The 57671-nt window shown below is 45.7% G+C and carries 40 protein-coding genes (2 of these 40 running past the window's edge); 11 read left to right on the forward strand and 29 right to left on the reverse strand.

Translation table 11 applies throughout. The features are described from left to right. The 9 genes in view from CIK93_RS12165 to CIK93_RS12205 are tightly spaced (at most 28 nt apart) and all read right to left on the reverse strand, a layout consistent with a single transcriptional unit that may run on beyond the window. Positions 1 to 1019, reverse strand: the 5' portion of a protein-coding gene (locus tag CIK93_RS12165; RefSeq protein ID WP_094390703.1) for a NuoM family protein. Its footprint begins 463 nt before the window's first position; 1019 of the gene's 1482 nt are visible here — the first part of the coding sequence; the start codon lies at positions 1017 to 1019; its stop codon lies off the left edge, out of view. A gap of 28 nt (positions 1020 to 1047) precedes the next feature. Next, positions 1048 to 3042, reverse strand: a complete 1995-nt coding sequence (nuoL, locus tag CIK93_RS12170; protein ID WP_158215519.1) for an NADH-quinone oxidoreductase subunit L — start codon at positions 3040 to 3042, stop codon at positions 1048 to 1050. 10 nt (positions 3043 to 3052) lie between these two features. Then, positions 3053 to 3361, reverse strand: a complete 309-nt coding sequence (gene nuoK / locus CIK93_RS12175; RefSeq protein WP_094390705.1) for an NADH-quinone oxidoreductase subunit NuoK — start codon at positions 3359 to 3361, stop codon at positions 3053 to 3055. Between the two features lie 4 nt (positions 3362 to 3365). Then, positions 3366 to 3896 carry an NADH-quinone oxidoreductase subunit J gene (locus CIK93_RS12180; RefSeq protein ID WP_094390706.1) on the reverse strand — a complete coding sequence of 177 codons (531 nt, stop codon included), beginning with the start codon at positions 3894 to 3896 and terminating at the stop codon, positions 3366 to 3368. Positions 3897 to 3901: 5 nt separating this feature from the next. Beyond that, on the reverse strand, positions 3902 to 4447 hold the full coding sequence (locus CIK93_RS12185) for a 4Fe-4S dicluster domain-containing protein (protein WP_094390707.1): 546 nt from the start codon (positions 4445 to 4447) through the stop codon (positions 3902 to 3904). A 16-nt stretch (positions 4448 to 4463) separates the two neighbouring features. After that, on the reverse strand, positions 4464 to 5552 hold the full coding sequence (nuoH, locus tag CIK93_RS12190) for an NADH-quinone oxidoreductase subunit NuoH (RefSeq protein WP_094390708.1): 1089 nt from the start codon (positions 5550 to 5552) through the stop codon (positions 4464 to 4466). Between the two features lie 23 nt (positions 5553 to 5575). Continuing rightward, positions 5576 to 7141 carry an NADH-quinone oxidoreductase subunit C gene (locus CIK93_RS12195; RefSeq protein WP_094390709.1) on the reverse strand — a complete coding sequence of 522 codons (1566 nt, stop codon included), beginning with the start codon at positions 7139 to 7141 and terminating at the stop codon, positions 5576 to 5578. Next, positions 7138 to 7848, reverse strand: coding sequence for an NADH-quinone oxidoreductase subunit B (locus tag CIK93_RS12200; protein WP_094435772.1), 711 nt, complete (start codon positions 7846 to 7848; stop codon positions 7138 to 7140). Before CIK93_RS12200 ends, CIK93_RS12195 begins: the two co-directional genes overlap by 4 nt. Further along, positions 7839 to 8189 (reverse strand): NADH-quinone oxidoreductase subunit A, encoded by a 351-nt coding sequence (locus CIK93_RS12205; RefSeq protein ID WP_094390711.1) that lies wholly within the window; start codon positions 8187 to 8189, stop codon positions 7839 to 7841. Before CIK93_RS12205 ends, CIK93_RS12200 begins: the two co-directional genes overlap by 10 nt. Before the next feature lie 386 nt (positions 8190 to 8575). Here CIK93_RS12205 and CIK93_RS12210 point away from each other — a divergent pair, with 386 nt between their 5' ends. Continuing rightward, positions 8576 to 10018, forward strand: coding sequence for an alkaline phosphatase (locus CIK93_RS12210; RefSeq protein ID WP_094447510.1), 1443 nt, complete (start codon positions 8576 to 8578; stop codon positions 10016 to 10018). Between the two features lie 124 nt (positions 10019 to 10142). Here CIK93_RS12210 and CIK93_RS12215 read toward each other — a convergent pair whose 3' ends face one another. The 10 genes from CIK93_RS12215 to CIK93_RS12265 all read right to left on the reverse strand — a co-directional run bounded on the left by CIK93_RS12215 (position 10143) and on the right by CIK93_RS12265 (position 27029). Continuing rightward, on the reverse strand, positions 10143 to 11339 hold the full coding sequence (locus CIK93_RS12215) for an AGE family epimerase/isomerase (protein ID WP_094447511.1): 1197 nt from the start codon (positions 11337 to 11339) through the stop codon (positions 10143 to 10145). A 2-nt stretch (positions 11340 to 11341) separates the two neighbouring features. After that, positions 11342 to 12685, reverse strand: coding sequence for an MFS transporter (locus CIK93_RS12220; protein ID WP_094390714.1), 1344 nt, complete (start codon positions 12683 to 12685; stop codon positions 11342 to 11344). Positions 12686 to 12699: 14 nt separating this feature from the next. Next, the gene (locus tag CIK93_RS12225) at positions 12700 to 13869 is read right to left on the reverse strand and encodes a glycosidase (protein WP_094390715.1); all 1170 of its coding nucleotides are present in this window, start codon (positions 13867 to 13869) and stop codon (positions 12700 to 12702) included. Between the two features lie 28 nt (positions 13870 to 13897). Next, complete coding sequence (locus CIK93_RS12230) at positions 13898 to 14980, reverse strand: glycoside hydrolase family 26 protein (RefSeq protein ID WP_158215520.1); 1083 nt, start codon at positions 14978 to 14980, stop codon at positions 13898 to 13900. Continuing rightward, entirely contained in the window at positions 14977 to 16266 is a 1290-nt protein-coding gene (locus tag CIK93_RS12235) for an acetylxylan esterase (protein WP_094435814.1), read from the reverse strand. The genes CIK93_RS12230 and CIK93_RS12235 overlap by 4 nt, the downstream gene beginning before the upstream one ends. Before the next feature lie 44 nt (positions 16267 to 16310). After that, positions 16311 to 17738: a glycosyl hydrolase gene (locus CIK93_RS12240; protein ID WP_144007571.1), complete on the reverse strand. Its 1428-nt coding sequence runs from the start codon at positions 17736 to 17738 to the stop codon at positions 16311 to 16313. Between the two features lie 391 nt (positions 17739 to 18129). Then, the gene (locus CIK93_RS12250) at positions 18130 to 20562 is read right to left on the reverse strand and encodes a hypothetical protein (protein WP_094447514.1); all 2433 of its coding nucleotides are present in this window, start codon (positions 20560 to 20562) and stop codon (positions 18130 to 18132) included. A 24-nt stretch (positions 20563 to 20586) separates the two neighbouring features. Continuing rightward, on the reverse strand, positions 20587 to 21909 hold the full coding sequence (locus CIK93_RS12255; protein WP_094390718.1) for a glycan-binding surface protein: 1323 nt from the start codon (positions 21907 to 21909) through the stop codon (positions 20587 to 20589). Positions 21910 to 21949: 40 nt separating this feature from the next. After that, entirely contained in the window at positions 21950 to 23722 is a 1773-nt protein-coding gene (locus tag CIK93_RS12260) for a RagB/SusD family nutrient uptake outer membrane protein (RefSeq protein ID WP_094435786.1), read from the reverse strand. 22 nt (positions 23723 to 23744) lie between these two features. Beyond that, a complete protein-coding gene (locus tag CIK93_RS12265; RefSeq protein WP_094447516.1) occupies positions 23745 to 27029 on the reverse strand; it encodes a TonB-dependent receptor in 3285 nt (1094 codons plus the stop codon). 499 nt (positions 27030 to 27528) lie between these two features. Here CIK93_RS12265 and CIK93_RS12270 point away from each other — a divergent pair, with 499 nt between their 5' ends. After that, positions 27529 to 28692: a glycoside hydrolase family 26 protein gene (locus tag CIK93_RS12270; RefSeq protein WP_254046349.1), complete on the forward strand. Its 1164-nt coding sequence runs from the start codon at positions 27529 to 27531 to the stop codon at positions 28690 to 28692. 646 nt (positions 28693 to 29338) lie between these two features. On the opposite strand, the gene CIK93_RS12275 is transcribed toward CIK93_RS12270, so the two are convergent. The 5 genes from CIK93_RS12275 to CIK93_RS12295 all read right to left on the reverse strand — a co-directional run bounded on the left by CIK93_RS12275 (position 29339) and on the right by CIK93_RS12295 (position 36159). Then, the gene (locus tag CIK93_RS12275) at positions 29339 to 29524 is read right to left on the reverse strand and encodes a hypothetical protein (protein WP_094447517.1); all 186 of its coding nucleotides are present in this window, start codon (positions 29522 to 29524) and stop codon (positions 29339 to 29341) included. A 27-nt stretch (positions 29525 to 29551) separates the two neighbouring features. Further along, complete coding sequence (locus CIK93_RS12280; protein WP_254046799.1) at positions 29552 to 31114, reverse strand: cellulase family glycosylhydrolase; 1563 nt, start codon at positions 31112 to 31114, stop codon at positions 29552 to 29554. A gap of 140 nt (positions 31115 to 31254) precedes the next feature. Continuing rightward, positions 31255 to 32526 (reverse strand): cellulase family glycosylhydrolase, encoded by a 1272-nt coding sequence (locus tag CIK93_RS12285; protein ID WP_254046584.1) that lies wholly within the window; start codon positions 32524 to 32526, stop codon positions 31255 to 31257. A gap of 294 nt (positions 32527 to 32820) precedes the next feature. Continuing rightward, complete coding sequence (locus CIK93_RS12290; RefSeq protein ID WP_094447519.1) at positions 32821 to 34302, reverse strand: cellulase family glycosylhydrolase; 1482 nt, start codon at positions 34300 to 34302, stop codon at positions 32821 to 32823. 984 nt (positions 34303 to 35286) lie between these two features. Further along, on the reverse strand, positions 35287 to 36159 hold the full coding sequence (locus CIK93_RS12295; RefSeq protein ID WP_254046800.1) for an ATPase: 873 nt from the start codon (positions 36157 to 36159) through the stop codon (positions 35287 to 35289). A gap of 230 nt (positions 36160 to 36389) precedes the next feature. On the opposite strand from CIK93_RS12295, the gene CIK93_RS12300 reads away from it, so the two are divergent. Then, positions 36390 to 38717 (forward strand): mechanosensitive ion channel family protein, encoded by a 2328-nt coding sequence (locus CIK93_RS12300; protein WP_094447521.1) that lies wholly within the window; start codon positions 36390 to 36392, stop codon positions 38715 to 38717. A gap of 86 nt (positions 38718 to 38803) precedes the next feature. On the opposite strand, the gene CIK93_RS12305 is transcribed toward CIK93_RS12300, so the two are convergent. After that, positions 38804 to 39370: an outer membrane beta-barrel protein gene (locus CIK93_RS12305; RefSeq protein WP_094389621.1), complete on the reverse strand. Its 567-nt coding sequence runs from the start codon at positions 39368 to 39370 to the stop codon at positions 38804 to 38806. A 239-nt stretch (positions 39371 to 39609) separates the two neighbouring features. Here CIK93_RS12305 and kdsA point away from each other — a divergent pair, with 239 nt between their 5' ends. The 5 genes from kdsA to CIK93_RS12330 are packed head-to-tail and all read left to right on the forward strand — an operon-like array spanning position 39610 to position 47604. Then, complete coding sequence (gene kdsA / locus CIK93_RS12310; protein WP_094389622.1) at positions 39610 to 40371, forward strand: 3-deoxy-8-phosphooctulonate synthase; 762 nt, start codon at positions 39610 to 39612, stop codon at positions 40369 to 40371. Between the two features lie 17 nt (positions 40372 to 40388). Continuing rightward, positions 40389 to 41336 (forward strand): SIS domain-containing protein, encoded by a 948-nt coding sequence (locus tag CIK93_RS12315; RefSeq protein ID WP_094436358.1) that lies wholly within the window; start codon positions 40389 to 40391, stop codon positions 41334 to 41336. 15 nt (positions 41337 to 41351) lie between these two features. After that, positions 41352 to 45104, forward strand: coding sequence for a two-component regulator propeller domain-containing protein (locus CIK93_RS12320; protein ID WP_094447522.1), 3753 nt, complete (start codon positions 41352 to 41354; stop codon positions 45102 to 45104). 39 nt (positions 45105 to 45143) lie between these two features. Beyond that, positions 45144 to 46403 (forward strand): phosphatidylserine/phosphatidylglycerophosphate/cardiolipin synthase family protein, encoded by a 1260-nt coding sequence (locus tag CIK93_RS12325; RefSeq protein WP_094447523.1) that lies wholly within the window; start codon positions 45144 to 45146, stop codon positions 46401 to 46403. Positions 46404 to 46413: 10 nt separating this feature from the next. Next, positions 46414 to 47604 carry an acyltransferase family protein gene (locus tag CIK93_RS12330; protein ID WP_094389626.1) on the forward strand — a complete coding sequence of 397 codons (1191 nt, stop codon included), beginning with the start codon at positions 46414 to 46416 and terminating at the stop codon, positions 47602 to 47604. Positions 47605 to 47717: 113 nt separating this feature from the next. On the opposite strand, the gene CIK93_RS12335 is transcribed toward CIK93_RS12330, so the two are convergent. Together CIK93_RS12335 and CIK93_RS12340 are read right to left on the reverse strand one after the other, a co-directional pair. After that, complete coding sequence (locus CIK93_RS12335) at positions 47718 to 49865, reverse strand: M48 family metallopeptidase (protein ID WP_094447524.1); 2148 nt, start codon at positions 49863 to 49865, stop codon at positions 47718 to 47720. A gap of 14 nt (positions 49866 to 49879) precedes the next feature. Beyond that, on the reverse strand, positions 49880 to 50800 hold the full coding sequence (locus CIK93_RS12340) for an ABC transporter substrate-binding protein (protein ID WP_254046801.1): 921 nt from the start codon (positions 50798 to 50800) through the stop codon (positions 49880 to 49882). Positions 50801 to 50873: 73 nt separating this feature from the next. Here CIK93_RS12340 and radA point away from each other — a divergent pair, with 73 nt between their 5' ends. Then, positions 50874 to 52253: a DNA repair protein RadA gene (radA, locus tag CIK93_RS12345; protein WP_094447526.1), complete on the forward strand. Its 1380-nt coding sequence runs from the start codon at positions 50874 to 50876 to the stop codon at positions 52251 to 52253. Positions 52254 to 52458: 205 nt separating this feature from the next. Here radA and queC read toward each other — a convergent pair whose 3' ends face one another. Continuing rightward, positions 52459 to 53112 (reverse strand): 7-cyano-7-deazaguanine synthase QueC, encoded by a 654-nt coding sequence (gene queC / locus CIK93_RS12350; protein ID WP_094389630.1) that lies wholly within the window; start codon positions 53110 to 53112, stop codon positions 52459 to 52461. An 82-nt stretch (positions 53113 to 53194) separates the two neighbouring features. On the opposite strand from queC, the gene CIK93_RS12355 reads away from it, so the two are divergent. Together CIK93_RS12355 and pgk are read left to right on the forward strand one after the other, a co-directional pair. Next, positions 53195 to 55267 carry a TonB-dependent siderophore receptor gene (locus CIK93_RS12355; protein ID WP_094447527.1) on the forward strand — a complete coding sequence of 691 codons (2073 nt, stop codon included), beginning with the start codon at positions 53195 to 53197 and terminating at the stop codon, positions 55265 to 55267. 201 nt (positions 55268 to 55468) lie between these two features. Then, positions 55469 to 56740 (forward strand): phosphoglycerate kinase, encoded by a 1272-nt coding sequence (gene pgk / locus CIK93_RS12360; protein WP_094389632.1) that lies wholly within the window; start codon positions 55469 to 55471, stop codon positions 56738 to 56740. A gap of 231 nt (positions 56741 to 56971) precedes the next feature. Here pgk and CIK93_RS12365 read toward each other — a convergent pair whose 3' ends face one another. Then, a protein-coding gene (locus CIK93_RS12365) for a translation factor GTPase family protein (RefSeq protein ID WP_094436371.1) crosses the window boundary here: on the reverse strand, positions 56972 to 57671 show its 3' end. 1460 nt of this gene lie beyond the right edge of the window; the window shows 700 of its 2160 coding nt (coding positions 1461-2160); its start codon lies off the right edge, out of view; its stop codon occupies positions 56972 to 56974.

The raw sequence follows: 57671 nt of genomic DNA on the forward strand, positions 1-57671 counted from the left end.
ATCAAACCGTGTGACAACATCTGAAGAATGGCACCAGTGCATGAAGTCTTGGTCATCATCAGCAGAGCGAAAAGCACCAGGCCACAGTGGGATACCGACGAATAGGCGTTGATATACTTGAGGTCGGTCTGTACGCAAGCAGAGAATGCACCATATACCACAGAGATAGTGGTAAGAATCAAGAAGATCCAAGCCAATTCATTGGCAGCATCAGGCAGAAGGTACATAGCCACACGGAAGCAACCGTAGCCTCCCAGTTTCATCAGTACACCAGCGTGAAGCATTGATACTGCTGTAGGGGCAGAAGCATGACCGTCGGGTGACCATGTATGGAATGGGAACATAGCACCAAGCACACCGAAACCGATAAAAATGAAGGGGAAGAAAATCTTCTGAATCTCTACAGGAATATTGTTCATGGCAGCAATGGCATTAACGTTCATCGTGGTATGACCACTGAAATAATAGATGCCAAGAATACCAATAATCAGCAGAGCAGATCCTCCCATCAGCATCAGAGTGAGCTTCATGGCTGCATACTCCTTGTTACCACTACCCCATACTCCAATCAACAGATACATGGGGATAAGAGCAACCTCATAGAACATGAACATAGTGAAGAGGTCGGTGCAGATGAAGAAACCATAGACACCGGTGGAAAGCAAGGTGAACCACAGGAAATACTCCTTTGTCAGTGGCTGCAAACGCCATGAGGCGAATGTTCCGGTGAAGACGATGATGCTCGAAAGCAACAGCATCACAACAGAAATGCCATCGACACCTACAGAATAGGCAATATTGAGAGGCTTGAACCATGGAGTGCTTGCTGTAAGCAACATCACGTCGGTATTGCCGGCAGCACGCTGCTGAACAAAATAGATGGTCAGCCAAACAGACAGTGCCAGCAGACACGAAGCGCCAGCCACCATCACACCACGCACCTGATTGAGGCTCTTGCTCAGCCAAAGGCCAAGGAGCATCAGGGCGGGGATTACTACGAATAATGTCAATATACTCATTGTTTCGATTTTTCTTTATTCATAATGTTCAGAGAGCACATGCCAACAAGATGAGGGTCAATGCAACAGTGCCGGTGAGGAACCATACGGCATACTGGCGCACATCACCACTCTGCCAAGGACGAATAGACTCGCCAGCCTCGTTGGCGCCCCATGCCAAGAAGTTGAAAGTACCGTCAACAATGTGGCGGTCGAACCAGGCAACAGGTTTAGAAATGCAACGGAAGATGATACGGTGAGTAACATACTGCCAGATCTCGTCTTGATAGAAACGCTTATAGGCAGCACGATGCAAACGCGGGAACATCTTGTACAGACGATCGGCGATGGGCTGACTCTCACCCTTATATATATAGGTGGCGAGGCAAATACTCAGAATGGCAATGACGGTAGAGGTCAATGCTATCTGTACGTCGAAATGGATGTTGTACTCCTGACCGCTGGCGGTTACAAACGAACCGAAGCTGCCTCCCCATCCTGCAAATCCTGCAATGGTGGTGTAAACACCAACACCAACAGTGATAACACAGAGAATAATAAGAGGAATGGTCATGGTAAGTGGAGCCTCATGTGGAGTATGGTGCTCGTGGGCAACCTTGTTTTCGGTTCCCCAGAATATACCATAGTACAAACGGAACATATAGAAGGCGGTCATAGCAGCAATACCTGTCATAATCCATCCTACCACAGGGCTATAGGCAAAGCAGGCACTGATAATTTCATCCTTGGAAGAGAATCCAGAGAAGAAGGGAATACCAGCAATAGCCAGACAGCTGATGAGGAAGGTAATATGAGTAATAGGCATATACTTACGGAGGCCACCCATCATAGCCATCTCGTTAGAATGAACGGCATGAATGATACAACCAGCACCAAGGAACAAGCAAGCCTTGAACATGGCGTGGGTGAAAAGGTGGAACATAGATGCCATGAAGCCCAACTGTGCATGGTTATCGAGCATCGCCTCGTGACCTGGCAGACTCACACCAAGAGCAACCATCATGAAGGCAATCTGCGAAATGGTAGAGAATGCCAACACACGCTTGATATCGCTCTGGGCACATGCCACAGCAGCTGCATAGAATGCGGTGAAGACTCCCACCCATACCACAATGCTCAACTGAGGCTGTGCATATTCTATCCACAGTGGGAACATACGGGCTATCTGGAACACACCAGCAACCACCATCGTGGCGGCGTGGATCAGCGCAGACACAGGTGTAGGACCTTCCATGGCATCGGGCAACCAGATGTGCAAGGGGAACATAGCACTCTTACCGGCACCACCGATGAACATCAGCACAAGAGCGGTAGGAAGAATAAATGTTCCTGCAATCACAGCCTTGGCGGTATTGCCGGCAATGAATGGAGTGGTTCCCGCACCCATCTCGATAGTTCCTGCAAACGAGAAACTGAACGATTCGGTGTAGTAACCGAAGATCAGAATACCGATAAGGAAGAAAAGGTCGGCAAAACGAGTTACGATAAATGCCTTCTTAGATGCTGCAATAGCTGGCTTCAATGGATAGTAGAAACCAATCAACAAGTAAGATGATACACCCACGAGCTCCCAGAACAGATACATTTGGAAGATGTTGGTAGCTACCACAAGGCCAAGCATTGACATGGTGAAGAGACTCAGGAATGCGTAGTAACGCTGGAAGCCTTTTTCGCCGTGCATATAGCCAAACGAATAGATATGTACCATCAGACTGACTGTTGAAATAACGATGAGCATCATCACCGAGATGGGATCCAACAGAATACCCATATCAAAATGGAGATTGCCCAACGGCAGCCAGGTGAAGTTGTAAGGAACAATAGTAGCGAAAGTGCCATCAGCCAGACGGGGAGCAAAGAAATAGCTGAACGCCGTCATATAAGACAACACGGTCACAAGTCCCAACGAAGTGGTGCCGATAAGGCCTGCGACCTTATGCGACAGCTTCATGCCATAGAGTCCCAATACCAGGAACGAGAGAGCTGGCAGAAGCAGAATCAAAAATGTATAACTGTAATCCATCACTTCTTAATTACCATTTCATGTTTTTGATACTTTCAACGCTGTCGCTCTTGAAACGGCGATAGACATTGATGATGATTGCAATCGCAACGGCAGACTCGGCTGCACTTACACCGATAGAGAAGAGTGTCATAAACATACCCTCCATGCTATCAGGATAGAGCATACGGTTGAATGCTGCGAAATTGATATCGACCGCATTGAGCACCAACTCAATAGAGATGAGCATGGCAATCAGATTGCGACGGGTCACAAAACCAAATACACCGATAAAGAAAAGCAGTGCACTCAGGATGAAATAAAATTCTACTGGTACCATAGTCTTAGTCCTCCTTTCTTGATACTACCAATGCACCGATAATACATGCCAACAGGAACAGTGAGATGAACTCGAAGGGGAGTACATACTGATACTTGCCGGCACCTACCAGTGCATGACCGATTTCACGCATGGGAACTTCCTGATCGGGAGTTACCGTACCAATATAACGCGACATGCCGCGCAACATATCATTCTTAAGGAATACCAGCACTACAGTTGCCAAGCCCACAACGCTCAACAAGGCACCCATCACTACACGGCTGCCCTTGAGACGCTCTACCATACCCTGAAGGGTACGTTTGCTAACCAACTGGATGGCGAAGACATAAATCATCGTCACGCCACCAGCATAAACTGAAATCTGTGCTGCTCCCAGGAATGTATAGTCGAGCAGGAAATAAAGACCTGCTACGCCAAAGAGCACAAACAACATAAAGGTTGCGGCTCTCATGATTCGCTTCGTCGTCACACACATCACGGCAGAGCCGAGAATGACGACAGCGAGAATGCAAAACATTACTAAATTAGCCATTGTCTTTACTTCGTTTTAGTGTTAAACTTACCGATAGTCATGCTGGCACCACCTTCCAAGAGGTTGGGCAGAGAACCACCCTGATATACCTCCTTGTCGAGGTGGAGTACCAGACTCTTACGGTCGAATACGGCATTCTCGAAATCGTTAACAAACTCGATAGCATCGAAGTTACAAGCATTGGTACACAACTGGCAGAACATGCAGTCACCAAGGTCGTAACGATAATCATCGAGTACCTTTTTCTTCTTGCCGGTCTCGGGATCTTCCTGCATGTGAGAAGTGATCTTAATCGTGCCATTAGGGCAGGTTTTCTCACACAATGTGCAGGCCGTACATTTATAAGTTCCGTCTTCGTTACGCTTGAAGACGAGGCGTCCACGGTGGCGCTTTGCCACGTGGAGCGTAGTTTTACGGTTCTCGGGATACTGCTCCGTAGATTTGTTGGTAAAGAAGTCCTTGAAATATTCCTTCCAAGTAATCTTCATACCAGTCAGGAGCGTCTTTACTCCATGTCCGAGTTCTCCGAAATATGATTGGTTATTTTCCATTTCTATTCTTTACACCTTATTTAATATACCATCCGAGTGCCACCACGATAGTCATCAGCACAAGGTTGATGAGGGCCAGCGGCATGAGATATTTCCATTCGAGTTTCAGAATCTGGTCGATACGCAGACGTGGGAAGGTCCACTTAATCCACATCAGAATCCATACCAAGGCAAAAGCTTTACCCATGAACCATACGATACCAGGGATATAGTTCATCACCTGGTCGAATGCTGCTACACCAATGTTAACAGGTGCCCATCCACCAAGGAATACGGTGGCGGCAATACCAGCAATGATAAACAGATTAAGGAACTCTGCCAGATAGAAGAAACCAAAGCCCATACCAGAATACTCAGTATGGTGACCAGCGGTCAGCTCACTCTCAGCCTCTGCCATATCGAACGGACCACGGTTGGCCTCAGCGTTACCGGCAATGAGGAATACGAAGAAAGCGATGAGCGCAGGAATGTGGCCCTGGAAAATCAACCAACGCCAAGGTCCTGTCTGAGCCTCAACGATGCCAGAAATCTGCATCGTTCCTGTCAGGATGACAGCTGTAATCAGACAGAGGCACAATGACATCTCATAAGAAATCATCTGTACGGCACCACGCATAGCAGATACCACAGAATACTTATTGTTGGAACTCCATCCTGCAAGGAAGATACCTACCACACCGATAGAAGAAATGGCAGTCAACAGGAATACGCCCACATTGAAGTCGAGCACCGTTGCACCATTGTTCCATGGCAGGAACGAAAAAGCACCTACAGAACCGATAATAACCAGCAGCGGAGCCACGGCATAAAGCAGTTTGTCGGCTTTATCTACAAAGAAAATTTCTTTGATAAGCATCTTCAGTACGTCGGCAAACACCTGCATCAGTCCCCAATAGCCCACACGCATCGGACCAAGACGGCACTGGAAGTAGGCACACACCTTACGTTCCATGAAAATCAGCGCAATGGCAATCAGCGCATATCCTACAAGGATTCCCGCACCAATCAGCACGCACTCTATCAATATCGACCAGAAGTCGCCCAGTCCCAAAGTGACACGAAGCAACTGGTCTATCCAGTTTGTTATTATTGAAAAGTCAAACATGATATTTTACGTTCTTTTGTTGTTTAACGGTCAATGTCGGGAATCACAAAGTCGATGGCAGCACCAGTTGCCACAAGGTCGGCAATCTTCTGACCACGAAGCATAGGATCAAGCGCACCGGTAAGCGAAAGTCCCATAGGACGCATCTTCAAGCGGTAAGGACTCTTGTCGCCACGTGAATCGAGATAGACACCAAACTCACCGCTGGCTCCCTCAACAGAGAAATACCATTGTCCTTCGGGTACCTTGATGATGGGTTTCTGCTTCACATAGAAGTCACCGGCAGGAATATTGTCGATGAGTTGTTCAATAATGCGCAGACTCTGATACATTTCCTGAATGTGACAGGTATAGCGGTCCATTGTATCGCAACCAGTCATAATAATCTGATCCCATTCAACCTTATCGTACATATCATACGGATGGTTCTTACGTACGTCGTTCTTCCAACCAGAAGCGCGACCAGCAGGACCAGTTACTGCATAGCTGATACAATTTTCGAGATCCATCGGACCAACTTTCTCAAAACGATTGTGAGTAATGATATTGTCACCAAACACATCAACATACTCCTGAATCATTGGTTTGAGATACTTCACGAGCGCCTTCACATTCTCCACGAAGTTGGGATCGATATCATCCTGCAGACCACCGATGCGGTAGTAGTTCTGGATGAGGCGTCCACCAGTGGTTTCCTCCATGCAGTTGAGCACATGCTCACGATCGCGCATAGAATAGAGGAAGGCAGTCAATGCACCCATGTCCTGTGCACAGCATCCCACATACAGCAAGTGTGAGTCAAGACGCTGCAACTCGTCCATGATGGTACGGATATACTTGATACGGTCGGTCAGTTCGACACCCATACCCTCTTCTATCACTCCTACCAGCGCATGACGATGCATCATAGCAGAAAGATAGTTCAGACGGTCAGTCAGTGCGAGCGACTGTGGATAAGTATAGCTTTCACACATCTTCTCAATACCGCGGTGGATATAACCCAAGTGAGGATATACACGCTTCACGGTCTCACCATCAACCACGGTCTGCAAGCGAAGCACACCATGGGTAGAAGGGTGCTGAGGGCCGATGTTGATGACATAATCGTCGTCGGTAAAGAGTTTATTCTGCTTCGAACAGAGATGACCATCCTTGTCGAGCCAGTATTCCATACCATAGTCAGGCTCTTTATCGTCTTCAAGCACATAGTCATCATTAAACTTCCAATCCTTGCGGAAAGGATGTCCTTTGAAGTCATTGCGGAGGAAGAGACGACGCATATCGGGATGACCGAGGAAGAGGATACCGAAGAAGTCATAGACCTCGCGTTCCAACAGATCGGCAACGTGCCAGATGTTGGTCACAGTAGGAATCACACTCTCACCGTCAACCACCTTAGCAAGCATTTTCACGCTGCAACGCTCATGGCTGTCGGTATTTTCGAGAATATAGACACAGCCAAGGCCTTCTTCAGCGCCGAAGTCCTCACCAACAATAGTTACAAGATAATCAAAGTGTTTCTTGTCCTTCAAGTTCTGCATCTCTGAGGCGAACTTGTCGAAATCGAATACTAAATGCTCAAGTTTCATGCGTTCTCCTCCTTCTCTTTCTTCATTTGTTCTACAAACTCCTGAGGCACATCGGTCACCACAATAGGTTCACGGCGATGATCACCCAGACGGCGTGCAACGAGTTCCTCGTTTGAAACACCCAGTTCGCGCTCAGCCTCCGACTGTTTGTGATTCGCACCACCGAAGAACTTCTCGATTTTCACCTTACGCTGCAACTGCATCATACCATACATGATAGCTTCTGGACGTGGAGGACAACCAGGAATAAACACATCCACTGGTACAATTTCCTCAATACCCTTCACCACATGATAGCTTGACTTGAAAGGACCACCGCTAATGGCACATCCTCCGACAGCTATCACATATTTTGGTTCAGCCATTTCATCGTACAGACGCTTCAAGGCAGGAGCCATCTTGTGGGTAATAGTACCGGCACACATGATCAAGTCGGCCTGACGGGGTGAGTTACGTGTCACCTCAAAGCCGAAGCGTGCGAAGTCGTAGCGTGAGCATCCACATGCCATAAACTCGATACCACAGCATGATGTAGCAAAAGTCAATGACCAGAGTGAGTTAGAGCGTCCCCAGTTGATCAACTGGTCGAGCGAACCTGTCACAACATTGACACCGCCTTCGTGCAGATCGTCAATAAGTTTCTCCAGTGTGGCATTGTCTTTGAATTCCTCGTAAGGAATACTCTTGATTTTCGGCTTTATTTCCATTCAAGAGCTCCTTTCTTCCAGGCATATGCCAGCCCGAACACTAATACAACCAAGAAGAAGCCGATGCTCAACAATGCTGCAACACCCATCTCCTTCACTACTACTGCCCATGGATAGAGGAAAACAGTTTCCACATCAAACATGAGGAAGAGGATGGCAAACAGATAGAAGCCTACACTAACCGGCAACCAAGAAGAACCATGAGTAGGAATACCACACTCATAGGGCTCGCCTTTTACCTTGTTGTAGCTTCGCGGACCAAGAAGTTTGGCCATCACATACGCTGCCACCACCAATGTAATAGCCGTCACGAGGACGGTAATTAACAAAGTAAAGTTCATAAAAGTTATAATATTATAATATCGATTTTGCTTAGCGCTTGCAAAGGTACTAACTTTAATCGAAACCACGAAACATTTTAGCATCGTTTTCTCGCTTTTTTCGTGCTTTTTCAAATAAGATACTGCCCGCACATTCACATTTCACATCACAAAGGATAAAATGCCACATTTACAGACCGCCAACTATCAAAGTGTAAAGCATCATCTACAAAACGCTACCACAGTTTCTATTATCTGCTTACATTTTGCTTTCTCGCATAATTCAAGGTGGCACTACTTTAATTTTAGTTAATTTATGGTAGAAAAATAGGCAACGTCTTTGTTTTTTGAATAATAATTTAGTAATTTCGCAGTCGAAAAACAAAAATTCCAAAAACTAAAGAAATATGAAAAGAATCCTAACTCTAATGCTGATGCTGGCAATGGTTATAACCATTTCAGCAGAGAAAAAAGCCAAGTACGTGTTCTATTTTATCACAGACGGAACAGGTGTAAATACTGTGCTCGGTGCCGAGATGTATAATGCCGAAATGCAAGGCCGTATCGGTCGTGTACCATTCTGCATGACCTCATTTCCCATCGTAGGTGTAGCCTCTACATATTCTAACAATAGTGGAGTAACCGACTCTGCCGCTTCCGGTTCAGCTCTCGCCACAGGCGTGAAGACCGAGAATGGTGCTCTTGGTATGCGTCCCGACCTCAAGACACCCGTTACCTCTCTTGCCGTATGGGCAAAAGAAGCAGGAATGAAGGTTGGTGTGGCATCAAGTGTTACCATAAACCATGCTACGCCCGCAGCATTCTATGCCCATCAGCCCAAGCGCTCATTGTCCTATGACATTGCCAAGGATATGATTGCTACCGACCTCGATTTCTATGGCGGTTCAGCTGTTGAAAAGGCAGAAGATCCCAAGAATCATCCTGGTGCTCCCTGCATTTATAAAGAGATGGAGAAAGCAGGATATGCTGTAGCTTTTGGTATGGCAGACTATCAAAAAAAAGCCAAGAAAGCCAAGAAGATGTTGCTTGTTCAGGATCCAAAGCACCTGAATCCTGCCTCAGACATATACTCTCTCCCCTACGCTATTGATATTAAAGACGGCGAGATGACCATCGAAGACATTCTCCGCGCAGAAATTGAATTTCTGATGCGCGACAATAAGAACGGTTTCTTCTTGATGAATGAGATTGGCGGCAAGGTCGATTGGGCATGTCACGGACATGATGGCGCCACAGCATTTGCCGAGGTTGGTGCTGTAGATCGTTGCATCAAGATTGCCTATGAATTCTACAAGCAGCATCCCGACGAGACACTTATCGTGCTCACCGCAGACCACGAAACTGGCGGTTTAGTACTTGCCAACAACGGTCTCTATGCTTTGAACCTCAAAGCTCTGGGCAACCAAAAAGTAAGTATCGACGGATTCACACAGGTTCTCCGCGATCTCCGCAAGCAGACTTCCAATAAAGTAACATGGGAACAAGCCAAGCAAGCTCTGACCGACAACTTCGGTTTCTGGACTGCATTGGAACTCACTAAGGACGAAGAGGCATCTCTCCAAAAGGTATGGCATGAATCTTTCGAAGGCAAGGCAGAGGATGTGAAGAACGAATACACAGCCAATGAACCCCTTGCTGAAGAAGCCAGACACATCATCAACACCAAAGCTCTGATCTCATGGAGTACAAACGGTCACTCTGCAGGTCTCGTTCCTGTATATGCTATCGGTGTAGGTTCTGAGCAGTTCATGGGTCACAACGATAATGCCCAGATTCCTGTCAAGATTGCCAAGGCAGCTGGATACAATATTCCAGGATATCTGAAATAAGAGAAAATCACTTATCAGACTCCACCAATTGCAGAGTCGATAGATGATTGAAATACAATTCCCCAAACAACAATCCCAAGTGTCAAGCACTTGGGATTGTTAGTTAATGCAACCTAAAATAATATCAAACCGTGCGCTCGATGATTTCGAGACACATACGGCTATTGTGATAAGGACACTTCCAGAATCCGGCTTTGTCATCATCCAGATTCAAAGTACCATCTTTACGACGGCTCCAGTGCCACTCGCCATTTTCATTGTCTATAAGGTTCTCCTTAATATATGTCCAACAGTGTTGTGCTTTCTGCAAAGCAGACTCGTCACCGAAATACTGATAGATATTAAAGAAACCTACCACTGCTTCAGCCTGTACCCACCAATGGAGGTCGCTATCCACATAGCCAGTGTCGAGATTAGCTTCATGAACCATAGAACCATCGGCATTAAGTCCTTTCTCTGAAGCTTTCGCCACCATTTCAACGATGGGCTCCACCTTCTTCAATACTTCAGCATCACCCAATACAAGGGCTGCCTCATGAATAAGCCATGAGCATTCGATATCATGTCCATAACTCTCCAATGCTCCTGCACCTCGTTTCCAATCCATATCGAAGAAAAGATCGAGATGATGAGTTTCAGGATTGAGGATACGGTCTGTGAAGATATCTATCAGATTATGCAGAGAAGCCTTCAGCTCATCTGATTTCCATACGCGGTACAGATTGGTATAGGGTTCGATGATATGGAGATGGGTATTCTGCGACTTAGGATAGTTGGCATCAAGTTCCGACAAACGCATATCGGCAATCGGTTGCCAATCGCGTGTCATAGCCTCGATATAACCATTATATTCATGGTCGAGAGCATGTTCCTCAATGCATCGGTAGAGATCGATTGCCACTTTCAATGCCTCTGCATCACCTGTTGCACGTGCATACTCCGACATGCCGTAGATAGCAAACCCAATGGCATAAAACTGTTTCTTGGTATCAAGAGGTTTGCCGTTGCAGTCAAGACTCCAATATACGCCACCATATTCAGGATCAATAAAATAATCGATGATATAATGCTTAGCGCGACTGGCAGCCTCTAAATATGTTTTATCGCCCAACACACGATAGGCAGCAGAGAATGCCCATAGGATACGAGCATTAAGGATAGCCCCTTTCTCGGCATCGGCATGCAAATGTTCATGTCCGTCGATACGTCCATAGAATCCGCCATGCTCTTGGTCCACCATCTTGTCGAGCCAGAAGCGCAAGATGTTCTTCTGTAGAACATCCTGCATTTCTGTTTTCATTGTAGATACAATATTACTCATCGTTATTTCTTAATTGGGAATTTATACGCCAACAGCATCAGCAGCAAGGCGATTGCTGCGGGGAACAGAGAGAATAGCGACCATACCATTGTCAGCACCGAATCGGTAACAGAAGCTGGATCGATAATCGTATTGCCAAAATCGTCTGTAATCATATTGGCACCTGCCCAACCAAGCAACAGGGCAATCAGCGAACCAGAGATAGCCGTACCAAACTTCTGCGACATAGTACCTGACGAGAAGATCAGTCCTGTAGCCGAGGTTCCGAAGTGTTCTGTATGATAGTCCGCCACATCGGCATACATAGACCAAAGCAATGGTGAATAGATACCGATACCCATTGAAGTAAGGATCACCAGACCAACCATCACGCTGATATATGCAGGATCCATTGGTATGAAGAAGAATGCTACCGATGTAACCAGGCAGAATACCGCAGCCCAGAAGAATGCCATACGTTTTGATCCAACTTTCTTGGCAAACCAAGGAGCCACGCCACCGAATACCATACAGGTAACTTCACCGAATGCCATGAATACTGTGAAGTTGATAATCAGGTTATCGATGGTCACATTGCCATGCAGACAGTAGTCAAACATATATCCAGCTACTGCGTAACGGAATCCGTTGAAGAAGTTGGTACAAACAGCCATGGCAGTCATGTAGAGCCATGCCTTGTTGCGAACAAGGTCACCAAACTGTCCAAACGAGAATTTTTCAGCTCTTACTGGTTTCAGACGCTCTTTAGTAAGCAGTCCGCATGCCAGCGTCATGATGGCAGCAACTGCACCCAGTACAGCGCCAGTCACGGCATACTGATGTGCTACACTACCTCCAATCCATTTCTGGAGATAGGGAAACGAGAGCAGGGTGGCAAATCCCATGGCATACGCCCCAATCATGCGATAGGCAGAGAATTGGTTTTTCTCGTTGTCATCTTCTGTCATCACACCCAGCAACGATCCGTACGGTACATTGACCATGGTATAGATCGCCATCATCAACAGATAGAGGGTATAAGCATAGATGCGCTTACCCATATCGCCGAAATCAGGTGTAAAGAGCAGCAAGGCAAACACCAGTCCGAACGGAATAGCTCCGAAGATGAGCCAAGGGCGATAGGTGCCCCATCGTGACTGTGTTCTGTCGGCAAGACTTCCCATCAAGGGGTCTGTTACGACATCGAACATACGCGCTACGAGCATCAGCACAGCGGCATCAGCAAACGACAAACCGAACACATTGGTAAAGAACAACGGAAAGGCGATAGACATCACTTTCCATACTATGCCACCTGCAGCGGCATCGCCCAGTGCATATGCTATTTTTTCCTTAACACTTGCCATAAATAATAAGGTGTTTATTTGTTCAACGACTTGTTTTTAGCCACCAGTTTTTTGATGGTTTCCACACTAAACTGTGTGCGGTATCCGTCAGCAGGTGTGTTCATGCAGTAGTCCACCAAGCGATCGATGGTAGAAGTAGCCACATGCATGCGAGTATCGGAAGAAGCATAGTAGATGAACACTTTGCCATCTTCGTCGGCTATCCAACCATTGGTAAACACAACGTTCATCACGTCGCCAATATATTCCTCACCCTGTGGTACGAGCAGATATCCGCCTGGTTCTGCAATGACCTTTGTAGGATCTTCCAACGAAGTCATATACATATAGAGCACATAGCGCAGGCCGCTTGCACATCCACGTACACCATGGGCAAGATGCAACCATCCTTTATCGGTTTTGATGGGATGAGGACCTTCACCGTTCTTCACCTCCTGAATGGTGTGATAGTGGCGTGCGTTGATAATCTTCTCTTCTTTGATTTCTGCATGGGTGATGTCATCAACAAGTGCCCAACCGATGCCACCGCCTGAACCGGTATCGATGAATCCATCCTGCGGACGGGTGTAGAAAGCGTATTTACCCTCTACAAATTCCGGATGAAGCACCACATTACGCTGCTGACTCTTGGTTTTCAAGTCTGGCAGACGTTCCCAGTTGATCAGATCTTTGGTACGTGCGATGGCAGCCGTAGCAGTAGCAGCGCTAAGGTCGCCGGGCTGAGCATCGTCGTGACGCTCGGCACAGAATACGCCATATATCCATCCATCCTCATGGGCGGTAAGACGCATATCGTAGATATTGGTAGCGGGAATCACATCTTCAGGCATCGTGATAGGCTCATCCCAGAAGCGGAAGTTATCCACGCCATTGGGACTTTCTGCCACAGCGAAGAAGCTCTTGCGGTCTGCACCTTCCACGCGAACTACCAACAGATACTTGCCATTCCATTTGATGGCACCAGAATTGAGGGTAGCATTCATCATGATGCGCTGCATCAGATAGGGGTTATCCTTTTCGTTAAAGTCATAACGCCACTCCAACGGAGTATGTTCTGCAGTAAGAATAGGATTCTTCCAACGGTCATAGATACCGTTACCCCACTCTTCCATTTCATTTTTCTTGGTCAGCAGCGCCTCATGATGAGCACGCAGAACCTTTACTTTTTCGTCAAAATTGCTCATTTTGTTTTGATGATTTATTGTTTTATTATTATTTAATTTTCTTAATATCTTTCAGAAAGAGCGTATTCTCAGCCTCATAGAGTTTCTTAAAATCCTGTGCGCAAGGCAACGAGGGAGACGGTCCGAAATATTCTTCCTTATAGTTGCGCCAAAGCAAGAAGTAACTGATGGGATAGCGATCCATTACAGGTTTCAACACGCGCGTCCACCAAGTTGCATCAGGCATATTCTTCAGTCCACACTCAGTCATGGCAAGCAGTTTACCGTTGCGCTTAGCAAAGTCGCTGAGGAAATTGAGGTCGGCTGTAACCTGGCTTACGAAGTCGGCTTCTGTCCCCCACTGGTAAGCATCTTCACCAATCAGCGTCACTCTATCATTACCGGGATAACGCAGCAGGAATCGTTCTTCGGTCCATCCGCCATCAAGGTTTGGCGAATAGCTCCATAACAGATTGTCAAGTCCTCGACCGTTGAGATAGTCTTGCAACATATTCCAAAGTTGGCGATATTCGGTATCGGTACAGAGTTTCTGTCCCCACCAGAACCATGATCCGTTATTTTCATGCCATGGGCGGAAGATGATGGGTACGGGTTGTCCCTTCTTGGTCTTCAGGCTGACGAGGAAATCGCCTACGCGCTGCATCCATGTTTGGAATTTAGCATGACACTTCCCACCTGGCAATATGTTCTTTACTACCGTAGAATCAGTAACATCCCATGCTGTTCCTCCCGTAAGTGGGTTGCGTGGGTGCCAACTGATGGTAACAATACCTCCACGTTCGTAGTGAGCAATGAGTTCATCGTGTATACGAGTAAAAGGCACACTATCGAGATTTTTCTTGTCGTCCATCTCTATGCCTCCGAGATCAAATCCCATCAAGGCAGGATAGTCGCCTACGGTTTCAAGCACATCACTTCGGTTTTGTTCCCATTCCCATGTCACTCCATAGAAGGGATCATCCTGATGTGCCATCATGTAACCTTTGGGTTGCAAGAGGCGCAACCGCTGTTCCAGTTGTTTGCCGCCATCAATTGTCTTCTTTGCCATGATTTGTAGTGGGCAACCTGCCAACATCAAGGCAGCCATGGCTATCATTGTCATCATCTTCATGGTTTGATATTCATTTGAGTGAGCAACCAGTTTTCCCATTCATCCCATTGTTCCTGATACCAGAAATGGGCTGTCTGCTGATAAGGCGTGATAGACTTCGGACCTTTCACTATATTATAGGTCGCCCATGCTGTAGTGGGTGGCACTACATCATCATTATATCCAAAGGAGAACCATCCGGTTTGTGCATTGGTGATGCGGCGTGCGAAGTTCACTCCGTCGTAATAGCGTGAAGTCTCGATTTGTTTCTCCATTCCCTTGCCTTTGTTCCAATAGAAATAGTGGGGCCATCCGCAAGCCACGCCTTTCAGCGAAGCGGTATGGTCGCAAAGTGCTGCATGCACGGGAGCGTAGAATGTGATGCGGCGATCGAGTCCGGCTGTTGCCAGCGAGAGGAATCCGCCCTGGCTTGAACCAGTCACACCCAGTTCTTTGCCGTTCCATGGTGTGTATTGTTCGATATAGTCGAGTGCACGAATACATCCCAACACCACATGTTTATAGTAGCTCTTATCGCGATTGTCCATGCCAAATTCCCAATATCCGTTGAGTGCACCCTGTCCGAGGTCGTCATAAACAGACTGCTGCATGGTAACGGGAATGCCATGAATACCTATTTCGAGCGTCACGGCACCTTTCGATGCGGTATAGATGTCGCCACCATAGGGGCGCACACCTGCACCAGGCACACGGAGCAAAGCGGGATACTTACCCGGCTTTACGGGTTCACAGAGGATGCCATAAGTGCGTGATCCCCAGCGCACATTCTGGAAGCTCACTTCATAGACGTTAACGTCTTTGGTGCAACGTTCTGGCAATAGGCGCTTGGTAGGATTGAGGTCTGTATGGCGTGCTTCGCTAATGGCATTCTGCCAGAACTGGTCGAAATCGGCAGGATTGACCGTTGTAGGTTTCAACTGTTCGGGTGAGAAGGCTGCTGCACATGCGCCTTTATATTCCTTACCTCCGATAGTGGTCTTCACATCCACGCGGTAGAATCCGGGTTTGGTCATCTTGCCCTTCACGGTCAAGGTACCGTCTTTAAGCACCACGGCGGTTTTCTTCACATCTTGATACATCTCCGGCCCTGCCTCATAGTCGATAACGGCTCCGGCAAGGGGTGTTGCCGATTTGGTAACAGAGATACGGAAAGTTGCAGTCTCTCCTACTTTGTAGGTCCAATCCTGATGATCGGGCACTACGTTGACCTGGATATTGTAGCCTCTGATTTGGGCTGCCACAGGCAGCACGCAGACAGTAGCCAGCAATAGCAGGAGTGTCTTCATAAAATGTTTCATGTTCTTAGTATTTGGACTTTTGTTGTATTATCTTAATGGTTCGTGGGGAGTGTCACGACATTACTGTCGCTCATAGCGCTCTTCCACCAAGCATCGCTACACATGGTGTCTGTAGAACCTTGCTTGCCTTGGTACCACACCATGAAATGTCCCCATTTGGCACCAGCAGTCCAGCAGTTGCCGATATTTCCCTGCTCGCCATTTTCACTCTTACCACATTCACCCAGTACGATCATCTTGGTGGGATAGGCAGCTTGCAGTTCGGTAAATTCCTGTTTGTTTTTCTCCACACTATAGCCATAGAGGTCGCGTGCCACCATATCTACATATTGGTCACCGGGATACCAGTCGTTATCTTGGTTGTACTGTGTGGCGTCGCCGTTAAAGTTTTGCGAGGTCCATATCCAGATCAGGTTTTTCACTCCTTTCTGTTTGAAATAGTCGAACATAGCTATCCAGAGTTTTTTATAGTTGGCAGATCCTTCTGCACCCCACCAGAACCAGGCTTTGCCCCAGCTGGCACCAGATTTCAAGGTAGCATTTCCTGCACCTTCATGGAATGGGCGCCATGTCGCAGCAATTCCTGCATCTTGCAGTTTCAACAAGACAGCCGCCACTTTATCCATTTCTTGATAGAACCACTTGTTTTCCCACGTGCCTTCTTTCAGCGCATTAGAGGCATTGAACGTGGTTTTTGTAGGATCACAAGTCACACCAGAACCATCCATCTTGACTTCTGTATTCTCACTTGTAGGCACATTGAAATGCCACATCAACTGAACAATACCGCCTTTGTCTGCCCAATTCTTTACGGGAGTAATGTCGTTATAATTAATCCATCCGTTACTACCCTGATTAGGCACATAGATATGGATAAAGTCGAAACAGTTCATGGCGGGATATTTACCTGTCAGCGCCTTGACCTTATCGGCAATTTTTGTATTCCAGTTCACATCAGCCATCACACTACTAATCACCTTTTTGCCATACAGACCCAGGAAATAATCATAGAGATCTTTTACCTGTTGGGTTTGTCCTGCCACGAGAGTCTTTGTGATGTTGACTGCGGGAGTTTTGTAGGTTGTGAAACTGAAACTGTAGGCTGCAGTAGTATTTTTCACCAATCCGGCAGGAATGGTTATAGCTACAGTAGTGCCCTCATCGGGGCAATTAGCTTTGATAGTGAGTGTACGTGCAGAACTCTTCAGACTCTTTACCGTACCGCCGGCAATCTGTACTTTGGCAACATCAGTAGAAGTCAGCGTGATGTTCTGGTCATATTTCACATCGATAGTCACATCACCCACAGCAATATCTTTTGCACCATTTGCAGGTGTGACCGATACCACATTAGGAACTGTTGGTTGATTACCACCACCGACATCATTAGGATCGTCACCACCACATCCCACTGCCAATACAGCAGCAGCAAACATCATTAGAAGTTTTGAAATTTTCATGATTTATATTCTCGTTTTATGTATTTCGTAATATTCGACTGCAAAGTTAGTGGTTTTTTCTGAAATAGACCGATACTTTAATGACTAACTCACGTACTATTACTTTTATCTTTCAGATTACACAATTCAACCTTGTTATCAACTGAATTTAAGTACCATTCTTCACATGCCTCATCCCGAATCCATCCCGAAAGCATCCCGAAGAAAAAAGTATCATTACACCTATTATTTTTCAGATTTATGAAGTGGTAAGCGTGATAAAGACTGAACTCAAAATCACATAAAAGAAATTTAGTTTTTAAAAAATTTCTGTACGCGAATACCTCAAAATCAAGAAGAGGCGCATCCTCGTCGGATGCGCCTCTCAAAGTAGGAATCAATTATAGATTTGTTAGGGGAGAATGCAAATCTTCTTCACGCCGCCCAGGTCACCCTGAATCCAGAAGCCACCACCATTGAGGCCTTCCATCATAGCGTCGTCAAATTCTTGTTCAAGTACATCCAAAGAAGGATTCCAGTCTGCAATAGTATAAATTGCTGACCAAGCGGAATTGTTGATCTGTACCTGTCCCTTGACGGTAGGATCTTTATAGATGATCAGCTTAGAGCCTTTCTTCACACCAAGTCCAAGGAGGAAGTCTTTGGTCAAATTGATCTGACCATCAGCATTCCATTGGAAGCTGAAAGGATAAGTAATGTCTTTACCTGAATTGGTCTTTACCTGTCCGGCAATATCAACCTCAAGAGAGATCTTGTAATCCACAGTAACTTTAGTAACGGTAGTATTGTCGTTACCGCCACAGATAGCCAGACCTTTCTCCTTCAGAATCTTCAGATTCTCTGCGTCAAGTACAATCTTAACTTCCAGGTTATCGAATGATCCATTCCAATAAGCATTACCCATCTCGTCAGATGGAACGTAAGTCTTGTTGAAAGCAAAGCCCCCCTCAGTCTTCATAGCGTAATCATGAGTCCAACCAATACCAATGAAGGCGAGCTGAGTCCAAGCATTAGAAGAATTATCTACGGTATAGGTAACAGTCATGATAGCATCAGCAGGAATGTCAGCAAACTTTTCTGCAGGAATCTTGACCATACCATCACCCCAATTCAGGAATACCATTCCAGAGAACAACTTGAGAGTTACCTCTGTTGCAGGAATAATAGTGATGTTATATACAATCTCACCATTTGAAGAAATCAACTTAACCTTTGCCTGAGCAGGAGTTGTTTCGGGGATACCGATAATAAGTTTCTCACCGCTTACGATATACTGGCATGCAACGCCATTAATCTCAACACCGGTAAGTTTATCGACATTCTTCACTTTCAAAGTCATGGTCTCACCTGCCTTAACCTCATCTTCTGCACCAGGAAGTTCAACTGCATAACAGAATACAGCCTCGTTTACAGTAAGTGCAGGAGCATTTACAGTAACACCATTGGCAAGTTTCATCACAGGAGTACCAGTTTTGGCTTCCATAGGAAGTTTGATGCTCAGAGTAGTACCATCAGCAGAAACTGCATCTTTCTCTACGGTTGCTTCAGCACCACCGAAGTCAACGCTCTTCACGAGGTCAAGGTCGGTACCGATAATCTGGATAGTAGAACCAGCACTTGCAGGATTAGCGTTGTAACCTGTTGCGGTTGGCTTAACGAGAGTGAATTCAACTTCTACTTTCTGACCATTTGCCATCACGAGGCGGAGCTTGCCTTCGGTAGCTGTTTCAGGAACGGCTGTCACAACAACCTTATCGGCAGCTACGCTGATAGCTTCGCCAGACAGAGCGTCAGCATTGTCAAACTCTACTGCTGTTACCAGATCCATATCCTTACCAGAGATGGTCAGCGCAGCACCAGCCTTTACAGGAGCAGGAGCAGCTACACAGTCAGAAGGCTTAACAGTTTCAACCATAGCAGCAGGTACCTCTACGTCTGATTTGCAGACGAGATCGATAGCGCCATCGGGAGCTTCAGCAGGCAGCACGAACGAGAGGCTCTTGCCATCTTCAGCAATAGTGACTTCGGTAATCTCGACACCACCAACCTTAACGGCTTTGATCAGCTGCATATAGTCACCAGTAACGGTTACGGTTTCACCAGCCTTGGCAGTAATAGTACCTTCAGCATCAACCTCGTTGCGTCCCTTTACCTTAGCAACGGTAGGAGTACCAACGATGAGACGGTCGTCGCTCAATACAATCTGATAGTCGAGTTTTGCAGCATCGCCCACGGTAAGGTCGGCGGTGTAGAACTGCAGTTTACCAGTCTTGGCATCCTCAGGAACCTTCACCTTGATGGTGTAGCGGTCGTGCTGGAGGAAGTCTTTTTCGCTGACAACCACGTTGTCGGCAAAAGCCATAGAGTGAATCAGGTTGAGATAACCATCCTCGTCACCCTTGATTTCAATCACATCGCCAGGCATTGCCGATGGAGTGATGCTCTTGATAACGATACCCTCAGTATAGGTCAGTGTAGATTTGGTAGTAATCTCCTGGTCGTTGTTTGCCACAAGTACTACATTACCTACCTCTGGACCATCGTGAGGAACGGTTACACGAATTTCACTGGGAACACCAGCCTTCACCACTTCGATAGTGGTAATAGCATCAACACCAGGAATGCGTACTTCGCGAATCTGGTCGAGGTTGCTACCGATGAAGCGCAACTGACCGCCACGCATCACAGGAGAAGGACCGAAAGCATTGAGCGACACACCACCTTGATACTGGTTGGTGTCTAAATCGTCGTTGCTGCACGCTGCCAGTGACAGCCCCATAAGGGCCATCACCAACAGGGTGAATATGTTATTGATCTTTTTCATAATATCCTTTTAGTTATTGATGTGTTATTTGTTAGGAACCACACGGAGGTTGTCGTAACGGAAGATCGGGGTACACTTCGTGCCCTGAACACCACCGTTGATAGGCCACATGATGAAGCTATCGAAACTTGAGATGCTCATTGGAGACGGAGCTTTGGTACCATCGTCGTTATAAACGAACTCGGTGAGAGGAATAGTTACTGTGATCCACTCATCGCCAGTATCGAACGAACCAGTTGACTTCCAAGGATTGTAGAGTGCACGAGGCAGGTCCTTACCACCATCAGCAGAAGTATGGATGTAAGTATTGTTCTGCCAAGAGTCGTTAGCACAGAGCTTATTGTTCACAAAGAGAATCTGGAGTGCACCGGCAGACCAAGGATTGCTTGATGGGATGTAAAGCTCAAACTTGAACGACATATTCTCCCAGTCAGAGAAGTCGATGATGTTGCGCAGAGGCACACCGGCACCTTCCTTGATGCTCATAGGATCTCCGTTCCAGTTACCACACCAGAATGGGAGTTTCAATCCTTCAACCCATCCACCTTCTGTTTCAACAGGACCTAACTGACAGTAAGCACCGCTAATACCACCTTCGGTAGAGTATTTAGCATCAATGTTCCATCCCTGAGGTATAACACCCTTAGGACCTGCATTGTTAGGACCGTCAAAGTCGGTAATGATGTTACGGCTGTCAGCATAATAGAATGATGAATTTCCTTCACCGTAAATGGTAGAAACCTTGATGCGACCTTCTTTTGCTCCCTCTGGAACGATGAATGAGATAGAAGACTGAGTAATCTTCTTGATATTCTCACGAGGAACTTCAAGATTCATTGAGTTGTCGATACCTGTGAAGGTCAGAGTCAGTGGCTGGTTGGGGTCATCTACAAAGTACTGACCGTTGATCTGAGCCAATTCACCTACGTGAACATATTCACACTTCATTGAAGTTACAGCAGGTTCTGGCACCATCACCTTGAAATCGTATGTAGTGGTATCCTGACTCTTGTTGACCATATAGATCTTACCAGTGTTGCTGGCAGGAATCTGGTTTGGAATAGTTACCAACATGGTATGGTCTGTGATATAACTGGTGTTGAGCACAGCCTTCACATCATTGAAATACATTTCCTTGATGCTGGTCAGGTTGTTACCGACAATACAGATACCCGAACCGGTGTATGCCGAAGTCAGCAAAGAGTCCTTTGCGGCAACATCCTGTGGGCGGATATAACTGATCGTAGGATTACCATCGGTCAGTTCGAATTTATCTGGCTCATCTTCACAAGCGGTGAAACCCAAACCCAGGGTCACAACGCCAATTGCAAGGAGAAACCGTTTCATATTTCTTTTCATAATATCTTTCTGTTTCTTAAATTACACATTAATAAGAATAGGTTGCACGGATGTCAACATGTACACTTGGAGATCCAGTAGCCAAATTCGGGTTCAGAGCAACGTCCTCTGATGGGAATGGCAGTGTGAAGCTGTTGGCTGTCACATTGGGAACTTCTGTATCATAGTCATATTCAACCTGTCCGTCGGTAGTGGTGAGGTTCCATGTACCAGACTTGTAGTATGCCTTATACAAAGGATCGCAGTTCCAGAGACGGTTACGGTGCTGAGCCTTAAGTTCGGCAATACAGCTGTTTACATCATAGTATGCACGACGTACGAAATCATACCAACGGTCGCCTTCACCAGCAAACTCCAGACGACGCTCCTTCCAGATCATGTCGAAGTTGAGCGAAGTAACGGCAACGGCAGTAGGAATAGCACGCTGATGAACAGCATTGAAAGCATCAAGAGCTGATTGCTCACTGCCACGACCCAGCAGCGTCATAGCCTCAGCGTGGATGAGATATACATCAGAGAGGCGGAGAATATGGGTTGCAAGAGCTGATGCCATACGTCCGTCGGCAATACCCATTTCAGCCTGGTGGTCTGCTGCATCACCGTAGAGATGCTTCACGTTGTTAGAACCGCAAGGACCTTCGAGCTGCTCTGTTGCAGAAGCATTGTATGACTTGTCATAGATGAATTTAAGATAGTCGAAACCACCCTTGTCGCGCCAGAAATAAGCGTACTTATCGCCAGCAATCATCATGGTAGCCTTACGACGGGTGTCGATATCGGCACGGCTTGCCGGGCTCTGCCACTCTACCAGACGAGAATCCTTGCCTGTGCCATCAATCTTGATGACACCGAAAGCTTCCATCAGGTCGGTAGAAGGACCACCCCAGCCTCCCCATACAGAACCAACCTCACACATGCCTTCGATACCAAGGTCAGATTGCAATGTGTTCTGGCTAGTCCAGTGTGCACCAACAGTCCAACGCCAAGCAATCAAGCTTTCAGGGCAAGTGTTGTTGGAACCACGGAAGATGTCTTCATAGTTGTCCATGAGTTTACGACCGGAGTTATCGATCACGTCTTTTGCATAGTCTGCAGCTTTCTGCAAGTCTTCGTTGTTGAGCGAACCACTCACACCAGCCTTGGTCAGATAAACCTTTGACAGAAGACCTTCTGCGCAGTAGTAGTCGATACGACCTGGATCAGATGATTTGGGCAACAGCTCCATAGCCTTCTCCAAAGTAAGGATGATATACTCATAGACGTCAGCTTTCTCCACTTTCGACAATTCATTGTATTTGCCAGATGCCAACATGGCAGAGTTGTCGTGAATGATGGGGACATCGCCGAAGGTACGAACGAGGTAGAAGTAAGCCATGGCTTTCCATGTCAGACACTCTCCCATGCACTGGTTCTTTACTTCCTGTGAAGCAGAGGCACCTTTCAGAGACTCATATACTGTTGAGCAGTGACCAATCTCAGCCCACAGTGAATATGACATATTGACGAGGTCCTGGTCAGTACCGTTTACTGAGAAGTTGAGGTAAGGAGAATTTCCCCAGTACATATTGCCAGAGAACACCTCACCCACCTTGATGAAACCACGTTGGAAGTCATACCAGGGAGAGTTGTAGAGATAGTTCACACCGGCAATACATGCTTTATCAGAACCATAGAAGTTTTCGGTGTTGTAGTTATCCTCCGTAGGACGATCGAGGAAGTCCTCACAAGAGGTTGTCAGGAACGATGCGGTGATCAAAGCACCGATTCCCAAAACATTTTTCAAAGATATATTAAAATTCATATTGTGTTCTGTTTAGGAGTTATCAGAATGAAACATTAAGACCGAAGGTCCATGATGTTGGTGAAGGATAACGACCATTATCAAGACCAAACACATTGGCACTGGTAGTAGAAGCACCAACTTCAGGATCGTAACCGTCGTAACCGGTGATAGTGAAGAGGTTGGTAGCAGAGATAGTGGCACGAACGTTTTCGAGTCCAATCTTACCTACGAGTTTCTTATCGAAGGTATAGCTGAGGCTGATGTTCTTCAGGCGAAGGTATGAACCGTCCTGAATGAAGCGTGAGCTCCAAGCGTCGTTGTCGTTCGGGTCGTTGATAGAAGCGCGTGGGTAACCACCGTTTCCTGTAGCAACCACATTAGCAATGTTGTTGTACCAACCATCGGCATAAACGCCATCGGCAGGAGTCAGACGAACACGACCGTTGACGTCGGTCAGCTGGTTGGTCCATGCAGAGTTCATGTGAGTAAGCTTCATCTTGTTGTAGTTACCGACCTTGTTGCCTACAGAACCATTGATGAATACGGTCAGATCCCACTGCTTGTAGTGGAATGTATTGTTCCAACCAAAGGTGAAGTCGGGCAGCGGAGAACCGATATTTGTCTTATCCTTTTCGTCGATAACACCGTCATGGTTCACATCTTTATATTTAATATCACCTACGAATGTGGTGTTGCGTGAGTTATACTTGGTAGGATCGGTGCTCCATTCAGCCTTGGTCACATTACCGTTTTCGTCACGTTCTACAGTAACAGGGTTGTTTGACTGCAGGGTGTTAACAGGTGAGTTGAGCAAATCTTCAAACGAAGTATAAACGCCTTCAACCTCATAACCATAGAAGTTGTAGAGTGATTCGCCAACTACTGAACGTGCAACGACGTCAGTCCACTGTCCATAACCAAGGAGAGCGGTTGAGTTAGAGAGACTCTTCAGTTTGTTCTTGTTGAAAGAAATCTGGAAGTCTGAACCCCAAGAGAAGTTCTTGGTTTCGATAGGACGGGTATTGAGGGCGATTTCAAGACCTTTGTTCTCGATGTCACCATAGTTTCCGTAAGGTGCAGCAAGTGCTGAAGAACCGTTACCTGATGTTCCCATGAATGAAGGAAGAATCAGCTGCATCAGCATGTCTGAAGACTTCTTGTTATAATAATCGACAACGAGGTTGACGCGGTTGTTGAAGAAACCGAGGTCAAGACCGATGTTCCACTGTTCCTGAGTTTCCCATTTGATGTCCAAGTTCTTGATGTTAGCAGGACGATAGCTGGTGCCGAGACCTGTTTCCATTACTGACATGGCAGATCCCCATTTGTAACCACCGATATTTGAGTTACCGGTCTGACCCCAACCGAGACGAAGCTTACCATTGGACAGCCATTTCACATCCTTCATAAACTTCTCGTTGGTGAAGCGCCATGCAGTAGCCAAAGAGTGGAAGCCTGCCCAACGCTTGTTAGGACCGAAGTTTGAAGAACCGTCGTAACGATAGGTGTAAGTAGCGAGGTAACGGTCATCGTAGTTATAGGTTTCACGAGTGAAGAATGAAGCCATGGCAGTAGAACCGAATCCGCTACCAATCTGAGGATCACCTGTACCAAGAGATGGATTGTGTACAACATCGCTGGGAAGAGCGGTGTTGAATACAGATAGGTAGTCATACTTCGACTCCCATGCTTCCTGACCGACCATGGCGGTGAAGCTATGTTTGCCGATAGAACCATTATAGGTCAGATAGTTCTTGAAGGTCCAGTAGGTGTTGGAGTTCTTCTGTGAACGTGCCTCGTTCTGCTCTACGTTGTAGTTTCCGAGATGCATAGTGGGGTTGAAAGTCTCACCATGAGTCCATCCGAGATCCCAACCAAATTCAGTATGCCAGGTCACGTTCTTAATAGGTGTTACATCGAAGAAGATGTTACCATTCAGTTTCTGACGTTTCAAAGTAATATCGTTGAGCAGCGCCATAGCGATTGGGTTGGGGCTGGTGAATCCCTCTTTGCTCACTGATGAGTATCCGCCATCGATATTATAAATCTGAATATCAGGAGGTGTGGTCAGCGAATACATGATAATACCCTCTTCACCGTCAGCTTTCAACAGATCTTCATCGGTCTGGCTGTAGGCAACGTTAACACCCATCTTCAACCATGTCTTCAGCTGGGCGTCGATATTGGCACGAAGTGAAATACGCTTAAAGTCAGAACCGATGATAGTTCCTTCCTGGTTCATGTAACCAGCGCTGACATAGTACTTCATCTTATCAGTACCACCCTGAGCACCAATCTGATGCTGGTGCTGGAAAGCAGTGCGGAACACAGCATCCTGCCAGTTGGTACCCTTACCGAGTACTGAAGGATCAGAATATGCAGGGTCTGCCTTTGTGATTTCTCCCTGAGCAACAAGGTCGTTGTAATACTCTGCAAACTCGCGGAGGTTCATCATGTCAAGGCGTTTGGTCTGACGTGACCATGTGGTAGAACCATCATAGGTGAACTTAGCTTCACCGGCTTTACCACGCTTGGTTGTGATGAGCACAACACCGTTGGCACCTTGGGCACCATAGATGGCGGTTGCAGAAGCATCCTTCAACACTTCCATGCTTACGATATCGCTGGGGTTGATGGTTGACAATGGCGAAATGGTTGAAACCGAACCGTTACCGAGCTTATCGCCCAATCCGTAGTCGGCACCAGACTGACCTCCTGACTGGAAGATCACACCGTCAACAACATATAGAGGTTCTGCACCGGCGTTAATGGTAGCTTGACCACGCACGCGAATAGAAGAGGCAGAACCAGGAGCACCTGAAGTCTGTACGGCGGTCACACCAGTAACACGACCGGCAAAAGCCTGGTCGATATTGGTAACATTTGCATTCTTAAGTGCTTTTTCGTCCATGGTAAACGAAGCACCGGCAAGGTCGCTTTTCTTCATCGTACCGTAACCAACGACTACGACTTCATCAAGCATTTTTTTGTCTTCCTCCAGCGTAATGCTATAAGAGGTTTTGCTGTCAACCTTCACTTCCTTGGTAATGTAACCGATGTAGGAAATGACGAGGGTCTGACCTGGGTTAACGTTGAGTGAGAATTTACCGTCGAAATCGGTAGCAACACCATTCGATGTGCCTTTCACCACTACACTTGCACCAATCACAGGACCCATAGCATCGCTAACAGTACCCGTGATCTTCTTGGACTGTTGAACTGCCTGTACCGATGCTTCGGCATGAGCAGCCATAACTGGCGAATACGCGCCCAACAGTGAGCACGCACCCATCAACAGCGCAGTCTTTCTGATTTTTTGATTCATACTTTTAGGTATTTTCTTTAATAAAAATGAATTAACATCGTGTTAGTAAATTGTTGAGAATCATATTCTCTTGTCGTAGCCAAGTCCACCGGACCCGCATACGCTGGAGTATCATTTTGGTCTTTCTGCTGTAATTATTTTAGGATATTTAATATTTATTTTTTATTTCTTTAAGTTTTCAATGTACGGTAGTGATATCAAATCACGTTGCAAAATTAGCATATAAAAACGAGATTTGATAATATTATAATGCTTAAATATAATACTATTTCACCACTATGTTAAAAAACACCAAATAATTAACAAACGATTGCACAGTGTTAAGGCGCACAACTAATAAGTGTATTTTTACCACTATATAATTACACAATTTACACTTTAAGTGGTTTTCGACAGCTGCAAAAACATATCTTATAAATAATACTATTTTTCACACACGATATTTGGTCAGTTGGAAGATTATGCGTACTTTTGCGCTCAAAACCCAAACTATCATAAAATGAAGAAATATCTATTGATGACGTTGGCATCTGCACTGATTCTGTCAGCATGCGGACCCAAGAAGGCAAGCGACCCCTTAGCAGACTCAGGTCGTACACAGCGCACGGAGAATCTGCTGACCAATCTGATGGCGTATGGTGACAGTGGCGTCTATATGTTCGGACACCATGACGATACCGTCTATGGTATCGGATGGAAAGGGGACTCTGCCCGATCCGATATACATAGCGTATGCAACGATTATCCGGGGCTGTTGAGTTTCGACCTTGGACATATTGAACTGGGCGACTCGGTCAATCTCGACGGTGTTCCCTTTGATCGCATGCGCCAAGAAATCTTCACCCATTTCAACCGTGGTGGCGTAATTACATTATCGTGGCATCTGAACAATCCGCTCTCTGGTGGTACTGCATGGGTTGCCGACTCACTGAAGAACGTCGAAACCAAGACTGTGGCTTCGGTATTGGAAGGTGGACAGAAGCATGAGATGTTCTTAGGATGGATTGATAAAGTGGCTGACTTCCTCAACTCACTGGAAACACCATACGGCGTGAAAGTACCGGTTATCTTCCGCCCATGGCATGAGCATACCGGTTCATGGTTCTGGTGGGGACAGGAACATTGCACCGCTGCACAGTATAAAGCGTTGTGGAAAATGACCACCGACCGACTGAAAGACAAAGGAGTGGTAAATGCACTCTATGCTTATTCACCTGGCACAGAAATGGATGGCAATGAATCCAAATATCTGGAACGCTATCCTGGCGACGACATCATAGATGTCATGGGACTGGACTGTTACTGCTCCTCACCTGAGGCTGACACCGTAAAGATTGCCGGTTATGCTGCACAGTTGGATAAGAACCTTGCCACAGTATGTGCCGTTGCCAAGAAACACCACAAGGCTGCTGCTCTTACTGAAACCGGCTACGAGGGAATAAAGACTGCAGACTGGTGGACCAAGACATTACAACCGGTGCTCGACAAGCACCCCATCTGCTACGTACTGGTATGGCGCAATGCTTACGACAACCCACAGCATTACTTTGCTCCGTTCCCCGGTCAGATTTCCACTACCGATTTCGTGACGTTCGTCAACAACAAACATGTGCTGATGCGTAGCGATGTGAACAACATCTACTTTGTGAAAAAGAAAGAATAAGGCGACTTTCATACGTCCCTCTGCAACAAAGCCATCGTATGGTTCAATTCTGTCCCATGCGATGGTTTTGTTTTTTCTTTTGATTAAACTTACTATCTCACTTCTGCGGTAGGTTCCTTTTCTGACCGTAGTATCTCCCATCATTATCCTATTCCGCTCGTATATTGATTGGGATTTACTTGGGACTCATTTGGGATTCATTCGGGATTCATTCGGGACTCATTCGGGATTCATTCGGGACTCATCACACACATGAATAAATGGAATTATGGGACAATAGCGACGCAAAGCGACAACACTATGTAATAAAACCATACCAAAACTAAAGTCGTTACGCCATTACAGTATTACAGTATTACAGTTTTCAAAAACGATTTTTGATGCTCAACGAATAGATTTTTATGATTTTCAAGCGGTAAACAGGCTATAAATCCATATTTTTTTGCTTTTCGAAAACTGTAATACTGTAATACTGTAATATTGTAACAATCACTGCGCAATACACAAGTAAACATTTTTCCAAGAGAGCACATCTGATTATGAAGGTTTATATCACATCAAAGAAACCATACCTAAAACAAATACACTGAATTTGCTATAAATTCAGTGTATTTGCTTGTATGATCAGCACAATGGCTGAGTATAGTCAGTGTGTCTGCTCAGTAAGCGCGGTGGCTATACTGTTTCTGCTTGGTAGCCACATCTGCGAAGCCACCTGCTTGGCAGTTTGTCCGCTAAAACGCCCTTCCTTCTTGCTCTTAGCCTGCACGTCGGCCATAGTACTCCATACAAGTGCAAGTACTACGAGGATAAAGAGAATTCGTTTGCTCATATCATTTATCGATTATTACAAATGCTATCAATACGGCCACTTTGCAGCAGCGACACCTTCGGTGACACCTGTCATCATATTGGTATTAAATACTTTGATGTTTGAACGATCGATAATACTCATGCCATTGCCAGTATTTACATCCCATGCATAAGGAATACAACCGTTGTTGATTGCATAACTTGTCACAGCAGCATACCAAGCCTTGATAGATGCATCATGGATAGGATCTTGTCCGATGGCGAAACGCTGGTTGGCTCCAAACTCTCCGATGATTACTGGAATGCCGTTGTCAACAAACGCAGTCTTCAGCTTCGCCATCTGGTTTTTGACATAGTTCTCAGTATAATTGCTGTTGGCATTGCGATTGGCATCCGAACCGGTATTGCCTTTACCCCAATAGTACCACATTTTTCCCCAACTCTCATCTTTGTTCATCATTGTGAACTGATAGGGATCATAGAAGTGAACTTCCATCATCAAACGACCGGTATGCTTGTCGTTCAACTTAGAATAATAGTTGTTCTTTACCGTCTTGTCGATATTGGTTTCTGGACCTTGAACCACCAATACGCGATATTCGTTATTACCGCCTGTGGCACGCACAGCATCGATAAAGGCCTGCTCATATTCAGCCAAACGGCTTGCCAACTTATCGTCAGCAATATTCTTGCCGTTGTCCTGATAGGCTCCACCGACACCAGGCTCGTTGAGACCAGCAAAGATAACATGGTCGTCATAGTCTTTGAAAGCCTCTGCAATCTGTGTCCAGATCTTGGTAAGTTGTTGTTTCTTGAGTGCTACGTCAGCATTCGCTGTGAATCCGTCGTGCTCCAGCCAACCGCCATCCCAGTGCTGGTTGAGTACTACGTAGAGATCAGCATCAACACAATAGCTAACAATTTCCTTAACGCGTGCCATCCATTGTGGATCGATGGTGCAGTTGTTGGTATCGGTAATATGTCCCATCACCCATGCACAGGGGATGCGCACACTCTTGAAACCTTGCGCCTTTATGAAATTGATGAGTTCCTTGGTAGTTTTAGTTTTCTGCCATGCTGTCTCTGTAGAAACTCCAACGCTCTTCCATGAATTAGTATTGCTGCCAGCCTCCATGGTATTGCCGAGATTCCATCCTGGATACATCAACTTTGCCACTTGCTTGGCATCATATTTGATATTGCCAGAAGGATCGGGCTTAGAATCAGGCTTAGTCTCACCCTTCTCCTGTGTAACACTTACGGTTTTGCTCTCTGCACCGGCTTTTACGGTAATTGTAGCAGTACGCTGTTCGGTAGTGGTATTGGCTTCAACAGTTACATTGACAGGAGTGACCTTCAGCGTAGGAGTTTTCTCACCAATAGTCACCACACACCATGCAGCATCACTTGAAGCTGTAACATTCTGACCGGCACGTGCACTAATAGACTTCTGACCGCCATCTTTAGTAAACGACAGTGAGGTTGGGGTTACGGTTAATCCCTCTACGGCAGGGCCATCATCCGGATCATCATCGCCACAAGCAACAAAAGCCACCGAACCCAACAGGCACATTCCGACCTTCATCAGATAATTTGTAAGTTTTTTCATAGTTTTATTTCCCAATCGTTAGGTATTTTTAGTGTTGCACTAATTACTTATTTTCCGCGAGACAACCAAGCATCACCTTGTCTTTTTTTAAGGCTATTGGGGCATGATTATCAAGGTTTAGAGGTGGAGAAGTCCCATCCTTAAGGCTTGTTTTTTACCTTAGCCATACGATCCACTTGTTCCTTGACCACTTGCAAGGTAGTGGTATCGCCGGCAAAGACTGAGTTGAGGCCTTGTGCCTCTTGTGCAGGATCGTTGGTGTAGGGATCGCCCACCACCCATTGTTCGTGTAGCGGTTTGGCAAATCCTCCCCATCCCCAGAAGTTGCATCCTGCAAATTTTCCGCCGCTCTCGGCATTATCTGCCACAAGCGAGAACACATATTTATAATAGCCATCGCGTCCCTTAGTTGGGGTGCCGAGGTCATATTTCATACCATCGCGGGGATAGCCAAACTCTTCCATAACAAGCGGTTTGCCCAACTTATCGCAGATGGCGAGATGCTTGTCTATATACTCTTTGGTATTCTGACATGCTCGGTCGAGGTTTTCGATGAGTGAGTCGGGCTTTGCCCATCCCCAGTTATAAGGCCATAGGTGCACGTTGCAATAGTCTATATTCTTATCAGCACAAATGCGCTCATAGCAGTCATAGTCGTTTTCGCATCCCCATGAGCCTTCGCTACCTATACTGATCAGGTGGTTTTTATCTATAGAACGGATCAGTGCAGAAGCCTCAGCAAGCCACTTCTCAAAGGCAGGCAGTTGTTCTTTAGCAAAGGCGCGAGGCTCATTGCCTATCTGCCACGACATGATAGCAGGATCTTCTGTATATTTTTTACCTGTATAACGGTTGGTGCGTCCGAGGATAAAGCGCACGTAATCGTAGAAGAGTTCGTGGGCTTTGGTATTGCTGGCATACTGTGCCACAAAATTCATATAAGCTGGATATCCTTCTTCGTTAGGACGTGGAGCTTTTCCTGCACCGGCATGTTGCAGATAGAAGCTATATCCCCCACTCCATTCCCATGAATTGTTCAGATAGAGCACAGCTACCATATCGCGCTTACCCATCTCCATCAACAGATAGTCGAGGCCTGCAAGAATTGTATCGTTATAAACGCCAGGTGCTTCCTGCAGTGTTGGTTCCACCTTGGTCGTCACACCACGCTCACCATCGCTACCTACGAGGATGCGAAGATTGTCGATACCCATGCGTTTCATCTCGTCGAGTTCCTTGACGAGACGGTCGCGGTCACCTCCTTGTCCTTCGCTACCGAGGATAGCACCATACCAGAAGTTGGTTCCTACGTAATAGTATGGTTTACCATTACGCATGAAGTGTCCGTTTTCAACGCTAATATACTGTGATTCTTGCGCTTGCTGTTTGCAGGCACATAATGCAATAGCCATTACAAAAAGGGATAATAGTTTTCTCATTACGAAGTTATTGGTTTCAGCGAATGCAAAGATAGGAATTATTTTTGAAACCCACAAATATATTTTGTGATATTTATCATATTTTTAACATCTCACACAACAAATCACCATTATTTCTTTGCGTGCTATAACATTTTGTTATCTAGCGTTATAAATGCACCTTAAAATCGTCTATGATATAGATTGGTATTCAACAAAGGTGGGGCATAGAGCCCGTCATGGCCCCAGCCCCACCTCTTTTATTTCAGAGAAACGCTATGCGTATGATTATTTGGCTGCGTTGACTATAGCGTCAGCCACTTCTTCCATGCTCCATTTGAAGCTTGATTCCTTACGATCGTTTCCTTCCACTATGCCATTCCAGTAGAAGGCTGCTGCATTATACTGTTTGCAAAGGGTAGTCATATCCGAAGCTTGTTTGCCGGCTTCGAGTTTTTCCTCATGGGTAGAGTTCTTGTTGATGGTGACTTCTCCCTTACCGTTTGAACCATATTCACCTATTACTACAGGATAGCCTTGGTCCATGATATACTTCTTGAGTAGTGCAAACATGTTGGTGATTTCTCTCGTACACTCGGCAGTCCAGTGTTTATTATAGGTATTCACCCAATCATAAGGAGCATAGGTATGTACCTCAACGGCGAGGTGGCTCTGATTACCGCAGGGATCAGTGGGTATTACGAGTTTCTGCAGATTCTTCTCTATAGGTGATGCGGCATAAGTAGTCACAATGAGGTTGCGATATTTATTTTTGCCACCAGTAGAGCGTACTGCATCTACAAAGTCTTGCGCATACTTATTGATATAGTCGAGGTTGGCTTCATTGTTTGGTGTGTTCCATTGGGCTGTAGCGTCACTACCTGTCAACATCTCGTTGTATCCTTCAAAAACGAGTTTTTCACTATAGTTTTTGAAATGGTCGGCAATCTGTTTCCAGAGATACTTAAACTTAGCATTAGACGCTGCATAGGTAGTGCCATCGGCTTTCAACCATGCGGTTTTGTCTGCTCCAGTATCGTGGTGCACGTTGAGAATACAATACATATCGTTATCCAACACATAGTTGACCACTTCTGCCACACGGTTCATCCATGCCTCATCCACATTGCCTGCACTATCCATGTGGTCTTTCCAAGTCACAGGAACGCGGATTGCGGTAAATCCTTTTTCCTTCATCTTCTTCATCAGGAAAGCCTCGGTCTTGGGTTGTCCCCAACAGGTTTCTTGATTCAAACCTGTTGAACCTTCAGCCCATGCATCGAGTGTATTACCAAGATTCCATCCGGCTATCATATTCTTCACAGCAACCGAAGCCGACTCATATTCGTCGCTGCCAAGGTCTGGCTTTTTAAACATGGTAAAGCTGAAAGATACTGGTTCAGATGGTTTCGCACCATTATTAGATACTACATAACCTTGAGGAATGTTCACACCAATGGTCGCGCCTTCTTCCTGACAATCCAAATCGAATTCGAGTGTTGCCACTGAGAATTTCAAATTTGCTGGAGTTGACGTAGTTCCGGTGATTTTGATGTCATCGGCTCCTATTACGCGCTTTGACGGTGTGCTATAAACCACCTTCACGTGAACATTGCCAAGAGCAACATCTTTCGTTCCATTTGCGGGAGTTACTGAGATTGCTTTAGGAGCTGTTCCCGCAGGTGCAGGGTCTTTGGAATCGTCACCACCACAAGCTGCGACAGAGAGTATGATTCCAAAAAATGCCAAGAGGCACAATACTTTTTTCATAATAATATGTTTTTTGTTTGTGAATAATCGGGTGTAAGTCTTTCGCTATTTCATTTAGCGCCTGCAAATATACTCATTTTTGCGTCAACTGCCAAGCTTTTCCTATTTAAAATATATTAAGGCGAAATAACTCTGATGCTAATAATAGTATCGGCACAGCAGAGCATCTACCTATACGCATATAGTTTTCAATGTAATGTATTTTTTCACAGAGTAACAATTGTTTCTTCTCGCGCACACGTGCACGCGACATTTTATTTTTGCTACCATCGACCACAACATGTTTCTTAAGCACTGTGACTCATCTACTTATATAATTCTTGATAAAAATTTATGACCACCAATCGACCACCAATCTGCCCATTTTTGGAAGATTCGACCATTATGTGCCTTCAAGATGGTAGAAAAGCGAGATGGTGAACATTTCACTTTTCGGTAGTAATCTGTAAACGGATTTCACACAAAATGAATACGTTTATAGCATTCTGACTATTTAGCCAGATTGTTTTCCTACATTGCAATACCTTTGTCAAACGTTAGATCATACCTTTGCCAAACGTTGAAAAACACTTGTGTCAAACGTTGAATAACACTTGTGTCAACGTTGGAAAATACTTTTATCAAACGTTGGATAACACTTTTACCAAACGTTGGATAATACCTTTATCAAACGTTGGATAACACTTTTACCAAACGTTGGATAACACTTTTATCAAACGTTGGATAATATTTTTATCAGGCATTAGAAAAGAGCTGAAAATACTATGCAGGCTGGGGCTATCGCCCATCTACACATAAACCAATGCACATAAGCGGATGATTATATCTTTAGACAACGATGTTCGATGGGTGTTCGACAATTCGGCATTTCAGCCTTCAAGCACCGATATAACCAACTGTTTGATTGGATGTTACGCAAACAAGATGTTCGATGTTCGATAAAAATCTGAAAACTGAAAATTATGTATGCGACAACGGCAGACATCAGAAGTTTTCTGCCTGATGATAAGCAATCAATCCCTCCAACGGACTTTTCAAAACTGTGCCAACACAGTAACCTTCAGCCTCAGCAGCCACTTCCAACTCGCTACGATAGTAGAAAGCCATACTTCCAACAAATCCGACAGGCAAATCTTGTCTTTGATACGCTGTCAGATTACGACGAAAGAACTGCCTGAAATTATCAATCACCATGCTGCGTACACCATCTCTATCAAGGTTTCGATGAATAAATGGTGACAATGATGCCAACCATCGATTAGCTAAAGGTTGGCGATAGACACGATCGATAACGTCAGCCATCGTCAAATGAAACTCAGAAAGAAACGCTTCGCGCAAGGCGGATTGAGCAGACTCCTTAAATATAAGGTTGAGAAACTGCCGACCGAGCACTGCCCCACTACCCTCATCGCCAAGAATATAGCCCAACGGCGGAGTGTTCATCACAATATTTTGTCCATCGTACAGACCAGAATTGGCTCCTGTACCAAGGATACAGGCAATACCTTCTGCACGACCACATACCGCACGTGCTGCCCCCAGCAAATCGCCTTCTGCCTGCACATCGGCATGTAAAAATGCCGACATAAGCAGTTGACGCATCATCGGTTGCAATTCGGGACGCAAACCGCTACCATAGAAAGCCACATGACCAACCGTAGCGTCTGGCGGAAGCGACGGAAGAAGCTCCTCACGCAACACGCGATCTATGACTTCAGCAGACTGATGAAAAGGATTGATACCTTGCGTCTGACATTGGCAGACAAGGGTTTCGCCAGCCAGCAGTGCCCAGTCGGTTTTGGTACTGCCACTGTCGGCAATGAGTTGGCAATGTGAATATGAGGTGGTCATCGGCATAGTTCTTATATTTCCTTGCAAAGGTACAAAACTTTTGTGATAATCATACGAAACAAAGAAATAATGAAGTTAAAAAGGAAAAATAAACCACTATCCGGAAGGATCTCATTGGATGTTTACGAATTTTTGTAGGCAGAATAGCGTTAAACTTCTTCATTCGCTTTATCGTCTCAACTTTTCTTTGTAACTTTGCGCCAATAATTACCCAATACAGAACCATCCGATTGAATATGAAAAGAATACTGACGGTGCTCATCGCACTGACCATCACGCTCGCCAGCCATGCTGTGCTGAAAGAGAAAGACCTTCCACAGACCCTACATATCCTGCGATCAGAGCTCACTGACTTTCATCGTGAGCTGACAGAACGGTTGGAGTTGAGCAAAACGCAAAACAAGAAAGTGCGCGACCAACTATTTGCAACCATGGAGCGGTCAAACCAAAATGCACTGATGCTCTACTCGCAAAAACAGGATTATGTATTTGACTTGACCTATGCTTGCCATGAAGCCACCGAACAGTATCATGAGTTTAGGCAGCAACAGTTGCCTTTTAACACGTGGATAAACAAGCTTAATAGCAACATAGCACGCTACGATTCACTCATCGTGTCACTTCGATCTATGCCTGTAATGATGCTCGACGACCATGCAAAAACCGACCGAAGCGTGTGTCTCACCCTCGCCACCAACATTCGCAACAATTTGGAAGAAAGTCGTGGAACAATGAAAGAATACATCACCTTCTACGACATGACGGAGAAGCGGCTCGCCTATCTCAACGACTATGCACAGAAACGATACAACGACATACAAACCAGCATCTTCCGCAATGGTGGAGACAGCTATATTTCCATTCTTGCCAATTGGCCGCAACAATGGACTACCACCATGCAGACGGTCACAAAGAAATACCAACCAAATGCCAAATCGCAATGGGATAGCCGATGGATTGTGGGACTGCTTGTTTCTATCCTCATCTATGCCATCATCGCTACACTACTCAACTATGTGGTTATCCACTATGTAGTGCCGAAGCGATTCCGCACCAAGGAGTTTCTAAAAAAACAAGCCTGTATCACCATGGCCACCACCACGGTGACTTTCGGCCTCATTCTCGCCATCATGCTAACTGTATCACAGCAGCATTTCTTCATCATGGCATGCGGACTGTTGGTCAATTTTGCATGGTTGATGGGTGCCATCCTTATCTCACTCTTGCTACGTGTCAATGGCAGTCAGATTAAGAGCGCCTTCCGCATCTATACACCACTTTTAGCTGTAAGTTTCCTGGTCATCGTATTCCGTATCATTCTGATACCTAACGAACTCGTCAATCTGATATTCCCACCCATCCTCGTGCTCAGCGCCCTGTGGCAATGGAGCGTGATCAGACGCCACAACAAGAACATTCCGAAATCGGACATGTTCTACACCTATATCACACAAGCGGTATTTATCACATCTGTGGTATGCTCATGGATAGGCTACACCCTATTTGCCGTGCAATTGCTCATCTGGTGGACGATGCAGCTCACATGTATCCTCACCATCACCTGTGCGTTGCAATACCTTAAAATTTATGGTATCAAGCACCACTACGAAGAGATGCCCATCTCCAAAACATGGGCTTACGACCTACTCTATCAGGTCTTACTGCCTGTGCTGGGGGTAATATCGGTCATGATCAGTTTCTATTGGGCTGCAGATGTATTCAACCTGACAGACCTATGCTGGAAGATATTCTATGCCAAGTTTGTTGACCTCAGCAATCTGAAACTCAGCATCGTATCGCTGGCATTTGTCATCAGTCTGTGGTTCCTATTCTCGTACATTTGTACTACTGTACTGCAGTTTCTACGCATGCATTACCGCAGTTCTGACCCATCGACAGCAGCAAGCCGAGAAGTAATGGGAAAGAATGTAACACAGGTTTTGGTATGGGGCGCATGGTTCCTCATCACGATGAGCGTACTCGGTGTGTCGCTCGAATGGCTGATGGTAGTGACAGGCGGACTGTCAACGGGTATCGGATTTGCATCGAAAGACATCATCGAAAATATCTACTACGGTATTTCTCTCATGACAGGACGCATCAAAGTAGGCGATTGGATTGAAGTGGATGGAACCATGGGAAAAGTGACTACCATCAACTATACATCGACCATTGTTGAATCGGTATATGGTGAGGTGATTACCTTCCAAAACTCACAGTTGTTCTCAAAAAACTACAAGAATCTGACTCGCAACCATGGGTATATACTGACAACTATACACTATGGGGTGGCATACGGAAGTAACTTGCAACAAGTGATGGAACTGGTTGACACGGCTGTCAACAATATGCACCACCAATGGACTGACCCTACCAAGACAGCAAAATCGGTTGTGGGCGAACTGGCTGACTCAAGTATCAACCTCAAAATATTCGTATGGTCGGAAGCTACCAAGCGTTCACATGTGACAAGCGATGTGCTCAAAACCATCTACGACACGCTCAATGCCAACGGCATCGAGATTCCATTTCCACAACAAGATATACATCTGCACAACAACTAATACTCATACAGAATACAGTTCGCCAGGCAGTTCCGATGGAATTGCCGGGCGAATGATCATTGTAACGTATTAACTGTCGCTATACTTTAAAAATTATAGTAGAGACCGAAAGTCAGATTGTTGCCGTCAAGAGCTACACCATATGTGTTAGTAGCTTTGGCACCATCGTAATCATCCTTTGAATTCTGATAACCCAACCAACCGAAATGGGTAACAAAGCTCAGTTTATCGTTCAGATTAACTGCTACTCCGGGACGTACACCAAGACCGAAAGTATTGTTCTTCACACTACCATTATCAGAGTGGATATAGTCGAGACCAGCATCAACAAATACATCAACACACTTAAATTTCAGAGCGGTATAGCGCAAATAAGGGCTGATACGAAACTGCTTGTCCTTCTGAGAAACAGTAACTGTAGATCCTGCTACTGTCTTTTCAACAGACACTTCGTCCTGTGCATAGCCAAGAACGATACCTACGGCAATGTTATCCTCAAGTTTGAAACCAAGTTCCGGCAGAATTTGGAAGTTGTTCTTGGTTGTTCCATCGTGTGAACTACCAATAAATCCAACACTACCACCCACATAAACCTGGGCACTTGCCACTGTAGCCACTACAAGAGCTACGAGAGTCATGAAACATTTTTTCATTGTTTTGTTGTTTTGAAGTTTAACAATTGAAGGATGGGAAAACCAACCTCCGAGAATAAAATCTGTTGCAAATATAGGGATTCTCACTATAAAAATAGCATATTTTGCTTTTTTTCGAGTGTGGCAATCATTTTGTTGACACAAAATAAGATTATCCGCGTTTTTTTGCTTAACTTTGCCACGTAATATAAATATAAAATAATTTGCTTAACTTTGCGTCTTAAAACATACAGGACAACATGAAAGCAACATTCATTGCAGGGCCTTGCGTTATCGAGTCAGCCGAACTACTCGATACTGTGGCTAAAAAACTGGTGGACATCAACAACCGATTGGGCACCGACATTATTTTCAAAGCTTCGTTCGACAAAGCGAACCGCACATCGATCCACTCTTTCCGTGGACCGGGTATTGACCGTGGACTGCAGATGCTGGCAGATGTAAAAACCAAATATGGCCTACGCCTACTTACCGATATACACGAAGCATGGCAAGCCAAACCGACAGGCGAAGTGGTAGATATAATACAGATACCGGCATTCCTCTGTAGGCAAACAGACCTTCTCGTAGCAGCTGCACAGACCGGGCGTATCGTCAATATCAAAAAAGCGCAGTTCCTAAGCGGACAGGACATGCGCTATCCCGTAGAGAAAGCACGCGAGGCCGGGGCTACAGACGTATGGCTCACAGAGCGTGGCAACATGATGGGATACAATAATCTGGTAGTGGATTTCAGAAACATACCCGACATGCTGGAGATCGTTCCCAACGTCATCATGGACTGCACACATAGCGTACAACGCCCAGGCGGTGCAAACGGAAAAACCGGCGGTGACAGACGTTTCGTACCACAGATGGCTATGGCGGCAAAAGCCTTCGGAGCCACAGGATGGTTCTTTGAAGTACATCCAGACCCAGACAACGGACTGAGCGATGCTGCCAATATGCTGGAACTAGACCGTCTGGAAGAACTGATAACAAAACTTCTGAAAAACGACTAACAACAACCAAACGAGCAATGACAACAAGAGAATACGCCATACAATGTATTAAAGACGAGGCACAGGCTGTGCTCGACATGATACCACAACTGGATGACAACTTCGACAAAGCCGTAGAACTCATCTACGACTGCCATGGAAAAGTGATTGTCACCGGTGTTGGCAAAAGCGGACACATCGGTGCAAAGATTGCTGCCACGCTGGCATCTACAGGCACACCGTCGTTTTTCATCAATCCACTCGATGTATATCATGGCGACCTTGGCGTCATGTCGAAAGGTGATGTGGTACTCGCCATTTCCAATTCAGGACAGACCGACGAACTGCTACGCTTCATACCAATGGTACTCCACATGGAGATTCCTATCATAGGAATGAGCGGTAACCCAACGTCATTACTTGCAAAATACTCCACCTGTCACCTCAATGTCGCAGTAAAAAAAGAGGCTTGTCCACTCAATCTCGCACCTACCAGCAGCACAACGGCAACACTTGTTATGGGCGATGCACTGGCTGTGGCACTGATGGAAAAACGCCATTTCCGACCACAAGACTTTGCACAATTCCATCCCGGTGGCGAACTCGGCAAGCGATTACTGACCACTGCACAAGATGTGATGATTACCGAAAAACTCCCTATCCTATCACCCGATATGCATTTGGGCGATGCCATTATACTGGTAAGCAAAGGTAAACTCGGACTGGGAATAGCTATCGTAGATGGACAAATTGCCGGACTTATCACCGATGGTGACATTCGACGCGCCATGGAAAGATGGCAGGCCGAATTCTTCGACCGCACTGTAGCAGACATCATGACACGTACGCCAAAGAAGGTTTCGCCACAAGCCAAAATCTCTGAAGTACAGAAAATAATGAATCAAAACAAAATACATAACGTGCTCGTGGTCAATGAACAAAACCAACTTTTGGGAGTCGTTGACCGTTATGCTTGCGTATTGTAATAACAGATACTGACAATGAAAGTGCTGAAAAAACTATTAATCATCCTCATGCTGGCCATGCCAATCGCAGCAGCCGGCATCTATTTGTTTAAAACGCTTGATGTGCGCAACGGACTGACCAGTAGTCAGATTAACTGCATACTTAAAGACTCAAGAGGATATGTATGGATGGGAACACCTGCGGGGCTATACCGCTACGATGGCTATACCTTTAAGAGTTTTCAGAGCAACTCACAGGATGGTTCATCACTACCCGACAGCTATATCATCAGTCTGCAGGAAGCATTGGACGGTAACATCTGGGTGCAAACCCTCACTGGATTCTGCGTCTATCACCCACAAACAGAAACATTCGAACGAGATATGAAACAGGTTTATACCGCTATGGGCATTGAAGGACAACCCACCGTGGTATATTTCGATAGACACAAAAACCTGTGGGCTGCCATTCCAAACAAAGGTGTGGTAGCCTATAACATGCAACAACAATTGCTCTATGAATTTGGTTATACCAACGACGCACACGGCGTGCCACAGGGAACTATATGTTCAATCGGTGAATGTCGAGATGGCGCAGTCATCGTGTACAACGATGGACGACTGGTTTGCTGCGACGTAATGCACCAACAGCATACCGTATGGCAGACTGACTTTATTGCTCAACAACATCTGCGCCATACCTCTTCACTCAAAGTCTTTGCTGACAAAAACGATGTGATATGGCTCTACGGACAAGGCACACTGATGCGCTACAATAAAACCTCTAACACTTGGGATACTACCATAGGCAATCAACTGGGACTCACTGGTGTATCGGTGGATCACAGCGTCAATGGCATAGTGGGCGACAAAGCTGGAAATATATGGATAGGTACAGACCGTATGGGACTCATCAGAACAAATACTGAAGCACAAATCATGGAACCTGTACGTCCCACCAACGGTATCGATGCACGCACACAACAGGAAACTATCGGCATACAAAGCCTATACGTGGATGATACTGACCTGCTTTGGGTGGGAACAGAGAAATCGGGTGTAGCATTCTACGGCGACAACATCTATAAATTCCAAAGCAATTTCAATGGCGATATCACTGCCATCGCACAGGACAACAGCGGTCGCATATGGTTTGGTACAAGTGACCATGGTATAATAGGCTACGAGGGAACTCTTGCCAGCCAGAAGGTTTCGTGCATGACAACAACCTCTGACGGAAGCCTTTGGGTGGGTTCACGACAGAACGGACTGACTCGCATCAAAGATGGATATGCTAAGCTCTTCTCTGTTGCCCGTGATAGTGCAAAGACGCTGATCGATGACCATGTCAATGCACTAACCAGCGATAAGTTCGGCAACGTATGGATTGCAACCAACGGTGGACTGCAGGTGTTCAACCCACAGATGAATACCTTCTCCTCATATACACGTGAAAATGGTATGCTCAACACCAACAATGTGACCTGTCTGTTCTACGGGAAAAACAACACAATGCTGGCAGGAACGGCAGAAGGTCTTATCGTATTGAACCTCTCTACACGTGACAAAACCGTGCTGACAGGAAACAAATCAAATCTAAAAACGTTTACCAACAACTATATCACACAGGTATACGAAGACTCAAGAGGATTGATCTGGGTTGGAACACGCGAAGGTTTGAATATTCTGAACTTGGAAAACGACACGCTCAACTATCTCACAGAGAAGAACGGACTCTGCAACAACTCTATATGCGGTATTACAGAAGATAAAAACCGCAACCTATGGGTGACCACAAGCAATGGTATTAGCCGTATCGTAGTGCAGCGTAACCATGAAAATGGTACATTCAACTATGGTCTCTACAACTACAATACCAGCGACGGACTGCAAAGCAATGAGTTTAATATGGGTGCCATACTCACTAAAGCAGACGGAAATGTGCTCTTCGGAGGTCTCTATGGAGTGAACTGGGCAAGACAATCGGGCAAGAACGACCAGGAACGTTTACCAAAAGTGATGCTCACACAGCTCTTTGTAGGAGAAGAGGAAATACAGATAGGTCATGAATACGATGGACATGTGATTCTCGTACAAGCTCTCAACGAGAGCGGGCGCATTGAACTGAAGAATGGTCAAAACAACTTCACCATCAAATTCGCTGCAGGTAACTACAACCAAGGCGAGCGCCTGCAGTTCATGTACTGGATGGAAGGACGCGACAACTACTGGCGCAACGGCGATGCACTGCTTCACGGTGTGAAATTCCGCAATCTCAGCAGTGGAACATACACCCTTCACGTTAAAGCAGTAAGCGCCAATGGTGCTGTCAGCAATAAAGAACGTACCCTCGAAATTGTTATCGACCGCCCATGGTGGTTGTCATGGTGGATGCTCACCATCTACGTTGTCATCGCCATCATCATACTATGCACTTGGCGATATGGATTCAAGAAGATGAGAACACTGATGCTCCACAAACGCACCGTTATAGACGAACTGAAACGACAGCGTGAAGAAATAAAACTGGCAAGTGATGACCTACGCCAACCTATGGCCAGAATGACAACAATCATCGGGAATCTTTCTGAACAGGAACACTCTCTTGAAGGAAAAGAACAACTCAACTCTCTCCACTTCCAAATGCTACAGGTCATCACCCGTATCTCAGAAATGCAATCAACACTGGAGCATCCGGAAGAAAAAGCCGAGAACAAAACCCATGACAGACTGGAGTTGGGTGCAAGAGGTAGTCTCGATTTGTCGCAAGTAGAAGCTCCTGCACTGACGGCAGATATCAAGCCTATACGCATCGAAACTACCACTCAACAGGATATTCACGTGATGATAATCGATGATAACCACGAGTTTTTGTCGTTCCTCAAAGCCCATCTGCGCGAAATTTACCATCTACATCTCTATGATGATATTAAGAAAGCACGGGCTGAAGTGGAAGCATTGCACCCTGACCTCATTGTCTGCAAAGATGACATGAACTATATGACAGGTAGTATGCTCTGCAACCAGTTGAAGAGTAATCCACGTACCGAGCGCATCAAATTCGTACTATTGACAGATCAAGTGATGTCTCAGGAAGATATGAACAACAATAATATCACGCTCTCGGCTGACGATTATATTGCTAAACCGTTTAACGTACAAGAGGCTGTCTCACGTTTCAACGTACTACTCGGACTGGGTGCCGCTCTGGTAGATCACGACACTATCGAAGGCTATGAAACACGCCGACTGGAGAGTCAGAACTCCAGCATGACAACAGCTACGTTGACCAGCAAACCCAGTAGAAAGCCGATTGATGAAGAAGCTACAACTCCTGAGCCGTCAACAACTGACGAGCAAGAGCAGAAGCAAGAAGACAAACCCGTACAGAGCGGCAAGGAAATTGCACGTCAATACTATGGGGACGGTACTATCGGCGACTACTCTATGAGTAGCATCATGGACCAACAACTCATGAGAAATGTGGAACAATATGTACTGCAAAATATGAGCCGCGGACAAATCAGCGTAGAAGAGATGGCTTCGGCGATGGGTATGGGACGTGTACCTTTCTTCCATAAGATACGCAATATCACAACCAAGACACCTGCCGAACTGGTTCGCGAAATTCGACTGAAACATGCCTGCACACTGCTGGTCAATACCAACCTCAACCTCAATGAGCTGGCTATCAACATCGGATTCATGACTGCCGAAAACTTTATCAATATCTTCCAATCCAAGTATGGCATGACTCCACTGGAGTACCGAATGAAACACAGCAAGTAATAGTAACAAAACAATCCAGCAAGCAGCAAGAAAACAAACATGTTACAACATAAGGTTCTAACCCTGTTTTTCCTACTATCACTATCAGCGAGTGCTCAAACGAGCGACTCGCTGATTGTTCGTACACTCAAAGCAAACGGAATACGCTTCTCTCACGACAATAGTGTAACACTACTCATGTCGGGACAGGAGAAATTCGACGATATGTTCAAAGCTATCCGACAAGCAAAAAGCAGCATCCACCTGGAGTATTTCAACTTCCGCAACGACAGTATCGCATCGTTACTCTTTGATATTCTCAGAGAGAAACGCCGCGAAGGTGTAGAAGTAAGAGCCATGTTCGATGGATTCGGCAACGACTCCAATAACCAGCCGCTACGCAAACGTCACCTTAAGAAATTGCGTGCCGACAGTATCAATATCGTAGAATACTCCCCTATCCGCTTCCCTTGGATTAACCATATCTTCGGTCGCGACCATCGAAAAATTGTAGTTATCGATGGTAAAGTGGCTTATACAGGTGGAATGAATGTGGCAGACTATTATATAAAAGGTACGAAACAAGTAGGGGAATGGCGCGATATGCACTGTAGAATAGAAGGCGATGCCGTCAACGAACTGCAAGCCATATTTATCAGAATATGGAACCGTACTACTGGCGAAAATGTACATGGCGCAAAATACTATCGTGGCGGTACAGACACAAAATTTGCAGGACTCAAGCCCGATACGACAGCAACAGCAGGCCGAAAGACAGTAGCTATTATCAACCGCGAGCCCTATCGTACGCCAGCAATTATGCGTACCTTTTATATTAATGCCATCAATCAGGCACAAGATTCTATCAAGATTATCAATCCCTACTTCACACTCATTCCCAAGGTGACAAGGGCCTTGACACGTGCTATCCGCAGAGGTGTAAAGGTTGAAATCATACAGTCAGCGAAAAGTGACATTCCCCTTACACCAGACTGTGCCTACTATCAGGCACATAAACTGATGAAGCGTGGTGCCACTGTATGGATGTATAAACCCGGTTTCCACCATTCTAAAATCATGATGGTTGACGGACGTTACTGCACGGTAGGTAGTACCAATCTCGATGCCAGAAGTTTGAAATGTGACTTTGAAGAGAATGCAGTCATTGTAGATCGTTGTACCACACGCGAACTTGATGAGATGTTTATACGCGATACAAAAAAGAGTTTCTTGCTAACTCCAACAACATGGAAACAATTCCGTACCCCATGGCAGAGATTCGTTGGTAAGTTTGCCCATCTCTTAGCTCCACTACTCTAACTCCATTTCTATGCCACATAATACTGTCATATCCATTTGCAAAGCATTGGCCATCATACTGATGGTCATCGGACATGCCGACTGTCCCGATGCTTTAGGAGCGTTTCTTTATGAATTCCACATGCCACTGTTTTTTATAACAGCCGGCTATTTCTTCTCTGTGCGATACATCAACGACGAGGCGACCTTTGTCAAAAAACGCTTCAAAGGACTATATCTTCCTTTTGTCACATGGTCGGTATTCTTCCTTATCCTCCACAACACGATGTTTGACATCGGTATTCTCAATGAGCAATACGGCAACTGGACCGGTGGAGTGACCCATCCCTATAGTCCTCATCGCATACAACAAAACCTTTGGACTATCTTTACTGCTATGGGGGGATATGATGAGTTTCTGTGTGGAGCATTCTGGTTTTTCCGTGGTCTGCTTGTAGCAAGTATCGGTTTCTTGGTTTGCTATAAGATTTCAAATAGAATTATAGGTTGGACAGACAGCACGCTGCAACAGCATACAGCGGGCAATACAACTGACAATACTACATGGAGTTCAAGAATAAGGCTGGTAATCTGTAACCACCGAACAGTCATTACCACGCTCTTGGTATGCTTGATTGCATTACTGCTTGCAGGATGGAAAGCCTATGAAGGCCTTCGCATTATCACTTTGGTACAAGGAGGTTACAGAGAATTGATGGGTATGTTCTTCTTCGGATGCGGATTTCTGTTTCGCCAATGGGAAGGACATTATAAAGCCACATGGTGGTCAACACTTGTGTTTGGTGTTGTAGTATGGTTGTTTTCCCATTATCTCACTGCCAACATGAACTGGCGTTCCACCTACACACAGTTTTTATCACTTCCGATTCCAGCCTTTTGTGGTTTTCTTATGACCTATAATATCGCACGATGGCTTGACCGTCATCCTGGACGTATTCATCGTTTTCTTGTATATTGCGGTGACCACACCCTGCCTATCTTCGTATTCCATATCATCAGCTACAAGGTTGTAAGTCTATTGAAGATTGCCTACTATGATTTGGATTTCGCACAAATCGGTTGTCACATGGTAATCCACTACAATGCCAAGGAAGATTATTTCTGGATACTTTATGCCATCGCAGGAGTTGGCATCCCATTAGGATGGACCTGGTGTTACCATAAGTTGAAACCCGTATTAGACGGTTACATCAACCGATAACGGGTATATCCATAATCCCTATAATATAACACAATCAAAATAATCCCAAATGCTGTCAGGAGAAACGCTGACAACATTTGGGACGAATATACTTAGCTTATGAATATCTGTTGTTAGGAGAATACAAGGTCGAGCATAAACTGTATCTCCGTAGGGTCAATACCTCTTTCGCCTAACATCTGTCGGTCGAAATAATCAACATCATAGATTTTCTTATCTATCAATGAAAGATGCTTTCTAAAACTATCGACAGCATCCTTTACCTTTCGTTGCAACCAAAGACAATAACCATGGTTCAGATAATCGTCTGCTTGCATCATCTCCATCTTTATCAGCCGTTGGTAGAAAGTATCAGCCTGTTGCTCCCGATGGTCACAAACCAGAGTCCATGCCAATATGCGCATCACGGCAGCATCATCGGGGTGTTCATAATTGAGGCGATAGAGTAGTTGAAGACTTTCTTCATATCGCTTCTGATATAACAGACACACAGACTTATTGAGCATATAGCCCATTTTCTCTGGGCATTGTGCTATCAGTCGATCGTAGAGTTGTTCTGCCTTCTCATAGTCGGCATTGCCAAACAACTGTCGGGCATAGCCTGCTTCAGCGCGTTCATTATTGGAATCACACTCATAAGCCTTCTCGTAGTCACCTATCCACAGATAATACTGCAATCCGCGATGACTTTCTGCATAACTGTCGAGCAATCTTCTGCTACTTTCCGCCATCTTGCGTCGGCGCAACAGTTGCACTACATCATCCTTAAGCGGCTCTATCTTTGTGTCTCTAAATACCTCTCGATCCATAAAGAGACATTCCCCCATTTCGTGGTCATCGGTTACATGAAATGGGTTGCGATATTCGCTACGATAGGAATAAAGGCGGAAAAAACGATAAAGGTCCATAAGATATGATCGGCGCAATCGTTCAGCAGTGGGCTTAATACCCTGGTTGAGCATATCCAGCGGAACATCTCCCTGGTCCATAGTTTTCAACACTTCGGCAGGCATTGCATGGACAAACTTCTCAAAGCCTAATGCCATCGAGTATTTGTCACTATTGCAAAACTCGCCATTTGCCACTATCTGTCGGAGGAATGGATGCTTATCGCATGCCGCTTTGAAGGATTGCAACTGCGGATGGTCTATAAAAAAAGGTACAAACCAATTGCTCATATCTCGGAAGAAATCGAAACGTTTCATCTGTGAGAAACCACCGAAGAATACATCCGAGCCTTGTTTCTGCATATCCACCATGCGTCCAAACGATTCTTCCATCTTCTGCATTTTATCATCAAACTCTTCCGGATGGATCATCTCTTCGATATCTTCCTCTTCAAGCGCCTCAGGTTTGATGTGTAGCGGTTTATTTTTCAGTATATCTGGAATTATTTCCTGTTGTATTTTTGTTGCGTCGCGCTCCGTACCCATACAATAGACCATCTGCATCTGCAGTTCGGTAAGTTCACGACATATGGTGTCTGACTGCAAGAGTTCTTCTATCATTTGGCGCTGTTCCGGATATACCTTATTCCACTGTTCGTCCATTCCCAGCACCCATCCCACAAGTGCTCTTTGCCGCACAGCCTCGTCGGTGCCATGGCGATAGACACGAATCATGGTTTTGAATTTTACAATATCAAACTGGATGAGCAACGATAGCGTAATTGCCGATACCAATATCTGCTGATCGTTTGTATCAACTGCAGGTGAGAGCAACAGTTCCTCTATATCTTGCCCCACCGAAGCTGGCCATGAATTGGTAGTCAACAAGAAGTTGAAAAGATTATTTATACGATTTTGGTGCTCCGCATAGAGTTGTCGGCTCTTCTGTTCTCTGACATGCGGCTGTTCGAGCGACAGCATGGCGGTATCTGCCACAAAGGATTCCAATTCTTGTCGCATTTGCCCAATAGAGAGTTTTGCTTTTTGGCTTCTTACCTCTGCGTGTATGGCTGCGAGATTTTGTGTATTGCTAATTTTATCATACAATGCGAGATTGGCATAAAGCACAAAGACACGTTGCAACAATTTCTGATAGATTTCCTTATAGACGGGCACATCCATATTGTCCTGCCAATCAGTGCACAGTTGACTATATTCGTCCTTAATGGCATCAAGTTTTTGGGCAGTATGCACCTGTGGCCACGCTGCCAGCAAATTCTCCATTTCTGCAATGGCCATACCTACACTTCCGTATCTAAGTGGTATGGCTACCCTTGCCAAATGGCTGCCCAGCAAAGAAGTTTTGTCGGTCATCGGCATTTTTATCGTTAATGTTTTTTCTTCCACCAATTCTCCGCACGTGCCACATCCTTGTCTCTGACACCAGCAGCATGGCGATATTTCATTTCTGGTAGAGAGTCAACTACCTGCTCGGTTGTCCTGCAGTATTTTACTATCAGAGGTTTATAGTGCTTCACACCATATTTATTGATAGAGTCACATGCTGCATTATAGGCTTTCATAAAGAGTTCAAGCTGACGATGGCGCTCTGGACGACGCATCTCCACTTCTCTGAAAGCAAGTACACCCATCCATGCATCTATCTTCCGCGTATCAAGCAATACATTGTTTTTGCCAATCCTTGCTGCCGTAGCCTGCGGTTCGGTCATGAAAAAAGCATCGAGTTCATTGTTGCGAAGCATTTGCAAACGCACATCCACATCGTTGATTTGCACTCGGAAGAGCTTTTCCGACTTGATTTTAGTTGAATCAACCACATAGTCGCAAAGCCAGTCAGTAACAGAATAGCGCGTCATTGCCACCATTTTATCATCCAGCTGTTTGAGATGTTTGAGACGTGCATGACGATTGGCTACAAGTTGCCAATAGGCATTAGTAGTCGCCATATATCTCAATGCCGTACCTTGACGGGTCATACGGGTTGCTCTTATCAAATCGGTCATTACACCTTCCACTCTTCCACGCTCAATGGCTGTATCACAATCCATCTGCGCCATAAAGTATTTCAATCTGACACCGCCGTTCAGCGTATCATATAATTGGTGGTGTTGGGCTACAAAGAGAGGCAGACAGTCCATGGTGGGCATAACTGCAATCTTCAGCGCTGCCGAATCTTTGCGCATTGCTTCAACACGCTGTTTGCGTGTCAGTTTCTTCGTTTCCTCATACGATTGTCCACATGCTGCTACAAGCAGCACAAGAACCAAAGCGGGTATAATTGTTCTCATGTTAATCATTTGCATGCAAAAGTACGAATAAATTTTGTAACACCGAAAAAAAATCACTAACTTTGTGCCTATTATGGCAAAGGATAAGATAGCATACGTCTGCTCTAACTGCGGACAAGAATCGGCAAAGTGGATTGGCAAATGCCCATCATGTGGACAGTGGAACACATTCAAGGAAATCCGTGTGACTGACACGCGCCAACAGGCAGCGTCGGCTGCTGCGTCTGTAGGACATCAGTTGCGTAAAAGCAAAACACTGACCCTGCGCGACATTAGTGCAAAGGACGATCCTCGCATCGATCTGCACGATAACGAACTGAACCGTGTACTGGGTGGCGGTCTTGTACCAGGTAGCATTGTATTACTGGGTGGCGAACCGGGTATTGGCAAATCTACCTTATCCTTGCAGACCATGCTCCACCTGACCGATCGCCGTGTGCTCTATGTCAGTGGTGAAGAGAGTGCTCACCAGTTGAAAATGCGTGCTGAACGTATTCCACATGAAGAGAGCGACAATTTCCTGATACTATGCGAGAACTCCTTGGAGGCTATCTTTGAACATATTCGTGATGTACAACCCGAAGTGGTCATTATAGACTCCATACAGACTATTTCCACCGAAGATGTGGAGAGTTCTGCTGGTAGCATATCGCAAGTTCGTGAATGTGCCTCATCGCTACTTCGTTTTGCAAAGACCAGCGGTGTGCCTGTCATTCTTATTGGCCATATCACTAAAGAGGGCACACTGGCTGGACCGAAGATTCTCGAACACATTGTAGATACAGTGGTGCAGTTTGAGGGTGACCAACATTATATGTATCGCATTCTTCGCAGCATAAAAAATCGCTTTGGCAGCACCAGCGAACTGGGTATCTACGAGATGCAACAATCTGGTTTGCGCCAGGTGGAAAACCCTTCCGAACTGTTGCTCACCGAAGACCACGACGGTCTTTCGGGTGTTGCCATTTCATCCGCCATCGAGGGTGTTCGCCCATTTTTGGTTGAAACACAGGCTCTGGTTTCATCGGCTGCATACGGCACGCCACAGCGCTCTGCCACTGGTTTCGACCAGCGTCGTCTGAACATGCTATTGGCTGTTTTAGAGAAACGCGTAGGCTTTAAACTAATGCAAAAAGACGTTTTCCTGAATATCGCCGGTGGTCTTCGCGTCACCGACATGGCTATGGACCTATCAGTCATTGCCGCTGTACTGAGTAGCAATGTCGATACACCAATAGAAGAAGGTTGGTGTATGGCAGGCGAGGTAGGTCTTAGTGGCGAAGTGCGCCCAGTGGCTCGCATCGAACAACGCATTTCCGAGGCTGAAAAGTTGGGATTCCAACATATCATCATCCCCCGCTACAACCTCAGTGGACTGAATCAAAAGAAATTCCACATAGACCTTGTCCCGGTGCGCAAAGTAGAAGAGGCATTAAGAGCCTTGTTTGGATAATACAGAAATTTGAGTTTTAGAAAAATTTCGACTACACGGCCATACAAAAAGCATATTCACCTATATAGCAAACACTTACATTTTTGATCGAGTGGTCGAATATTTTAAAAAATCGAATTATTTGTATCTTCGCCTAATAGAATCACAATAGATTCAACAGTTGAATATCTCTATATCACTATCGCATGGACATTTCCACATCATATCAGTCATCATAAACGGTAGTATCCTCAATACCAGCCTCTGCTAATGCTTCGCGACGCTCCACACAAGTACCACATTTTCCACAATGGTGCTCAGTACCCTTATAGCAACTCCACGTTTCTGAATAATCTATGCCGAGTTCTTTTCCACGTCGGGCAATATCCGCTTTGGTCATGTTGGTATAAGGCGAACGCAGCCTTACGCCAACAAATGTTCCTGCCTTAGCAGCTGCATCGAAAGCCTCAACAAATTCTGGACGACAATCGGGATAGATAGTATGGTCACCGCCATGATTAGCCATCATGACATAAGCCAACGAGTGACTTTCTGCCACACCAACGGCAATGGAAAGCATGATACCGTTGCGAAACGGCACTACTGTCGATTTCATATTGTCATCATCATAATGACCTTCAGGAATAGCATCGGCACCTTCCAACAAAGAACTCTTGAAATACTTCCCCATAAAGTCGAGGGGAATGATTACATGGGGTATGCCCAAGCGTTTACAATGCAGTTGGGCAAACGGAATCTCCTTGCCGTTGTGGTTACTACCATAGTCAAATGAGATGGCAAGCGCTATGCGTTCGTGCTCATCATATAATAAGGTGACGCTATCCATACCGCCACTCAAAATCAATACTGAATCTTTCATTCCTTTATCTGTTTTACACAATTTGGGTGCAAAAATACAAAAAAAAATAGTACCTTTGCGCCGTTTTATTTTTTTTCACACAATGTACAAACCAAATTACAATCAGTGCAAGGCCATCCGCTTCCGTCATTTTTCACGGAAGGGATATGCACTCTTTGCCTGTGTTGGACGTGTGGTTACCATCGGTATACTGAGCGTAGCGACCTTGCAATCTGCAAGTGCTGCTGAAGTTTCAGCAAAAGAATCCGATACTGCAACCACCGACTCTATCCCAACCACCAAAGAGGCTCAGCTCGACGATGTTGAGGTGACTGGCTCACGCGCTCCACTTGCCAACGGGCAAGCTGCGAGAATGGTTACTGTACTGAGTCGCGACGAAATTCAAGCGGCGCCAGTACAAAGTATTAACGACTTGTTGAAGTATGCCGTCGGTGTCGATGTGCGTCAACGCGGACCTATTGGTGCGCAGACCGACATTGGTATTCGTGGCGGAACGCAGGAGCAAATTGCCATCCTGCTCAATGGTATCAACATCTGTGACCCACAGACTGGCCACAACGCATTCGATTTTCCTGTAGATATCAGCGAGATTGAGCACATTGAAGTGCTTGAGGGTCCTGCCGGCCGTGTCTATGGCACGTCATCTCTGGCAGGTGCCATCAACATCGTGACAAAGCGCGAGAAACAATCGTGTGCCGATGTACATGCCGAAGGTGGTTCGTTTGGTTATCTCACCGCCGGTGGTCGTTTGGTGTTACGCCCCGATAATTCGCCACTCACTTCGAGTCTGTCGGCCAGCATGACACGTTCAGATGGCTATAGTCGCTCTAAAGCTGGAAGTCTGAATAGCGACTATCAAGGAGGAAAAGTGTTCTATCAAGGACGGTACGACAGCAATCTATTGAACCTCAACTGGCACGCAGGGTTGAGTTCCAAAGGTTTTGGCAGCAACACATTCTACAGCGCCAAGTTCGATAACCAGTATGAGCGTACCACCAAATTCTTCACTGCACTGCAAGGAGAAACACGTTGTGGCGCTCTCAATTTCCGTCCCTCGGTATATTGGAACCGTAGCCAAGACCGCTTCGAACTGATTCGCGGTTCGGAAGAAGCTGTGCCCTACAACTATCACAGAACCGATGTGTTCGGACTAAGTCTCAACAGCTGGTTTGATTCACCACTTGGTCGTACTGCTTTCGGTGCAGAATTCCGTAATGAAGACATCATCAGTGGTAATCTTGGCGAACCACTCAATACACCCATACACATCCACGGTACAGAGCGTGACTACAAATATGGACTCAATCGTTCAAACCTCAGTTTCCACTTAGAGCATAATATCTTGCTGCGACAATTCACGTTGTCAGCAGGATTCATTGCATTCAAAAACACTTGGAACGAAATGCCGTTCACACTGTATCCCGGTGTCGATGCCAGCATGCGCTTGGGTGATCACTGGAAAATCTATGCCAGCTACAACTCATCGCTACGTATGCCTTCATTCACCGAACTCTATTATAGTGTAGGCGGTCACAAGGCAGACAAGTATCTCAAACCCGAAGAACTGCGTGCCTTAGAAGGCGGTGTCAAGTTCTATTCTGCAGCACTTTTGGTTCAAGCCAGCATATATCACCACCACAGCCGTAACCTCATCGACTGGGTGCTTGACCCCACAGCCGAAGAACCAATATGGCAGAGTGTCAACTTCACCAAGGTCAACACCATCGGAACGGAAATTTCTGCTCGACTCGATTTGGAACATCTATTCCGTCTGCCACAGTCCTATCTGTCGGTAGCCTATAGCTACAACGACCAAGACAAGGCCGACGAACATCAGTTGGAGAGCCAGTCAAAACTGGAATATCTGCGCCACAAACTGGTAGGAACACTTCAACTGACTCCTATCGACCATTGGAGTTTCCTTGTCAACTACAGAATGCAGAAACGTACAGGCACATATCTCACGGTAGATGGCGTCACCAAGCCCTACCATACCTACGACCTCGTTGATGCAAGACTGACTTGGAGTCAACCCACTTACAGCATCTATGCCCAAGCCAACAACATCTTTTCGCGTAACTATGTCGATTACGGCAATGTAGAGCAACCCAGTGCATGGATTGTGGTAGGAGCACGTCTGCACATCAATCTATAAGAAACAACAAACATCCTTATAAAATATAGCAAAAAGGCGGAGTTGACTACATTTTGTCAACTCCGCCTTACATTATATCAGTAAATCGTCTAAAAAACTTAAAATTATCTATCGAAACAACCGCAATGTTTAATCTTTTTCGTAACTTTGCGTGCGATTAAATGGAAACATTAAATTCAACTAACAATATTATAAAGCATTATGAAAATCAAAGATTACAACTTTGCCGGTAAAAAGGCTATTGTCCGTGTAGATTTCAATGTACCCCTCAAAGAGGGTAAGATCACAGACGACACTCGTATTCGCGGTGCTGTTCCTACACTGAAGCTCATCCTCGACGAAGGTGGTGCACTCATCATCATGTCACACATGGGCAAACCCAAAGGAAAAGTAAAGCCCGAACTTTCACTGGGTCAGATTAAAGACGCCGTTGCTGCAGCACTCGGTGTACCCGAAGTAAAGTTTGCTCCCGACTGTGCAAAGGCTCAGGAGGCTGCTGCCGCACTGAAGCCCGGCGAAGTGCTCCTGCTCGAAAACCTGCGATACTATCCTGAAGAGGAAGGCAAACCCGTAGGCATCGACAAGGAGGATCCCGCATACGAAGAGGCTAAGAAAGCTATGAAGGCCAGTCAGAAAGAATTTGCCAAGACTTTGGCATCATACGCTGACTGCTATGTTATGGACGCTTTCGGTACTGCACACCGCAAGCATGCCTCTACCGCTGTTATCGCTGACTATTTCGATGCCGACAACAAGATGCTCGGTCTGCTCATGGAGAAGGAAGTAGCTGCTGTAGATGCCGTTCTCGGCAACATCAAGCGCCCATTCGTAGCCATCATGGGTGGTTCAAAAGTATCTTCAAAAATCGGTATCATCGAGAATCTGCTCGGCAAAGCCGATAAGCTCATCCTCTGTGGTGGTATGACCTATACCTTCGCTAAGGCACATGGTGGCGAGATCGGTCAGTCTATCGTTGAGATGGATAAGCTCGATGTAGCGCTCAACGTAGAGAAGCTTGCTGCTGAGAAGGGTGTAGAGTTGGTAATGGCTCCAGATGCTGTTTGCTGCGACAACCTCGACTTTGCTACCATGACCATTAAGCCCAATTCTAAAATTGAGGTATATCCTTCAAATGCTATCCCTGCTGGTATGGAAGGTCTCGATGCAGGTCCAGAGGCACAGAAGAAATTTGCAGAGGCTATAAAGGGTGCTAAGACCATCCTGTGGAATGGTCCTGCTGGTGTATTCGAGTGCGATGAGTTCACCGCTGGTTCAAAAGCTATTGGTGATGCCATTGCTGCCGCTACAGCAGAAGGTGCATTCTCTCTCATTGGTGGAGGTGACTCTGTTGCATGCTGCACCAAGTTCGGTCTCACCGACAAGGTATCTTACATTTCTACTGGTGGTGGTGCATTGCTCGAAGCTATCGAGGGTAAGGTTCTTCCTGGTGTTGCAGCTATTCAGGGCGAGTAATCCGTCGAACAACATCATATCAAAATGGCTGGACTTTGGTTCAGCCATTTTCTTTTGTGTATTCATCAGATTCAATCTATACAATAAGTATTTTTACCATTATCGGATAATAACGAAGTAAATACTTGTTTACGTTATCTAACAAAGAAAAACAGCGGACTTACTCCCATTCAAGAGCAGTATCCGCTGATTAATTGTTCTTATAAAAAACTTATTATATCCGTTATAATATTATTCTTCTTCCTTAGTTTCAGCCTCATGCTGTTGGATAAGCTGCTGCTGAATTTCGTTCGGAACAAGCTCATATGACGCAAACTTAGTGGTGAACGAAGCACGACCGCCAGTGATAGAACTGAGAGCTATAGAGTAGTTACTCAGCTCCTTCAAAGGAATCTTAGCAGAAAGTTTCTGATAACCAGCTTCGCTGTCCATACCCATAATAAGTGCACGACGGCCTTGCAGGTCACTCATGACATCACCCATATAGTCAGCTGGTACATATACCTCGAGGTCATAGATAGGCTCAAGAACTTTTGGTCCTGCCTCACGGAACGCAGCCGAGAAAGCATTGCGAGCTGCGAGCATAAATGAGAGTTCGTTAGAATCTACTGGGTGCATCTTTCCGTCATAGACAATAACACGTACATCACGAGCATAAGATCCTGTCAGCGGTCCACGCTCCATACGCTCCATTACTCCTTTGAGAATTGCAGGCATGAAACGAGCATCGATAGCACCACCTACTACAGAGTTGATGAATACGAGCTTACCGCCCCACTCCAAGTCAACAACTTCCTGGTTTTTGACGTTGATACGATATTCCTGACCGCCAAATTTGAATACTGTAGGAGCAGGCATACCGTCGGCATAAGGCTCTACGATCATGTGAACCTCACCAAACTGTCCGGCACCACCCGACTGTTTCTTATGA

The organism is Prevotella sp. P3-92 (genome assembly GCF_002251205.1).
In the GTDB taxonomy this organism is placed as follows: Bacteria; Bacteroidota; Bacteroidia; order Bacteroidales; family Bacteroidaceae; genus Prevotella.

What these genes read in the sequence shown, in the direction of transcription:
- nuoL (WP_158215519.1), bottom strand. Translation starts at nt 3,042, where the DNA reads ATGGATTACAGTTATACATTTTTGATTCTGCTTCTGCCAGCTCTCTCG.
- nuoK (WP_094390705.1), bottom strand. Translation starts at nt 3,361, where the DNA reads ATGGTACCAGTAGAATTTTATTTCATCCTGAGTGCACTGCTTTTCTTT.
- CIK93_RS12180 (WP_094390706.1), bottom strand. Translation starts at nt 3,896, where the DNA reads ATGGCTAATTTAGTAATGTTTTGCATTCTCGCTGTCGTCATTCTCGGC.
- CIK93_RS12185 (WP_094390707.1), bottom strand. Translation starts at nt 4,447, where the DNA reads ATGGAAAATAACCAATCATATTTCGGAGAACTCGGACATGGAGTAAAG.
- nuoH (WP_094390708.1), bottom strand. Translation starts at nt 5,552, where the DNA reads ATGTTTGACTTTTCAATAATAACAAACTGGATAGACCAGTTGCTTCGT.
- CIK93_RS12195 (WP_094390709.1), bottom strand. Translation starts at nt 7,141, where the DNA reads ATGAAACTTGAGCATTTAGTATTCGATTTCGACAAGTTCGCCTCAGAG.
- CIK93_RS12200 (WP_094435772.1), bottom strand. Translation starts at nt 7,848, where the DNA reads ATGGAAATAAAGCCGAAAATCAAGAGTATTCCTTACGAGGAATTCAAA.
- CIK93_RS12205 (WP_094390711.1), bottom strand. Translation starts at nt 8,189, where the DNA reads ATGAACTTTACTTTGTTAATTACCGTCCTCGTGACGGCTATTACATTG.
- CIK93_RS12210 (WP_094447510.1), top strand. Translation starts at nt 8,576, where the DNA reads ATGAAAAGAATCCTAACTCTAATGCTGATGCTGGCAATGGTTATAACC.
- CIK93_RS12215 (WP_094447511.1), bottom strand. Translation starts at nt 11,339, where the DNA reads ATGAGTAATATTGTATCTACAATGAAAACAGAAATGCAGGATGTTCTA.
- CIK93_RS12220 (WP_094390714.1), bottom strand. Translation starts at nt 12,685, where the DNA reads ATGGCAAGTGTTAAGGAAAAAATAGCATATGCACTGGGCGATGCCGCT.
- CIK93_RS12225 (WP_094390715.1), bottom strand. Translation starts at nt 13,869, where the DNA reads ATGAGCAATTTTGACGAAAAAGTAAAGGTTCTGCGTGCTCATCATGAG.
- CIK93_RS12230 (WP_158215520.1), bottom strand. Translation starts at nt 14,980, where the DNA reads ATGAAGATGATGACAATGATAGCCATGGCTGCCTTGATGTTGGCAGGT.
- CIK93_RS12235 (WP_094435814.1), bottom strand. Translation starts at nt 16,266, where the DNA reads ATGAAGACACTCCTGCTATTGCTGGCTACTGTCTGCGTGCTGCCTGTG.
- CIK93_RS12240 (WP_144007571.1), bottom strand. Translation starts at nt 17,738, where the DNA reads ATGAAAATTTCAAAACTTCTAATGATGTTTGCTGCTGCTGTATTGGCA.
- CIK93_RS12250 (WP_094447514.1), bottom strand. Translation starts at nt 20,562, where the DNA reads ATGAAAAAGATCAATAACATATTCACCCTGTTGGTGATGGCCCTTATG.
- CIK93_RS12255 (WP_094390718.1), bottom strand. Translation starts at nt 21,909, where the DNA reads ATGAAACGGTTTCTCCTTGCAATTGGCGTTGTGACCCTGGGTTTGGGT.
- CIK93_RS12260 (WP_094435786.1), bottom strand. Translation starts at nt 23,722, where the DNA reads ATGAATTTTAATATATCTTTGAAAAATGTTTTGGGAATCGGTGCTTTG.
- CIK93_RS12265 (WP_094447516.1), bottom strand. Translation starts at nt 27,029, where the DNA reads ATGAATCAAAAAATCAGAAAGACTGCGCTGTTGATGGGTGCGTGCTCA.
- CIK93_RS12270 (WP_254046349.1), top strand. Translation starts at nt 27,529, where the DNA reads ATGAAGAAATATCTATTGATGACGTTGGCATCTGCACTGATTCTGTCA.
- CIK93_RS12275 (WP_094447517.1), bottom strand. Translation starts at nt 29,524, where the DNA reads ATGAGCAAACGAATTCTCTTTATCCTCGTAGTACTTGCACTTGTATGG.
- CIK93_RS12280 (WP_254046799.1), bottom strand. Translation starts at nt 31,114, where the DNA reads ATGAAAAAACTTACAAATTATCTGATGAAGGTCGGAATGTGCCTGTTG.
- CIK93_RS12285 (WP_254046584.1), bottom strand. Translation starts at nt 32,526, where the DNA reads ATGGCTATTGCATTATGTGCCTGCAAACAGCAAGCGCAAGAATCACAG.
- CIK93_RS12290 (WP_094447519.1), bottom strand. Translation starts at nt 34,302, where the DNA reads ATGAAAAAAGTATTGTGCCTCTTGGCATTTTTTGGAATCATACTCTCT.
- CIK93_RS12295 (WP_254046800.1), bottom strand. Translation starts at nt 36,159, where the DNA reads ATGCCGATGACCACCTCATATTCACATTGCCAACTCATTGCCGACAGT.
- CIK93_RS12300 (WP_094447521.1), top strand. Translation starts at nt 36,390, where the DNA reads ATGAAAAGAATACTGACGGTGCTCATCGCACTGACCATCACGCTCGCC.
- CIK93_RS12305 (WP_094389621.1), bottom strand. Translation starts at nt 39,370, where the DNA reads ATGAAAAAATGTTTCATGACTCTCGTAGCTCTTGTAGTGGCTACAGTG.
- kdsA (WP_094389622.1), top strand. Translation starts at nt 39,610, where the DNA reads ATGAAAGCAACATTCATTGCAGGGCCTTGCGTTATCGAGTCAGCCGAA.
- CIK93_RS12315 (WP_094436358.1), top strand. Translation starts at nt 40,389, where the DNA reads ATGACAACAAGAGAATACGCCATACAATGTATTAAAGACGAGGCACAG.
- CIK93_RS12320 (WP_094447522.1), top strand. Translation starts at nt 41,352, where the DNA reads ATGAAAGTGCTGAAAAAACTATTAATCATCCTCATGCTGGCCATGCCA.
- CIK93_RS12325 (WP_094447523.1), top strand. Translation starts at nt 45,144, where the DNA reads ATGTTACAACATAAGGTTCTAACCCTGTTTTTCCTACTATCACTATCA.
- CIK93_RS12330 (WP_094389626.1), top strand. Translation starts at nt 46,414, where the DNA reads ATGCCACATAATACTGTCATATCCATTTGCAAAGCATTGGCCATCATA.
- CIK93_RS12335 (WP_094447524.1), bottom strand. Translation starts at nt 49,865, where the DNA reads ATGACCGACAAAACTTCTTTGCTGGGCAGCCATTTGGCAAGGGTAGCC.
- CIK93_RS12340 (WP_254046801.1), bottom strand. Translation starts at nt 50,800, where the DNA reads ATGAGAACAATTATACCCGCTTTGGTTCTTGTGCTGCTTGTAGCAGCA.
- radA (WP_094447526.1), top strand. Translation starts at nt 50,874, where the DNA reads ATGGCAAAGGATAAGATAGCATACGTCTGCTCTAACTGCGGACAAGAA.
- queC (WP_094389630.1), bottom strand. Translation starts at nt 53,112, where the DNA reads ATGAAAGATTCAGTATTGATTTTGAGTGGCGGTATGGATAGCGTCACC.
- CIK93_RS12355 (WP_094447527.1), top strand. Translation starts at nt 53,195, where the DNA reads ATGTACAAACCAAATTACAATCAGTGCAAGGCCATCCGCTTCCGTCAT.
- pgk (WP_094389632.1), top strand. Translation starts at nt 55,469, where the DNA reads ATGAAAATCAAAGATTACAACTTTGCCGGTAAAAAGGCTATTGTCCGT.